Below are 55,079 nucleotides of genomic sequence, written 5' to 3'. Positions count from 1 at the left end.
GAAGCTCGCCGCCCAGCAGGATGGGCGTGGACCAGCAGGCCGCGAGGCCGTAGGCCTGGGCCAGCGTGCGGTAGTCCTGCCACAGCGGGTCGTTGGCGATGTCGGTGACCTCCACCGGTTCGCGCCGCCAGGCGGCGGTGCCGCAGGAGCCGGCCCGCGGTCCGATCGCCGCGCCGTCCAGCGCGGCGCTGAAACCGGACGGCAGGCCGGGCGCGGCCAGCGGGTGCACGCGGCCCTGCTGATCGACGGCCAGCACGGTGCAGATCACATCGGGCGCCAGCGCCTCGACGCGGCCGCACAGCAGCACCATCACCTCCTGCAGCGGCTGGCCCAGGGCGACGGCTTCCAGCACCTCGCGCTGCAGCAGGTTGATGCTGTCGCATTCGCGGCGTTCGTCGTCCGCCTGCGCAACGCCGGGCGGCGGCGGTGCTTCGCTCCTGAAGGCCAAGGCTTCTCCCCGGTTGGGTCTGCTGGGCCCGATTCTGCCCGCGGCGGCGATCCGGCGCCTATCCCTCTTTCAGGCTGTCCCGCGCAGCACCGGGCCGGCGGTGCTGAGGAAATTGCCACCACCCAGATGGTGCAGGGCGCGCCGGTGCGGGGGCAGGTCTTGCCAGTGGCCGTCGACAAAGGCCCAGTCCTCGGCCCAGGCCGCGACCACCTCGGCCAGGAACAGGTCGTAGGTCTGCTGGTTGTGCGGCTCGGGGTAGATGCGGCATTCCAGCCAGGCCAGGCAGCCCTCGATCAGCGGCGCGCCGACCCGGGACCCAGGCACGGCCGACAGGCCGTAATACGCGAACTTGTCGCGCTCGCGGCCCGAGCTGTTGCCCACGCCCACCACCATGTCCAGCTGGGACGCGCAGGGCACGGCCAGCACGAATTCGCCCGAGGCTTCGATCAGCTCGCGCGTGAAGGTGCTCTTGTCGATCACCACGGCCACCTTGGGCGGCGTGAAGTCCAGCGGCATGTTCCAGGCCGCGGCCATCACGTCGCGCTTGTCGCCATGGGCGCTGGTCACCAGCACCGTCGGGCCGTGGTTCAGCAGGCGGCTGGCCTTGGCCAGATCGACCGCTACCCTCATCGCAGCAGGTCCAGCAGGCGGTCCAGCCCGCCGGCGTTGATCGCCACCATGGCCTGCTCGCGCACCCTGGGCTTGGCATGGTAGGCCACCGACAGGGCCGCCGCGCCCATCATCGGCAGATCGTTGGCACCGTCGCCCACCGCGATGGCCTGGGTCCTGGCGTCGGCGCCGACTTCGGCGCAGCATTGCAAGAGCATGCGGCGCTTCTCCTCGCCGTCGCAGATCTCGCCCCAGGACTGCATCACCAGGCCGCCGGTCAGCAGGCCGTCCTGGAACTCCAGCTCGTTGCTGCGCACGAAGTCCATGCCCAGCTCGGCCGCCACAAAGCGGGTGAAGAAGGTGAAGCCGCCCGAGACCAGCAGCAGCTTCAGGCCCGACCGCTTCATGGCCGCGCAGAGTTCGCGCGCGCCGGGGTTGAACTGCAGTCGTTGCGCCAGCACCTGCTCCAGCGCGCTTTGCGGCACGCCCTTCAGCAGGGCCAGGCGGCGGCGCAGGCTGTCCCTGAAGTCGCTGATCTCGCCGCGCATTGCGGCCTCGGTGATCGCGGCGACCTCGGCCTTCTTGCCGGCCGCGGCGGCGATCTCGTCGATGCACTCGATATTGATCAGGGTCGAGTCCATGTCGAAGGCGGCGAGGCGGAAGTCCGCGAGGCGCAGCGGGGGCGTGAAGCCCTGGATCTGGAGGGTCGGGTCTTGCATGATGGGACGGGTCCTTCAGTTCGAGACGGCAGCCGCACGGCACAACCTCAGCCGAGCGGGGACCGCGGATCCGGCCTTGCCGGTCCGCCGGGCCCGCCCCTTGAGGGGGCGCGCGAAGCGCGTAGGGGATGGCTCATTTCACCGGTTGACCGAGGAGCCGCAGCACCTCGCGGATGGCCTGGGCGCGGTCCTTGGGATCGGAGAGCGCCTTGTCGATGCGCAGCTTGTCATTGCCGACCAGCTTGATGTTGCGGTTCTTCTGCACCAGCTCGATCACGCGCAGCGCGTCGATCGGCGGGTTCGGGCGGAAGTTGATGTTCATCACCGCGGGCGCGGCGTCGATCTTCTGCACGCCATAGGGCTTGGCCAGCACGCGCAGGCGGTGCGTGTCGAACAGGGTCTGGCCTTGCGCCGGCAGCTTGCCGAAGCGGTCGGTGACCTCCTCCAGCATCGCGTCGATCTGCTCGCTCTTCTCGGCCGTGGCCAGGCGCTTGTACAGGGACAGCCGCACATGCACGTCGCCGCAGTAGGCGTCGGGCAGCAGGGCGGGGGCGTGCAGATTGATCTCGGTGGTGGCGGACAGCGGCGACAGCAGGTCGGGCTCCTTGCCGGCCTTCAGCGAGCGCACGGCTTCCGACAGCATGTCGTTGTAGAGCTGGAAGCCCACCTCCATCATGTTGCCGCTCTGGTTCTCGCCCAGCACCTCGCCCGCGCCGCGGATCTCCAGATCGTGCATCGCGAGGTAGAAGCCCGATCCCAGCTCCTCCATGTTCTGGATCGCCTCCAGGCGCTGCGACGCCTGCTTGGTCAGGCCCTCGACATCGGGCACCAGCAGATAGGCATAGGCCTGGTGGTGCGAGCGGCCGACGCGGCCGCGCAGCTGGTGCAGCTGGGCCAGGCCGAACTTGTCGGCGCGGCTGATGATGATGGTGTTGGCGCTCGGCACGTCGATGCCGGTCTCGATGATGGTCGAGCACAGCAGGACGTTGTGCTTGCCGCCGACGAACTCGCGCATCACCCGCTCCAGTTCGCGTTCGGGCATCTGGCCATGGGCGACGACGATGCGCGCCTCCGGGACCAGCTCCTCCAGCTTCTGGCGCCGGTTCTCGATGGTCTCGACCTCGTTGTGCAGGAAGTAGATCTGGCCGCCGCGCTTCAGCTCGCGCAGCACGGCCTCGCGGATCACGCCGCTCATCTCGGTGCGGACGAAGGTCTTGATCGCCAGGCGGCGCTGCGGCGCGGTGGCGATCACGCTCAGGTCGCGCAGGCCTTCCAGCGCCATGCCCAAGGTGCGCGGGATCGGCGTGGCGGTCAGGGTCAGCACGTCGACCTCGGCGCGCATCGCCTTCATCGCCTCCTTGTGGCGCACGCCGAAGCGGTGTTCCTCGTCGATGATCAGCAGGCCCAGGCGCTTGAACTTGACGTCCGAGCTCAGCAGCTTGTGGGTGCCGATCACGATGTCGATGCTCCCGTCGGCCAGGCCCTCCATCGCGGCCTTGATCTCCTTGGTGGAGCGGAAGCGGCTCATCTCGGCCACCCTGACCGGCCACCGCCCGAAGCGGTCCGCGATGTTCTGGTAATGCTGCTCCGCGAGCAGCGTGGTCGGCGCCAGCAGGGCCACCTGCTTGCCGCCCATGACGGCAACGAAGGCCGCCCGCAATGCAACTTCGGTCTTGCCGAAGCCCACGTCGCCGCAGACCAGGCGGTCCATCGGCTTCGGCGAGATCATGTCCTGGATCACCGCATGGATCGCGGCACGCTGGTCGGGGGTCTCCTCGAAGCCGAACGAGGCGGCGAAGGCCTCGTAGTCATGCGGCGAGTAGCGGAAGGCGAAACCCTCGCGCGCGGCGCGGCGGGCATAGAGGTTCAGGAGCTCGGCCGCGGTGTCGCGCACCTGCTCGGCCGCGCGGCGCTTGGCCTTTTCCCATTGGCCGGAGCCGAGCCGGTGCAGCGGCGCCTCCTCGGCCGAGACGCCGGTGTAGCGGCTGATCAGGTGTAGCTGGGCCACCGGCACATAGAGGGTGGCCTTGTCGGCGTACTCCAGGTGCAGGAACTCGCTGGCACCGTCGCCGATATCGATGTTGATCAGGCCCTGGTAGCGGCCGATGCCGTGGTTGCTGTGCACCACCGGGTCGCCGACCTTCAGCTCGCTCAGGTCCTTGATCAGCGCATTGACGTCGCTGACCTGCTCCTGCTTGCGGCGTCGGCGCGTGGTCGGCGTGGTGGCGAACAGTTCGGTCTCGGTGAACAGCTGGATCGCGCGGCCTTCCTCGGGCTCATGCCAGAAGAAGCCGGCCGCCAGCGGCGCGGCGGTGATCGCGAACTTTTCGCTGGTGTCGGCCTCGAACTCGGCCAGATCCTTCACCGAGGGCGGATCGATCTTGTTGTCGCGCAGCAGCTCCAAGAGGCTCTCGCGCCGGCCCTCGCTCTCGGCCAGGATCAGCACGCGGTGCGGCGTCGCCTTCAGATGCGCGGCCAGCTTGGCCAGCGGCTCCTGAGCGCCGCGCTCCACCGCCACATCGGGCAGCGGCCGCGCATAGTCGACCGGCTCGTTGCCCCGCACGGCCAGCACCGGGTGCGGATGCGTCAGGCCGAAGAATTCCTCGACCTTCAGGAAGATCTCCTCGGGCGGCAGGATCGGGCGCTCGGGGTCATGCTGCAGGAAGCGGTGGCGCTCGCGGGTGTCGGTCCAGAAGCGGTTCAGCGCCTCGTCCACCTCGCCATGCAGGGCCAGCGCCGCGTCGGCCCCGATGAAGTCGAAGATCGACGCGGTCTGCTCGAAGAAGATCGGCAGGTAGTACTCGATGCCCGCGGTGGCGATGCCCTGGGCCATGTCCTTGTAGAGGCGCGACTTCGTCGGATCGCCGTCCATCTTCTCGCGCCAGCGCGCACGGAAGGCCTGGCGCGCCGCCTCGTCCATCGGAAACTCGCGGCCGGGCAGCAGCCGCACCTCGGGCACCGGGTAGAGGCTGCGCTGGCTGTCGGGGTCGAAGGTGCGGATCGAGTCGACCTCGTCGCCGAACAGGTCGACCCGGTAGGGCACCGGCGAGCCCATCGGGAACAGGTCGATCAACCCGCCGCGCACCGCGTATTCGCCGGGCGAGACGACCTGGGACACATGGGTGTAGCCGGCGAGCAGCAGCTGGGACTTCAGGCTGGCCTCGTCCAGGCGCTGCTTCTGCCTGAAGTTGAAGGTGGTGGCGGCCAGGAAACTCGGGGGCGCCAGCCGCACCAGCGCGGTGCTGGCCGGCAGCAGCACCAGGTCCACCTCGCGTTCGGCCACCGGTTTGCCCTGGCCCTGCAGCAGGCGCCACAGGGTCGCCAGGCGCTCGGAGATCAGGTCCTGATGGGGGCTGAAGGTGTCGTAGGGCAGGGTCTCCCAGTCGGGGAACACCGCCACGCGCAGGCCCGGCGCGAAGAACTTCAGCTCGTCCTCGAGGCGCTGCGTGTCGCCGGGCTCGGCGGTGACGATGGCGGTCAGCCGGCCGGCCTCCTGCTGGGACAGCGCATAGCGGGCCAGCAGCAGCGCGTCGGCGGAGCCGGGCGGGCGGGGCTGGTTGAACTTCTTTCCGGGGGCGATCAGGGGCAGCTGCATGGCTTCAGAAACGACAACAGCCCCGAGGCGGGGCTGCCAGCATTGTAGATAGAGAGCTGCGCCAGATCAGATCGCGGGATGAACCCGGGATCATGTCGCCGGGCGACATCCGAGGATCCGGCTTTGCCGGTCCTGCGGCCGCGCCCCGGCGAGGGGCCGGTCCGTCCGTCAGGGCTGGACCTCGAACACCAGGATCTGGTTGCGGTCGGTAGCCGAGTCTGCGACCGGGAAGTTGTCGTCGGCCACCACCACCAGCGAGCGTTTTCCATTGGCCAGCTTGGGGCCGAAGCTGAGGCCCTCCAGGTTCGCGATGCCGCCCAACTGGGTCTTCAGGGTCTCGAAGTCCAGCACCAGGCGCTTGGTCACCGGCGTCGCGCCCTGCAGCGAGGCGGCCGCCAGCACATTGCTGGCCTTGGCGATGTCGATCTCGTAGAGCCGCACCTGGTTGCCGACCACGCCGACCGAGAAGCTGCGCTCCAGCACCAGGAAGCGGGTGTTGCCGAGCGCCAGGATCTCGGTGGCGCCGCTGACGCTGAAGGCGGTCTCGGGCACCGGCGTGGCCTGCACCTTCTCGACCGGGTAGGCATATTGGGCCGTGGCCTGGCCGCTGGCGCGGTCGAACAGCGTGATGCGCGTCAGCGCGCCGGCCGTCGGGCTGGGCGTCGGGCCGTCCTGGAACAGCGGGCCTTCCATCAGCACCACCGCCGAGCGGCCGTCCGGCGTGAAGGTCAAGCCCTCGAACACCGCGTTGCCGCGCGGGCCGGTCTCGCCGGCGCCGTTCATCTGGAACATTGCCGGCAGCTGGTATTCGCGCTGGTGCTGGCCCTGGGCGTTGAGCTCGCGGATGAAGGGGTTGATGAGGCGCGGCGGCATGCTGCTCAGCGTGCGGTCGCCCTCGCTGACCCACACATAGTTGCCCGTGACCGGATCGATACGCACGCTTTCCGGATCGGCCGCCTTGGCGTCGGGTACCTTGGGGTAGTCGCTGCCGTCGGGCTGCTTGAGCTTGAGCGTCGAGAGCAACTGCACGCCGGCGAACTGCGTGGCGTCGAAGCTCAGCCTGGCCGTATAGAGGCGTGGCGCATTGGGCGAATCGCTCGTCGTGCGGTCGTCGGAGATCAGCAGATAGCTGTCGCTCCTGGCGTCGTAGTCGATGCCGGAGAGACCGCCGACCACCGTGCCCTGGAAGTCCATGCGGCGCGGCAGGACCTGTTGCCCGATCAGGCGCAGACCGGCGACGCTGATATCGTCCGCATCGCCGTCGTCGGAGCTGCTGCCGCCGCAACCGGCCAGCAGCGCGGCACTCAGCAGGAGCAGGGCGGGAGAACGGTGCGGGGTGCGTATCGGCATGGCTGGGGCTTGGCGGCGGGAGGAGCGGAAGGCGGATTCTTCTTGTCGCCGATGTCAGTGCCATGACGGGGGCTCGGGCCGAATGGCTTGCCGCTATGCTCCCCCCATGGGCCTGGGGGTGCCGGTATGAAGCTCGGGATCTATCTGTTCGACGCGGTCGAGGTGCTGGATTTCGCCGGCCCCTTCGAGGTGTTCTCCACCGCGTCGCGACTGGCCGAACGCGAGGGCGCGGTGCCGCCCTTCGAGGTGCTGACCCTGGCGGCCGACTTGGCGCCGGTGCGGGCACGCGGCGGCCTGCTGGTCACGCCGCAGCATGGGCTGAACGAGCATCCGCCGCTGGAGGTGCTGATCGTGCCCGGCGGCGATGTGGCCGCCGAGCTGCAACGGCCGGGTCTGAGCGACTGGCTGGTCGCGCAGAGCCTGCACCTGCAGGTGCTGGCCTCCATCTGCACCGGGGCTTTCCTGCTGGAGCAGGCGGGCCTGCTGAACGAGCGCGAGGCCATCACCCATTGGGAGGACCTGGAGGCGCTGCGGGCCGCCTCCCATGCCTCGGGTTCGCTGCTCAAGGTGCTGGCCCAGCAGCGCTGGGTGGAGGCACGACCCTGGGTGCACCATGGCGGGCGCTGCCGTCTGTTCACCTCGGCCGGCATCTCGGCCGGCATCGACCTGAGCCTGCACCTGGTGGCGGAGCTGGCTTCGGTGGACCTGGCGCGGCGCACCGCGCGCCAGATGGACTACGACTGGCGCGGCGCCGGCGGCACCCTGCTGCAGGCGGCGGCCGGCCGCGGCACGGTTTAGTGAGCGTGGCGCCGGTTCAGCCGTTCAGGCCTTCGAGGGGTATCACGTCCACCCAGTCGCCGACGGCCACCTCGCCCTGCTCATGCGCGAGCACGATCAGCCCGTTGGCCAGGCTCATGCTGGAGAGCACGCCCGAGCCCTGGTTGCCGGTCATGCTGACCTGCCAGTCGCCGGCCCAGGGGCCTTCGGCGGCGCGCGTCACGATGCCGCGCTGGTACTCGGTGCGGCCGGGCTTCTTGCGCAGGGCCTGGGTGGCGCGCGCGCGCAGCCAGGGCAGGGGCGTCGGCGCAGCGCCGCCCATCAGCAGCAGGGCCTCGCGCACGAAGGCCAGGAAGCTGACCATCACGGCCACCGGGTTGCCCGGCAGGCCGAACAGCATCGCGCCGCCGATGCGGCCGATCGCCAGCGGCCGGCCGGGGCGCATCGCCAGCTTCCAGAACAGTACCTCACCCAGCTCGGCCATCACGCGCTTGGTGTGGTCGGCCTCTCCGACGCTGACGCCGCCGGTGCTGATCACCGCGTCGGCCCGCGCCGCGCCGTCGCTGAAGGCCCGGCGCAGCAATGCCGGGTCGTCGGGTACCGGTCCCAGGTCCAGCACCTCGACGCCGAGCGGCTGCAGCAGGGCCCACAGCGTATGGCGGTTGCTGTCGTAGACGCCGCCGGCGGGCAGGGGCCGGCCCAGCGGGCACAGCTCGTCGCCGCTGGACAGGATGGCCACGCGCAGGCGCCGCCGCACCGTCACCTCGGGCAGGCCCAGCGAGGCCAGCAGGCCGATGTCGGCCGCGCGCAGGCGCTGGCCGGCGCGCAATGCCACCCTGCCGCGCGTCAGGTCCTCGCCGGCGCGGCGCCGGTTCGCGCCGGGCGCCAGCAGGCCCGGCGGAATCAGTACCGTTGCGGCATCCGCCGGGCCCTCCAGGCGCACGAACTCCTGCGGCACCACGGTGTCCAGCCCGGGCGGCATCAGCGCGCCGGTCATGATGCGCTGGCAATGCCCGGGCGGCAGTTCGGCCACAAGGCCCTGGCCGGCCAGGCTGGTGCCGGCCAGCCGCAGGCGGGTGTCGGCGTCGGCGCGCAGCTCGCTGCCGCGCAGCGCATAGCCGTCCATCGCGGCGTTGTCGGCCGCCGGGACATCGATGGTCGATACCTGATCGGCCGCCAGCACGCGGCCCAGTGCGGCGCGCAGCGCCAGCACCTCGGTCTCGGCCACGCGCGGCAGCAGCCGGGCGATGATGTCCCGGGCCAGCTCGACCTTCAGGGCCTCGGGGTCGTAGCCGGCCAGGCAGGAGGCGATCTCGTCGAGGCGGTGGTTCGCGAGGCCGGGCTGCGGGACGGGCTGATCCTGGTCTTTGTCCATGCCTCGATTGTGCCGTTCGTGCCAGCGCCGGACCTGGTCCTCAGGCCTGGCCATCGCCGCGGCGCAGCTCCAGGCACATCAGATCCTTGTCCAGGTAATCGCCCGAGGCCAGCCGGATCGCCCGTGGCAGGCAGCCATAGCGCCGGAAACCCATCTGTCGGTACAGGGCGACGGCGCGGGCATTGCTGCTGGTCACCGACAAGGTGACCTGCTCGAGTCCCGGCTCGGCATGCAGCAGGCGCAGCGCGCCATAGAGCAGGGCGCGGCCCAGGCCCTGGCCCTGCGCCTCGTCGGCCACCATCATGCCCACCAGATGGGCGACATGCTGTACCTTGGCGCGCGGCTCGCGCTCGGCCGTGACGGCGCCCAGCAGGCGCGCGCCGGACCAGGCGGTGAGCGTGAACAGGCAGCCGCCGCCCGGCCCCTGCGATAGGCGGTTGCGGTAGCTCTCGGCCCGGCGCACCAGCTCGGCGGCGGCGTCCGAGGTGAAGGCGTCCTCGTGCGCGGCCAGCATGGCGTCGCGCAGGGTCTTGTAGGCCTCCAGCTGTTCTTCCTTCAGCAGGCGCAGCTCGCAGCCCGCCGGCAGGCGCGGCATGGCCAGAGCGTCGACCAGACTATTCATCATCATGTTCCAGCCGTCGCAGCTCCTCGCTGCGGTTGAGATTCAGGAAGGCGGCCTGATCGTCGGGCCCTTCGAAGCATGCCAGGGCATGGCGCTGCGCCAGCAGCCAGCGCTCCATCTTGCGTTCGCCACTGTCCAGGAAGGCCGCCAACCGGTCGGCCAGGTCGGCGCGCAGCAGGCAGAAGGTGGGCTGCAGCCGGCCGTCGGCGCTGCGCGGCAGGGCCAGCTCATCGGCCGGGCCGAGCGCGGCGCCCAGCCGTGCTGCCAGGTCGGTCGGCAGTCGCGGGGCGTCGCAGGGCACGGCTAGCAGCCAGGGCGTGGTGCAGGCACGCAGCCCGGCCAGCAGCCCGGCCAGCGGGCCCTGGAAGTCGGCCTGGGCGTCCGTCAGCACCGGTGGGCCGAAGCGCCGGTACTCGTCCAGATGGCGGTTGGCGCTGATCAGCAGCGGGCCGACCTGGGGCGCCAGGCGTTCCAGCGCATGCGCCAGCAGCGGCCGGCCCCGCAGCGGCTGCAGGCCCTTGTCGACGCCGCCCATGCGGCTGCCGCGTCCGCCGGCCAGCACCAGGCCGGTGATGTCGTCGCGCGCCAGCGACATCTCAGCCGCCGATGTAATGCATCTCGACGCGGCGGGGGGGCGGATCGGCCGGATCGGCCGGGCCCGCGGCCGGCCGCAGGGCGCGCAGCTGGGAGTAGCGGTCGGCGCGCCGGCCCCACAGGCCCGCCAACGCGGCCGAGATCTGTGTGTCGCCGAAGTCGCCGCGCAGCAGGGCGCGCAGGTCATGGCCCTGGTGGGCGAACAGGCAGGTGTAGAGCTTGCCCTCGGTGGAGAGGCGGGCGCGGTTGCAGTCGCCGCAGAAGGCCTGGGTGACGCTGGAGATCAGGCCGATCTCGCCGCGTCCGTCGGCATAGGCCCAGCGTTCGGCGGTTTCGCCGGGCGCGCTGGCCGACAGCGGGCGCAGCGCGTACTCCTGCTGCAGCCGCGCCAGCAGCTCGCGCGAGGGCAGCACCTCGTCCATGCGCCAGCCATTGGTGGCGCCCACATCCATGTACTCGATGAAGCGCAGCACCACGCTGCCCTCGTAATGCTCGCGGAAGTAGCGCGCCATCGGCAGGATCTGGTCCTCGTTGACGCCACGCTTGACCACCATGTTCACCTTGATCGGCGCCAGGCCCACGGCTCGGGCGGCCTCGATGCCCTTCAGCACCTCGGCGACCGGGAAGCCGACATCGTTCATGCGCTGGAACACGGCGTCGTCCAGCCCGTCCAGGCTGACCGTGACACGCTGCAGGCCGGCGTCCTTCAGCGCGCGGGCCTTCTTGGCCAGCAGCGAGCCATTGGTCGTCAGCGTCAGGTCCAGCGGGGCGCCGTCCGGGGTGCCGTCCTGGACACGTATGGCCGCCAGCATCTCGATCAGCTTTTCCAGATGGCGGCGCAGCAGCGGCTCGCCGCCGGTCAGGCGCAGCTTCCTCACGCCATGGGCCACGAAGATGCGGGTCAGGCGGGCGATCTCCTCGAAGCTCAGCAGTTCGCTGTGCGGCAGGAACTGGTGGTAGTGGTCGAAGATCTCCTTGGGCATGCAGTAGCTGCAGCGGAAGTTGCAGCGGTCGGTGACCGAGATGCGCAGGTCATGCAGCGGCCGCCCCAGGGCGTCGGCCAGCAGGCCGGTGGGGGGCAGCAGTTCGTGCGGCACCGGTGGCACCTGCGAGGCTGCTTGCGGGATCAGGGGGATGACGCGCTCGGACATGCTGCCATTCTGCCCTCAGGCGGGCCGGGACGCTTGCCACGGGCTCAATGAGGGCGCTCACTGGAACTTCATCGCGATGCCGGTGGTCAGCAGGGTGTCGGTGGATTTGCGGCCCGGACCGGGCTCGCTGTTGTGCGCGACGGCCAGACCCACGGTCAGGCTCATCGTGCTGTTGATCGCCACCGCGATGTCGGCATCCCAGTTGGCCCGGTACTCACCCCGGCTCTTCAGATTGGGCTGCACCATCAGGCGCTGCTTGGCGGTGGCCGTCTCGCTGATCTTGTGGGTGGATTCCTGGCCCAGCATCACCGAGGCATAGCGGAAGCCGCCGCGCACCCGGTCGTCGATCAGGGCCGGTGCCACGTACTTGTCGTTGGTGTAGCTCAGACCGCCGAACAGGTCGAAGCTCAGGTTCTCGCGCCGTATCACGTGGTAGCCCAGGCCGCCGCCGACCTGGCTGCGCAGCTTGATATTGGCCAGGATGTTGCGCTCGATGTCGCTGCCGATATAGGTGAAGCTGCGCTCGCTGATGTCGTTGTCGTAGCGGGCGCCGGCGCGCAACTGCTCGTCGGTGGTGGCGCGGTTCACCTTGGCGTGCTGCACCCGGCCGTAGAGGCTGATCTTGTCGTCCGCGGTGGCGCGCGTCACATCGGCGCTGATGTTCAGGTTGCGCACATCGCTATTGCCCGAGGCCAGGCTGGCGGCCAGGCCGATGGTGGCACGCAGCTGACCGTCGCGTTCCGGCGGCGGTTGGCGGGAAGGTCCGGGCACGCGGGCCGGTTCCACCCAGGGTTGGGCCCAGCAGGCGCCCAGGGGCGCGGCAATGGTGAGGGCTAGGGCGAGAGCGGCCGGGGCGGTGGTCGGAATCTGGCGGGCAGGAACGGTTTGTCGTCGGCGTTTCATGGCGGTTTTCGGTCGGTGGGCGGGGCGCTGACGCCCGGCCAGGCCATGCTAGGAAAGAAAAACCCCGCCATCGCGTCAGACGGCGCCCCGGGCCCCTGTCGGCGCAGGCCGCAAACTGCGGCGGCGGGGGCTTGGCAGCGCCAATCCGGCGCTGCCTTTTCGTACATTGGCTTGCCAAGTCCGGAAGGAGAAGGCCATGCCCGTGCAAGCATTCACCAGGTCCGTCCCGCTGAGCCTCGGCGTCGAGCTGGAGCTGCAGCTGATCGATCCGATCAACCGCGACCTCAAGCCCGCGGCCATCGAACTGCTGGCGCGGCTCGAGAACGCCGCGCTGCCCGGCATGGTGTCGCCGGAGATCACGCTGTCGATGATCGAGATCTGCACCGCCGTCTGCGCCGGCTACGGCGATGTGCTGGAGCAGCTGCGCTTCACGCGCGACGCCCTGTTGGACGCCGCCAAGCCGCTGAAGGTGGATCTCTGCGGCGGCGGCACGCATCCCTTCCAGCAATGGACCCAGCGCGAGATCTACGACAAGCCGCGCTTCAAGCAGATCACGGGCCTGTACGGCTATCTGGCCAAGCAGTTCACGGTGTTCGGCCAGCATATCCACATCGGCTGCCCGGATGGCGACAGCGCGCTGTGGCTGCTGCAGGCGATGAGCCGCTATGTGCCGTACTTCATCGCGCTGGCCGCGTCCTCGCCCTATGTGCAGGGCGAGGACACGGCCTTCCAGTCGGCGCGGCTGAACACGGTGTTCGCCTTCCCGCTGTCGGGCCAGGCCCCGTTCGAGCTGCGCTGGGAGGATTTCGGCCGCTATTTCGAGCGCATGGAGCGCACCGGCATCGTCGCCAGCATGAAGGATTTCTACTGGGACATCCGGCCCAAGCCCGAGTACGGCACGATCGAGATCCGTGTGCTGGATACGCCGCTGACGGTGGGCCGGGCCGCGGCGCTGGCCGGCTTCGCGCAATGCCTGGCGGCCTGGCTGATGGAGGAGAAGCCGGTGAAGCCGCATGCCGACGATCAGCTGGTCTATACCTACAACCGCTTCCAGGCCTGCCGCTTCGGTCTGGACGCGGTGCTGGTCGACCCGCAGAGTAACGAGCAGTATGTGCTGGGCGAACGGCTGCCGCGGCTGCTGCGGGTCTTGATGCCGGTGGCCGAGCGGCTCGGAGCGCTGCCGGCGCTGGAGCATCTGGCCGATCTGGTGGCGTGGCGCAAGGGCGATGCCGATTGGCTGCGCGGCCTGCGGGCCGGTGGGCGCAGCCTGCCCGGTGTGGTGGCCGCGGCCTGTGAGCGCTGGGCGTCCGACTGAGCTCGTTTCATCGGCTCTCATCGGCTCTTGGTACGTCTCGGCGCCACGCCGCGATCCGGAAGCGGGCCTGGCCGATCAGGCCGGCACCGCTCGGCACCAGGGCGGTGGCCAGCGCCGCCTCGCGCACCTCGGCCACCGACTGCTCGACCTGCCGCACCGTCTGGCGGCCCAGGGGCGTGAGCAGGATGGCCTTGGCGCGGCGGTCCGAGCCCTGTTCCCGGCTGTCACGTGTTTTTGTCGGCGGACGGCGGGGACTTGATCGACCGCAGGGTGCCGTAGCCGGAGTCCGGCAGGCGCGGCCGGTCGGCCTCCTCGGCGCTGAGCGGCTGCACCTCGACCAGGCTGGCCCGGCAGCGGCGGGTCAGCTGCTGGTAGGTCTCGGTGCCTTCCTTCTTCCAGCGCATCTCGTCCTCGGACAGTGCTCGCATCACCTTGGCCGGCAGGCCGGCGATCAGCGACTTCTCGGGCAGCTTCTGGCCGGCGCGCACGAAGGCGCAGGCGGCGACGATGCTGCAGGGACCGACCTCGGCCTCGTCCATCACCACGGCGTTCATGCCCACCAGGGCGTCATGCCTGACCACGCAGCCATGCAGCACCGCGCCATGGCCGATATGGCCATTGACCTCGACCAGGGTCTCGGACTTCGGGAAGCCGTGGATCACGCAGCTGTCCTGCACGTTCGCGCCCTCCTGCAGCACGATGCGGCCGAAGTCGCCGCGCAGCGACGCGCAGGGGCCGACATAGCAGCCGGGGCCGACGACCACGTCGCCGATCAGCACGGCGGTGGGATGCACATGAGCGCTGGGGTGGACGACCGGCGTGACGCCGTCGATGGCATAGCAGGGCATGGGTGTGTTCCTTGTCGGACCTCGGGTTAATCCGAGGAAGTTCAGGGGTCTTGGGACTTGCGCCAAATCAAGCGCGACCTTACGATCTACCGACCGGTCGGTCAATAGTGTTTGACCGACGGCAAAGACAGACGAGTGGAGCGAGACAAACCATGACTGCCACCCCAGAAGCGCTGCTGATCACGAGCCAGGAGGGTGCGGTGCGCACCCTGACGCTGAACCGCCCGGCGGCGCTGAATGCCTTCACCACCGGCCTGCTGGTGCAGTTGCGCGAGGCCCTGGAGGCCGCGGCCGAGGATGCCGGTGTGCGCTGCGTGGTGATCACCGGCGCCGGGCGCGGCTTCAGCGCCGGCCAGGACCTGTCGGATGCGCTGATCAAGCCGCCGCAGGAGCCCGGCGACCAGCCCAAGGACATCGGCCATCTGCTGGACAACTACTACATCCCGCTGGCGCTGCGCCTGCGGGCCATGCCCGTCCCCGTGATCGCCGCGGTGAACGGCGTGGCCGCCGGTGCCGGCGCCAGCCTGGCGCTGAGCTGCGATCTGGTGCTGGCGGCCGAGGGCGCCAGCTTCATCCAGGCCTTTTCCAAGATCGGCCTGATTCCCGACTGCGGCGGCACCTGGCTGCTGCCGCGCCTGGTGGGGCGCGCCAAGGCGCTGGAGCTGGCCCTGCTGGGTGACAAGCTGCCGGCCGCCGAGGCGCAGGCCATGGGCCTGATCTACCGCGCCGTGCCCGATGCCGAGCTGCCGGCCACGGCCCAGGCGCTGGCGCAGAAGCTGGCGCAGATGCCGGTGAAGGCGCTGGCCGCGACGCGCCAGGCCTTCGACGAAGGCCTGCTGATGGATTACGAGAGCGCGCTGAAGAGCGAGTCCCTGCTGCAGAGCCGCCTGGGCTTCGGCACCGACTATCTGGAGGGTACCAATGCCTTCCTGCAGAAGCGCAAGCCCAGCTTCACCGACCGCTGAACGCCATGACGCCACAGCAAATTGCGGAAGCGGTGCGCGATGGCATGCTCGCCAAGGACCGTGCCACCAAGGCCCTGGGCATGGAGATCCGGGCCGTCGGGCCGGGCACCGCCACGCTGGCGATGACGGTGCGCGAGGACATGCTCAATGGTTTCGACATCTGTCATGGCGGCCTGGTCACGACCCTGGCCGACTCGGCCTTCGCCTTCGCCTGCAACTCGTACAACGAGGTGACGGTGGCCTCGGGCTTTGCCATCGACATCATGGCCCCCAGCCGGGCCGGAGACCGGCTGACCGCCGAGGCCCGCGAGGTCTCGCTGGCCGGCCGGACCGGCGTCTACGACATCAGCGTGCGCAACCAGCGCGACGAACTCATTGCGGTGTTCAGAGGCCGCTCCTACCGCATCAAGGGCAGGCCCGTCGTGCCCAACCTTGTGCCGGGACCGGCCGACTGAACCGAGGAGACAAGACATCATGCCCGTGAAGACCCCCGCCCCCGGCGACCTGGAGACTATCGAGAAGGCCAGCCGCGACGAGTTGCAGGCCCTGCAGCTGCAGCGCCTGAAGTGGACGCTCAAGCATGCCTACGAGAACGTGCCGCACTACAGGGCCGCCTTCGACGCCAAGGGCGTGCATCCCGACGACCTGAAGAGCCTGGCCGACCTGGCCAAGTTTCCGTTCACGACCAAGAAGGACCTGCGCGACAACTACCCCTTCGGCATGTTCGCCGTGCCGCGCGAGAAGGTCTCGCGCATCCATGCCAGCTCGGGCACGACCGGCAAGCCGACCGTCGTGGGCTACACCGCCAAGGACATCGACACCTGGGCGAACCTGGTGGCGCGCTCGATCCGCGCCTCCGGCGGCCGGCCCGGCGACATCATCCATATCGCCTATGGCTATGGCCTGTTCACCGGCGGCCTGGGCGCGCATTACGGTGCCGAGCGCGCCGGCTGCACCGTGATCCCGATGTCCGGCGGCCAGACCGAGAAGCAGGTGCAGCTGATCCAGGACTTCAGGCCCGACATCATCATGGTCACACCGAGCTATATGCAGGTGATCGTCGAGGAGTTCGCGCGCCAGGGCCTGGACGCGCGGGAGTCATCGCTGAAGGTCGGCATCTTCGGCGCCGAGCCCTGGACCGAGGCGATGCGCCGCGAGATCGAGCACAAGGCCGGCATCGACGCGGTCGACATCTACGGCCTCTCCGAGGTGATGGGCCCGGGCGTGGCCAACGAATGCATCGAATCCAAGGACGGCCCGGTGATCTGGGAGGACCATTTCTATCCCGAGATCGTCAATCCGGAAACCGGCGAGCCGGTGGCCGATGGGGAGGAGGGCGAGCTGGTCTTCACCTCGCTCAGCAAGGAAGCCCTGCCCATCATCCGCTATCGCACCCGCGACCTGACGCGCCTCTTGCCGCCGACCTCGCGCAGCATGCGCCGCATGGGCAAGATCGTCGGCCGCAGCGACGACATGCTGATCATCCGCGGCGTCAATATGTTCCCGACCCAGATCGAGGAGCTGGTGCTGCAGGAGCCGCAGCTCAGCGGCCAGTACCAGATCGTGGTCAGCCGCGACGGCGCTCTGGACGAGGTGGTCGTGCACTGCGAGCTGCAGGCCGCCGCGGTGGGCGGAGCCGACACCGGCGCGATCGCCAAGTCGCTGCAGCACCGCATCAAGACCTTGATCGGCGTCAGTACCAAGGTGATGGTGGGCGCACCAGACTCGATCGAGCGCACCCTGGTGGGCAAGGCCCGGCGCGTCGTGGACAAGCGTCCGAAGTAAGGAGCACAGCATGTATACCCAAGCCATGAGCGTCGGTCCGCAGGACGCGCCGAGCAAGAAGATCAAGACGGCCGAGGAGGCCCAGGCCGAGGCGGCCTTCGAGGCCCGCATCGATGCCGGCGACTTCATCGAGGCCAAGGACTGGATGCCCGAGCATTACCGCAAGACCCTGGTGCGCCAGATCAGCCAGCATGCGCATTCCGAGATTGTCGGCATGCTGCCCGAGGGCAACTGGATCAGCCGCGCGCCGACCCTGAAGCGCAAGGCGATCCTGCTCGCCAAGGTGCAGGACGAGGCCGGCCACGGCCTGTACCTGTACTCTGCCGCCGAGACGCTGGGCACCAGCCGCGACCAGATGCTGGACGCGCTGCACACGGGCAAGGCCAAGTACAGCTCGATCTTCAACTACCCGACCCTCACCTGGGCCGACATCGGCGTGATCGGCTGGCTGGTGGATGGCGCGGCCATCATGAACCAGGTGCCGCTGTGCCGCTGCTCCTATGCGCCCTATGCGCGGGCGATGATCCGCGTCTGCCGCGAGGAGAGTTTTCATCAGCGCCAGGGCTACGAGTCGCTGCTGGTGATGATGAAGCAGGGCACGGCCGAGCAGAAGGCTATGGTGCAGGACGCGGTCAATCGCTGGTGGTGGCCGTCCTTGATGATGTTCGGGCCGGCCGACAAGGATTCGCCGAATTCCGAGCAGTCGATCCGCTGGGGCATCAAGCGCATCACCAACGACCAGCTGCGCCAGAAGTTCGTCGACGCGACCGTGCCGCAGGCCGAGATCCTCGGTGTCAGCCTGCCGGACCCCGATCTGAAGTGGAATGCCGAGCGCGAGGAGCACGACTTCGGCGCCATCGACTGGGCCGAATTCTGGCGCGTCGTCAACGGCGACGGCCCGATGAACCGCGAGCGCCTGGCCGCCCGCGTCAAGGCCTGGGACGACGGCGCCTGGGTGCGCGAGGCCGCACTGGCCCACGCGCGCAAACAAGCCACGAAGGAACAAGCAGCATGAGCACAACGACGACCCAAAACGAATGGCCGCTGTGGGAAGTCTTCGTCCGCAACAAGGCGGGCCTGGACCACAAGCATTGCGGCAGCCTGCATGCGGCCGACGCCAAGATGGCGATCCAGCTGGCGCGCGACGTCTACACGCGCCGCCAGGAAGGCACCAGCATCTGGGTGGTGCAGAGCAGCCAGATCGTCGCCTCCGACCCGGGCGAGAAGGGCATGTACTTCGATCCGATGGAGGACAAGGTGTACCGCCACCCGACCTTCTACGAGCTGCCCGAATCGCTGAACCACATGTAAGACAGGACCACCCCCTACGCGCTTCGCGCGCCCCCTCGAGGGGGCGAGCCCGCAGGCCTGGCGAAGCCAGATCCTCGGGCTCCGCTGGGCCGGCATGGGGGACAGGAGAGAACGAGTGACACAGCAATCTATCAAGGTCGGCAGCGAGCCAGAAGTCCAGTACCTGCTGCGCCTGGGCGACAGCTGCCTGGTGCTGGCCCAGCGCATCTCCGAATGGTGCGGCCATGCGCCGATCCTGGAGGAGGACCTGGCCCTCTCGAACATGGCGCTGGACCTGCTGGGCCAGGCCCGTGCGCTGCTGACCCATGCCGCCAAGCTGGACGGCCAGGGCCATGACGAGGACCAACTGGCCTTCCTGCGCGATGAGCGCCAGTACCTGAACCCGGTGCTGATGGAGCTGCCGCGCGGCGATTTCGCCTTCACCCAGCTACGCAATTTCGCGGTCTCCAGCTGGCTGCTGCTGCTGTGGCGCCGCCTGGAGAAGTCCAGCGACACCGAGCTCGCGGCAATCGCCGGCAAGGCGGTCAAGGAGGCCGCCTACCACCAGCAGCATGCGGCCGACTGGGTCGTGCGCCTGGGCGATGGCACCGAGGAATCGGCTGCGCGCCTCGCCGCCGCACTGAATACCCTGTGGCCCTATTTCAACGAGCTGTTCGACAGCGACACCATCGATGCCGCCGCCGCGGCCCAGGGCCTGGGACCCGACTGGGCCAGCCTGAAGGACGACTGGCGCGCGCAGATGAGCGAGGTGCTCACCGAGGCCGGCCAGGCCTGTCCCAAGGACAGCGCCTACCAGAGCCAGGGCCGCAAAGGCATCCACAGCGAGCACATGGGCCATCTGCTGGTCACGCTGCAATACCTGCAGCGAGCCTATCCGGAAGGCAAGTGGTGATGAGCGCCCCGGCCCAGCTCAGCAATGCCTGTGGCCGGCTCGAGGCCGCCTGGGAGGTGCTGCGCCAGATCCCCGACCCCGAGGTGCCGGTGATCTCGCTGTGCGAGCTGGGCATCGTGCGCGACCTGAAGGAAACCGCCGGCGGCCTGCAGGTGGTGCTGACGCCCACCTACTCGGGCTGCCCCGCGACCGAGCTGATCCAGGACGATGTGCGCGCCGCGCTGGCCGCCTTCGGCGAGATCGAGATCACCATGCAGCGCGCGCCCGCCTGGACCACCGACTGGATCAGCGACGAGGGCCGCCGCAAGCTGAAGGAATACGGCATCGCGCCGCCCGGGCTCGCCAACGGTCTGGCGGCCGGCGGCGCCCAGCCGATCCGGCTGGTACACCGCGCCGCGCTGACCAAGCTGGCCTGCCCGCGCTGCGGCAGCGAGCACACCGAGAAGCTCTCGGCCTTCGGCTCCACCGCCTGCAAGGCGCTGTACCGCTGCCTGAGCTGCCGCGAACCATTCGAACATTTCAAGCCGATATGACGTACCACCCCCCACCGGCTTCGCCGGCCCCCTGCGAGGGGGCAGCGCCGACCGCCCGGCAAAGCCGGATCGGCGCCGCTCGCTTGGGAATGCAATCGGTTCATGCGGCGTGATGGCCGCGAAGCGACTTGGAAAACTGATATGAGTCTTCACTTTCACCCGCTGCGCGTGCGCGAGGTCCGGCCCGACACCGACGAGGCCGTGGTCGTCAGCTTCGAGGTGCCGGCCGAACTGGCCGACATCTTCCGCTTCACCCAGGGGCAATACCTGACCCTGCGCCAGGACGTCGCCGGCCAGGACCTGCGCCGCTCCTATTCGATCTGCGCCGGCATCGACGACGGCGAGCTGCGCGTCGGCGTGCGCAAGGTCGACGGCGGCGTGTTCTCCGGCTGGGTGCATGGTTCGCTGAAGGCCGGCGACCAGATCCAGGTGTTCCCGCCGCAGGGGCGCTTCAATGTGCCGATCGATCCGGCGGCGCGGCGCCATCATGTCGGCATCGCCGCCGGCTCGGGCATCACGCCCATCCTCTCGATCATGAAGACCGTGCTGGCGCGTGAGCCCGGCAGCCGCTTCACGCTGATCTACGGCAACCGCCGCCAGGCCTCCACGATGTTCAAGGAAGAGATCGAGGACCTGAAGAACCAGTACCTGACCCGGCTGTCCCTGCACCATGTGTTCTCGCGCGAAGCGGTCGACGCGCCGTTGCTGGCAGGTCGCCTGGACAAGGCCAAGCTCGCCGAGTTCCTGCGGACCCTGGTGCCGGCCGCCGGCATCGACCAGGTATTCGTCTGCGGCCCCTTCGAGATGAACGAGCAGGCCGAAGGCGCGCTGAAGGAGGCCGGCGTGCCCGAGGAGCGCATCCACATCGAGCGCTTCGGCACCGTCGAGATGCAGACCGGCAGGCCGGCGCCGCACCAGATGCTGGAGAGCGACGCCGACGCGGCCAAGGTGCTTGTGATCCGCGACGGCATCAGCCGCGAGATCGAGTTCCGCAAGACCGACCCCAGCATCCTGGACGCCGCCGCGCGCGCCGGCATGGACGTGCCCTTCTCGTGCAAGAGCGGCGTCTGCTCCACCTGCCGCTGCAAGCTGCTGGAGGGCGAGGTGCGCATGGACAAGAATTTCGCGCTGGACAAGAACGAGGTCGCGGCAGGCTTTATCCTCAGCTGCCAGGCCCACGCGCTGACCGATCGCGTGGTGATCTCCTTCGATGAACGATAAGAAGAAATAGAGCAATGGCCCGAGGACGAGCCCCAGGTTTCGAATCCACCCGCGAGGAGATCCTCGCCGCCGCGGCGCGCCTGTTCGCGCGCCAGGGCTATCCCGGCACCTCGATGAACGAGGTGGCCGAGGCCTGCCAGGTCTCCAAGCCCACGCTCTACCACTATGTGCGCGACAAGCACGAGCTGCTGATGCAGATCTGCGAGGGCCATGTGCAGAGCCTGGCCGCGCTGGTCGAGCAGGTCAGGGCGCAAGACCTGGCCCCCGAGGCGCATCTGCGTGCGCTGATCGCGCGCTTCGTGCGCGAGTACGGCGAGGCGCAGCATCAGCACCGCGTGCTGACCGAGGACGTGAAATTCCTCGATGCCGAGGATCGCGCACGCCTGCTGGAGGTGGAGCGCAAGGTGGTAGCCGCCTTTGCCGACGCCGTGGCCGCCGTGCGCCCGGAGCTGGAGGCGCAGCGCCTGCACAAGCCCTTGACCATGCTGTTGTTCGGCATGATCAACTGGACCTTCACCTGGCTGCGGCCCGACGGCGAGCTGACCTACGAGGCCGTGGCGCCGATGGTGGCGGATCTGTTCTTTGGTGGATTGGGCGCGGTGCAGGCCCCGGCCGCGCCGGCGGACGATAACTGACCGACTAACGAGCAACAACCTGTTGGAGACGAAGAAGATGAGCAAGCTGATCAGCAAGACCATTCTGGCCATCGCGGCCGCCGCCGCCGCGCTGGCGGCGCAGGCCGACATCAATGTCGGTGTGACCGTCTCGGCCACCGGCCCGGCGGCCTCGCTGGGCATTCCGGAGAAGAACACCTTCACCCTGATGCCCACGACGATCGCCGGCCAGAAGGTCAACTACATCGTGCTGGACGACGCCTCCGACACCACGGCCGCCGTCTCCAACACCCGCAAGCTGATCACCGAGCACAAGGTCGACGTGGTGATCGGCTCCACCGTCACGCCCAATTCGCTGGCGATGATCGATGCCGTGTCCGAGGCCAGCACGCCGATGATCTCGATGGCCGCCTCGGCGCGCATCGTCGAGCCGGTCGATGCCAAGAAGAAATGGGTGTTCAAGACTCCGCAGAACGACATCATGATGGCCCTGGCCATCGTCCAGCACATGGTGGACAACGGCGTCAAGACGGCCGGCTACATCGGCTTTGCCGACGCCTATGGCGAGGGCTGGTACCAGGAGTTCGCCAAGATCGCCGGCATCAAGGGGCTGAAGATCGTGGTCAACGAGCGCTACAACCGCACCGACACCTCGGTCACCGGCCAGGTCCTGAAGGTGCTGGCCGCCAAGCCCGACGCGGTGCTGGTGGGCGGCTCGGGCACGCCCGCCGCGCTGCCGCAGAAGACGCTCAAGGAGCGCGGCTACGCCGGCAAGTACTACCAGACCCACGGCGTCGCGAACAACGACTTCCTGCGCGTCGGCGGCAAGGACGTGGAAGGCACCTTCCTGCCCTCCGGCCCGGTGCTGGTGGCGGCCCAGCTGCCTGCCAACCACCCGGCCAAGAAGAGCGCCAACGACTACATCGGCAAGTACGAGGGCGCCTTCGGCAAGGGCAGCGTCTCCACCTTCGGCGGCCATGCCTGGGATGCCGGCCTGCTGCTGCAGGCGGCCATTCCGGCCGCGCTCAAGGGCGGTGCCCAGCCCGGCACGCCGGCCTTCCGCGCCGCGCTGCGCGACGCGCTGGAGTCCGTCAAGGAGATGCCCGGCGCCCATGGCGTCTTCAATATGTCGGCCACCGACCACCTGGGCCTGGACCAGCGTGCCCGCGTGATGGTCAAGATCGAGAACGGCGCCTGGAAATACGTTCCCTGATCAAAGCGGCCTAAGCGTGACTACGCGCGACTAAGCTCGACTAAGCGCGATCCGCGCCCGACGACGAGCCCGGCCGTGGGCTCGTCTTCTTTCTCTCCGAGGTTTCTTTTGCCATGAGCACCACCATCCTCCAGAGCCTGATTGCCGACCGCTGGATCGGCGCCACCGCGAGCCGCGAGCTGCGCAGCGCGATCAACGGCCGGGTCGTCGCCCGCACCCATGCGGAGGCGATCGACTTCGCCGAGAGCCTGGACTTCGCGCGCCACAAGGCGCTGCCGGCCCTCTTGAAGCTGGACTTCCAGCAGCGTGCCGCGATCCTGAAGGCGCTGGCGGCCTATCTGGTCGAGAGGAAGGAAGCGCTCTACGCGATCTCGGCCCATACCGGCGCCACCCGCGCCGACAGCTGGATCGACATCGAGGGCGGCACCGGCACCCTGTTTGCCTATGCAAGCACCGGCCGGCGCGAGCTGCCTTCCAGCAATGTGGTGCACGAGGGCCCGGCCGTGGCGCTGGGCCGCGAAGGCCAGTTCATCGGCTCCCATGTGCTGGTCCCGAAGCGCGGCGTGGCGGTGCACATCAATGCCTTCAATTTCCCGATGTGGGGCATGCTGGAGAAATTCGCGCCCAGCTTCCTTGCCGGTATGCCGGCAATCGTCAAGCCGGCCACCGCCACCAGCTATGTGGCCGAGGCCTGCGCGCGGTTGATGCATGAGTCGGGCCTCTTGCCCGCGGGCGCGCTGCAGCTGGTGGTGGGCGGCTCGGGCGACCTGCTGGACCGCCTGAGCGAGACCGATGTCGTGACCTTCACCGGCTCGGCCGACACCGCCGCGATGCTGAAGGTCAACAAGAACCTCGTCGCGCGCAGCATCCCCTTCAATGCCGAGGCCGACAGCCTGAACTGCGCGATCCTGGCCCCCGACGTGGAGCCTGGCGATCCGGAGTTCGAGCTCTTCGTCAAGGAAGTGGCGCGCGAGATGAGCGCCAAGGCCGGCCAGAAATGCACGGCCATCCGGCGCGCGATCGTGCCGCGCCAGCACATCGATGCGGTGGCTTCGATGCTGCGCGAGCGCCTGGCCAAGATCAAGGTCGGCGACCCGGCCGTCGAGGGCGTGCGCATGGGCGCGCTGGCCTCGAAGGAGCAGCAGGCCGACGTGGCCGCGCGCCTGGCGGCCTTGAGCGCCGGCAACGAGATCGTGTTCGGCGAGCGCGACGGCTTCGCGCCCATGGGCGAAGGCGTCGGCGAGGGCGCCTTCTTCGCACCCACGCTGCTGCTGTGCCGCGACGCTTTTGCGAACGAGGCGGTGCACGAGCTGGAGGCTTTCGGCCCGGTGTCCACGCTGATGCCCTATGAGGACCTGGACCAGGCGCTGGCGCTGGCCGCCAAGGGCCGTGGCAGCCTGGTCGGCTCGGTCATCACCAAGACCCCGGCGATTGCCGCCCAGGCGGTCTATCACGCGGCCGCCTTCCACGGCCGCCTCCTGGTGCTGGACCGCGAGGCCGCCAAGGAATCGACCGGCCATGGCTCGCCGATGCCCGCGCTCAAGCATGGCGGCCCGGGCCGTGCCGGCGGTGGCGAGGAGCTGGGCGGCCTGCGCGCCGTCAAGCATTACCTGCAGCGCTGCGCGGTGCAGGGCTCGCCGACCATGCTGACCGCCATCACCGGCGAGTACCAGCGCGGCGCCAGGGTGCAGGAAGAGGCGATCCACCCCTTCCGCAAGCATTTCGAAGAGATCCAGATCGGCGACTCGCTCTTGACCCATCGCCGCACGGTCAGCGAGGCCGACATCGTCAACTTCGGCGGCATCTCGGGCGATTTCTTCTACATGCACTTCGATGAGATCGCGGCCAAGGACACGCAGTTCGGCCGGCGCATCGCGCATGGCTACTTCGTGCTGTCGGCCGCGGCGGGCCTGTTCGTCTCGCCGGCGCCGGGGCCGGTGCTGGCCAACTACGGCCTGGACACCTTGCGCTTCGTCAACCCGGTGGCGATCGGCGACACCATCCAGGCGCGCCTGACCTGCAAACGCCGCATCGACCGCGGCAACCGCCCCGACCAGCCGCCGCAGGGCGTCGTGGCCTGGGACGTGCAGGTGATGAACCAGCGCGGCGAGCTGGTGGCCAGCTACGACATCCTGACCCTGGTGGCGAAAAAGCCGGCGGCCGCGGCCTGAGGATATTGGTCTAGAAAAGGTCTGAAGTCGGCGCGGCTGCGGCTAAGATGCCGCCCCACGATGGCGACGGACCGAACCCAAAAACGCCAGCAGCTCAAGCAGCAGCTGCTGGCCCTGATCGAGGCCAATGGCGAGGGCGGACGCCTGCCGCCGGAGCGCGAGCTGAGCGAGCGTTTCGAGGTGGCGCGCGAAACCCTGCGGCGCAGCCTGCGCGAACTGGAGAACGACGGGTTGCTGGAGCGCAAGCAGGGCGCCGGCACCTTCGTGTCCGGCCAGCCGGTGCTGAAGCAGCCGCAGCTGCTGTCCTTCTCGGAGGAAATGCAGGAGCGCGGCCTGACCCCGTCCAGCGAGCTGCTGTCGACGCGCCGCATCGCGGCCGGCGCCAAGCTGGCCCAGCGCCTGAAGATCGTGCCCGGCTCGCCGGTGCTGGAACTCAGGCGCCTGCGCATGGCAAACGGCGAGCCGATGGCGCTGGAGACGGTCTATCTGTCCCAGGCCCTGCTGCCGGGGCTGGAACCGCAAGACCTGGCACGCGGCTCGCTGTACGAGGTGCTGGAGCGCCAGTTCGGCATCCAGATCCGCTCGGCCAGCCAGCAGATCCAGGCCACCGTGCTCAGCGAGGAGGAGGCCGATGTGCTGGACGTGCCGCCGTTCTCGCCCTCGCTGCTGATCGAGCGCCTGTCGATGAGCAGCGGTGGCGAGATCGTCGAGTATGCGAAGAGCCTGTACCGGGCCGACCGCTACCGCTTCGAGATCCAGGTCTTGCGCGCCAAACCCCAGCCGGCGCCTGCCACCGACGGCGCGGCATAACCTGGCCTTATGCCGGCCGGCATGAAATGAAATCGCCGCCGTCCCCGGCCTTGCCGACACTGCGGCGATGCCCGACCGCGATCCGCCGCCTGCGCTCCCCGAGCCCCCGTTCTTCCTGCGCCGCCGGCTGCTGGCGGCGCCGCTGCTGATGAGCCTGCCGGGCCTCGGTCGCGCCGCGCCCGAGGCGGATCTGCGTGGGCGCCTGCAGGCCCTGGTCGAGGACCCGGAGCGCCCGCTGGCCAGCCTGTCGGTGCTGGTGCTGCGCGCCGGCCGGGTGGTCTTCGAGGCGCAGTTCGGGCGGCGCTGGATCGACCCCGCGGGCAGCGGACAGGACCTGCCCGCCACGCGCGACACGCTCTACCGCATCGCCTCGGTCAGCAAGCTGATCGTCGCGCTGGCCGTGCTGCGCCTGGTCGAGGCCGGCCGGCTGGACCTGGACGCCGATATCTCCGAAGTGCTGGGCTACCGCCTGCGCCATCCTGGCTTCCCGCGGCAGGCGCTGAGCATCCGCCTGCTGCTGAGCCACCGCTCCGGTCTGCGCGACGCGGGCGGCGCCTATCTGGAGGCCGGCCAGACCCTGGCGGGCAAGCTGCTGCCGGGCGGCGCGCATTTCGGCCGCGGCGAATCCTGGTCGCCCGCGGCCGAGCCGCCGGGCTGCTTCTTCGCCTACTGCAACCTGAACTACGGCGTGCTGGCCAGCGTGATGGAGCGCGCCACCGGTCAGCGCTTCGATGCGCTGATGCGCGAGCAGGTGCTGGCGCCGCTGGCGATGCGCGGCGGCTTCGAGGCCAGCCAGTTCGACGCGGCCGAACTGGCCCAACTCGCGACGCTCTACCGCAAGCGCGCCACCGACGACGATGCGCCCTGGCAGACCGCCGGTCCCTGGTTCGTGCAGACCGACGATTTCCGCGGCCGCCGGCCGCCGCCGCCCGCCGGGCTGGACGGCTACGAACTCGGCAGCAACGGCTCGCTGTTCGGCCCGCAGGGCCGGCTGCGCACCCGCGTGGCCGACCTCGGCACGGTGCTGGCGATGCTGGCCGAGGGCGGCCGGCACGAGGGTCGCAGCTTCCTCAAGCCTGCGTCCGTGGCCCTGCTGTGCAGCGAGCAATGGCGCCTCGACGCCGACGCGGCCAATGGCGACTCGCTGGCCGGGCTGTTCCAGGCCTGGGGGCTCGGCGTGCAGCATTTCATCGACCGCTCGGTGGCCGGACGCGGAGACCGCCTGCTGCCGCAGGGCGGCCAGCAGGCCTGGGGCCATCTGGGCTTCGCCTACGGCCTGCATTCGGGCCTGCTGCTGGACCCGGCCGCGCGTTCGGGCATCGCCTATGCGATCGGCGGCACCGGCGCCGATCCGGCCCGCCAGCGCGGCCGCTACAGCAGCTTTCCGCTATGGGAGGAGCGGCTGCAGGCGCTGCTGTGGGAGCTGGCGCGCGGCTAGCGCGCCAGCCAGAGCGCCGTCACCGCCAGGCTCGCCAGCGTGACCGGCACGCCGGTGCGCGCATGGCGCTTCCAGTCGATCGCGATGCCATGGCGGCGCGCCGCGTCGACCACGATGATGTTGGCGATCGAGCCGACGATCAGCAGATTGCCGGCCAGCGTGCTGACCAGGGCCAGGGTCGGCCCGGCATGCGCATGCTCGGCGGCCGGCAGCAGCAGCATCACGGCCGGCACGTTGGACACCAGGTTCGACAGGCCCAGGGTCGCCAGGAACAGCGGCAGCGCCTCGCGAAGATCCACGCCCTGCGCCACCAGCCCCTCCAGCGCCGCGCGGCTGGCGCCGCTCAGCTCCAGCGCCTGGTTGACGACGAACAGGCCCATGAACAGCACCAGCAGTTCCCAGTCGATCAGGCTCATCACCCGCGAGGAATGAAAGCGCTGGCTCAGCAGCAGCAGGCCGGCGCCGGCCAGCGCCGCCACATCGCGCGGCCAGTCGGTGAACAGGAAGATCACCAGCAGCGCGCCGGCCACCAGCAGGCCCTTGGCGGTCTGCCAGGCGTCGTACTCGGGCGCCTGCTCGGCATGCAGCGCGGCCAGCTGTGCCGCGCTGGGCTCGGCCAATGGCGCGCCGCGCCTCAGGCTCCAGGCCAGCAGACCCCACAGCAGCAGCAGGCCGGCCAGCACCGGCGGCAGCGCCTCCAGGCTGTAGGCCGCGAAGGGCAGGTGCAGCACCTCGCCGATCAGCATGTTCTGCGGGTTGCCGATCAGGGTGGCGGCCGAGCCGATATTGCTGGCGCAGGCCAGGCCCAAGAGGAAGGGCACCGGGTCGAGCCGGCGCCGCAGGCAGGCCTCGGCCAGCAGCGGTGCCATCGCCAGGCAGACGATATCGTTGGAGAACACCGCCGACAGCGCGCCGGCCGTCGCGATCACCAGGCCCATCAGGGCGGCCGGCGCGAGCGGCAGCGCCGCCATGCGCAGGGTCAGCGCGCCGTAGAAGCCGCCCAGCCGCATCTGCGCCGAGATCACCATGAAGGAAAACAGCAGCAGGATGGTGGGCAGGTGGACGGACCGCGCGGCCTGCTCGGGCGTCATCACCTCGGTGCCGACGATGGCGATGGCGCCCAGCAGGGCCACGCCGGTGCGGTCCAGGTGCAGCTTGGGCAGGCCGCCCAGGATCATGCCCAGGTAGACCATGAAAAAGACCGCCAGCACGAGGGCGGTCTGCGGATGCATCGGGTCGAATGGCATCGAGCCATTCTAGGCAGGCTAGCAGGCTGTTGAAAAACGTTGCGAGGACGGTCAGTTGCTAGGCGCCCGGAGCGCAGGAACCGGAACGTACTTCCTGTACGTGAGGATTCCGAGCACCGCGCAACGACGCAGATGGCCGCCGCAGTAGTTTGTCAACGGCCTGCTAGGCCTGCGGATAGGTGCCGGGCAGCAGGATGCTGCTGTCGACATGCTTCAGCTGCGTGTGGCCGCAGAAAGCCATCGTCAGGTCCAGCTCCTTGTGGATGATCTCCAGCGCCTTGCTCACGCCCTCGCGGCCCAGCGCGCCCAGGCCGTAGAGCATAGCCCGGCCGATGTAGCAGCCCTTGGCGCCCAGGGCCCAGGCCTTCAGCACGTCCTGGCCGGAGCGGATGCCGCCGTCCATATGCACCTCGATCGCCGAGCCCACCGCGTCGACGATGCGCGGCAGGGCATTGATGCTGGACTCGGCGCCGTCCAGCTGGCGGCCGCCATGGTTGCTGACGATCAGCGCATCGGCGCCCGAGTCGGCCGCCAGCTTGGCGTCCTCGACGTCCTGGATGCCCTTCAGGATCAGCTTGCCGCCCCAGCGCTTCTTGATCCACTCGACATCGCCCCAGTTCAGCTGCGGGTCGAACTGCTTGGCGGTCCATTCCGAGAGCGAGCCCATGTTCTCGACGCCCTTCACATGGCCAACGATATTGCCGAACTGGCGCCGCCGGGTGCCCAGCATCCCCAGGCACCAGCGCGGCTTGCTCGCCATATTGATCAGGTTGGGAATTGTCAGCTTGGGTGGTGCCGAGAGGCCGTTCTTCAGGTCCTTGTGGCGCTGGCCGAGGATCTGCAAGTCCAGGGTCAGCACCAGGGCGCCGCAGTTCGCGGCCTTGGCGCGGTCGATCAGGCGCTCGATGAAGTCGCGGTCGCGCATCACATAGAGCTGGAACCAGAAGGGCTTCGTGGTGTGGGCCGCCACGTCCTCGATCGAGCAGATGCTCATCGTCGACAGGGTGAACGGAATGCCGAAGGCCTCGGCCGCCTGGGCCGCCAGGATCTCGCCGTCGGCATGCTGCATGCCGGTCAGGCCGGTCGGCGCGATCGCCACCGGCATCTTCGCGTCCACGCCCACCATCGTGGCGGCGGTGCTGCGGTTCTCCATGTTCACCGCGACTCTCTGGCGCAGCTTGATCTTCTGGAAATCGCTCTCGTTGGCGCGGTAGGTGCTCTCGGTCCAGCTGCCCGAATCGGCATAGTCGTAGAACATGCGCGGCACTCTCTTCTGGGCCAGCACGCGCAGGTCTTCGATATTGGTGATCACGGGCATGGAGCGGCTCCTGTCGTTCTTGGAATCCGGCGATGCTAGATCAGGGCCGGGCGGCCGCGGCGGAAACTTGTTCAGGCCAGGCCTGAAACTTCTTCCGCCAGGGCCCGGCAATGGCCCTGCAGCCAGACGGCGAAGGCCTCGGCCGGGGCGCCGTCGTCATGCTGCAGCAGGCCGTAGGGCTGGGCCGCCGGCACGCTCAGCAGCGGGAACAGGATGCGCAGCGCGCCGCTCCTCAGATAGGGCAGGGCCAGGCTGGGCCGGGCCAGCGCCACGCCCTGGCCGCAGACGGCGGCCTCCAGGGTCAGACCCAGGTCGACGAAGCGCGTGCCCCGGTCCGGCTCGGGCCAGGGCAGGCCGGCGGCGCGCAGCCAGGGCGCCCAGGGCTGCAGCGGCGTGCGCAGCAGCGGCGCGGCCTGCAGCTCGGCCGGTTCGCGCAGCGGCGGCAGGCGCTCCAGCAGCGCCGGGGCGGCCATCGGCGTCACCCGGTCCTGCAGCAAGACCTGACCCTCGTGTTCGAGCGCCTGGTTGCGGATCTCCACCTCGGCCTCGGGCGCGCGTTCGTCCAGGAAGGGGATGCTCAGCACCAGTTCCAGCTCGATCTCGGGATGGGCGGCCGCGAAGCCGGGCAGGGCCGGCACCAGGATCTGGCGCGCGAAGGTGGGCGGGCAGCTGACCCGCAGGCGCGGTCGGGCCTGGGCGGTGCGACGGTGCTGCGGCATCGCGGCCAGTGCCGCCAGCACGCCCTCGATCTGGCGCAGGTACTCCTTGCCGGCGGCCGTCAGCGCCAGCGGCTTGGCCGAGCGCATCAGCAGCGGCGCGCCCAGCAGCTCTTCCAGGCTGCTGATGCGCTTGCTGATGGCGCTGGCGCTGAGGTGCAGTTGCTCGGCCGCGCGCTCCAGGCTGGCCAGGCGCGCCGCGGCCTCGAAGGCCAGCAGCGCATCCAGCGAGGGCAGGCGCAGCCCGGCGGACTTGTGGGGCGAGGGCGAAGTCATGGCCGCACTGTATACACTGCCGACGATGCATCCGGCCGTCCACCCATGACCCGACACCTGCTCCGCCTCTGGTGGCTGCTGGCGGGTGGCTTCAGCCTGCTGCTGGGCGTGATCGGCATCTTCCTGCCGCTGCTGCCCACCACGCCCTTCGTGCTGCTGGCGGCCTTCTGCTTCTCCAAGGGCAGCGCGCGCTGCGAGGCCTGGATGCTGAACCATCGGCATCTCGGCCCGCTGATCCGCGACTGGCGCGCCAGCCGTGCCGTGCCGCTGCGCGCCAAGCAGCTCGCCAGCCTGATGATGGCCCTCAGCTCGGTCTGGGCCGGCTTCCAGCTGCCGCTGGCCTGGTGCTGGCTGCCGGCGGCGGGTTGCGCCGCGGTGGCGGCCTGGCTGTGGAGCCTGCCGACGCGGCGCTGAGACAGCCCCCAAGCTCAGGGCAGGATCGGCGCGGCCCGGGCACGCTGCAGGATCAGGTCCGCGTCGCGCTGCAGCAGCAGGCGCTGCGCCACCAGCGCGTCGGCAGCGGCCTTGAGCTTGCTCTCGTACCCGGCCTGGTTGCCGTACAGCTCCTCCAGCGAGGGCCGGGTGTCGCCGGCGGCTTGTCTGGCGGCCTGGGTCTTGTGGAAGGGGAGAAAACTGCCGGTCAGGTTGGACAGGTCGACGATGCCCGGCGCGGCCACATAGTTGAACTCCAGGCTGGTGCCCAGCGGCACCTGGGCCTCGACGCTGCGGATGCCGGCCAGGGTCAGGCCCGTCGCCGGGTCGACCTGGGGCACCAGGATCGCGTAGTCGCGGTTCAGATAGGCCGGCGGCAGCAGCGAGGCAATGCCCGATTCGTCCTGCGGCTTGTAGTCGGGGCCGAAGTCCAGCAGCGGGAAGCCGTTGTAGCGGGCCAGGTAATTGAAGTCCGGCACCGCGGTGGCCACGCCGGCGACCGGCCAGGCGAGGCCCTTGATCGCCGGGAACTGCAGCTGGTCGGGGCGCACCAGGGTGCCGGCCGCGATGGCTGGCACCTGGCTGGCCGGCGGCGCGCTGTCGCGCAGCACCCAGTCCTCCAGTGCGACGAACAGCGCGCGGAAGGTGTCGTTGAAATGCACGACGGTGCCGGCCGGGTAGACATTGCGCGCCGGCGCATAGGCAATGCTGGCCGTGCCGCCGGCGCCGCCATGCTGGGTGCTGGCGTAGTAGTAGATGCGTGCGTTGTCGGGCTGCGCCAGGTCGCGGAAGCCCCAGGCATCGGTCAGCACCGGCGAGCCCTGCAGCTGCCAGAACTCGGTGCCCGACAGGCCCAGGAAGAACTTGGGGCAGGTGCTGGTGGCCGCGCAGCGCGTCATCACGCCGCCCTTGCGGCCGGTCAGCGCGTCCACATAGTCGGCCGCCAGCGCGCGCGGCGCGGTCTGGCCGAAGGCGGTGTGGTCGGTGCGCAGCCCGCCGCCACCTCCCGGCACCGCGAAGCGGGTGTTGATGTTGGTCTGGCGGGCGGCTACATGGGCGTAGAGGCCGTCGAACACCTTGGCTCCGTCCAGCGCCTGGTTGAAGCCCAGGTGCAGAAAGGTCTTCATCGCATTGCCGGATTGCGAGGTGCCCTGGCCGATCGCATGGGTGATGCGGCCGGCCAGCGGGTTGGCGGTGCCGGCGCTGTCGGCCGCGGCCTTGCGGAAGAAGCTCACGGTGTCGCGCAGCGCGGCCAGGCCGACGCCCATCACCTTGGGGTCCTTGGCCACATAGACCAGCTCGTACAGGTACCTGGGGTCGAAGCCGCCCTTCAGGCAGACGCTCGTGGCGCTGGCCGTGCCGGGGAAGGGTGCGGCCGCGCTGCAGCTGGCGAACTTCCAGTCCGCGGCCGGGATGGGGATGCGCGCGTCGGTCTCGTTGACCCGGCGGGTCAGCGAATAGCCGGGCAGGGTGTTGTCCAGGCTGGCCGGCTCATAGGGGATCATCGAGCCGTTGAAGACGCCGCCGGGCAGGCTCATCGAGGGCGTGGCCGTGGCGGGCACGAGCTCGGTGCGGTAGGGCCCGGTGATGCTGCTGCCGTCGGCGTTCTTCGCCACCGGCACCGTGGCGGTCAGGCGCTGCGGGCTGCTCTTGGGCACATCGCCCTGCCAGGCCGAGTACAGGAACACATAGCCGCGCTCCAGATAGACCGCGTCGCTGGGCGAGGCGGTCGGATTGATCAAGGTGAGGATGTTGCCGCGGTTCGGCGCGTCGTAGCGCAGCAGGCCGCCGGCCTTGCTCATGTCCTTGGGCTTGATCAGCAGGAAGTCCGCGCTGTAGTCGACCAGGCCGCGCGCATTGCGTGGCGCCAGCGCCAGGTCCTGGATCACCGCGTTCTTCGGATCGGCGGGATCGAGCTCGCCGCTGAGCGTGCCGCTGAGCTGCTCGTACTCGCCGACCTGGCCCCAGTTGCCCGGGAAGGCGGTGGTGGAGGCGATCGTCAGCTTGAGCTGCGGCGTGGGCCTGGGCGCGGCGACGACGGGGGCGCTGCTGTCGCCGCCGTCGCTGCCGCCGCAGGCGGCGAGCAGCAGGGCGGCGGCGCTCAGCGCCGGGCCGGCGAGGCAAGGAAGGGGGAGTCGGAACATGCTTGTCTCCTGTATGTTTTTTTGCGGGCAAGGCTCCGCCCGGCCGGGCGCGGGAAGCACTCGGCGGCAGGGTCGGTGGGAGGAGAAGGGGCGCGGAGCCCCGGCTCAGGATGGCGGGGTCATCGCGGGCTCGGGTGGGCGCGTGTCTGCTGGCTTCATGTCACTCGGGCTCGATGCCGGCGGCCTTGATGACCTTGCCCCATTTCTGGGTTTCGCCGGCCTGGAACCTGGCCAACTCCTCCGGGCTGGTGCTCCAGGCCTCGGCGCCGGCGCCGTCGAAGAAGGCCTTGGCGGCGGTGCTCCGGGTGGCGTTGACCAGCAGCTCGTTGAGCCTGCTCACCACCGGCCGCGGCGTGTTGGCCGGCACATAGGCGGCGAACCAGTAACCCATGTCGTAGCCCTTGACGCCGGCCTCATCGATCGTCGGCACCTCGGGCAGCAGCGGAATGCGCCTGGTGGTGGAGACACCCAAGGCCTTGAGCTTGCCGCCCTTGATCTGCGGCAGGCCGGTGGCGGTGTCGGTGATCATCAAGTCGATCTGGCCGCCCAGCAGGTCGGTGACGGCCTGTGGGTTGCTCTTGTAGGGCACATGCAGGATCTCGGTGTGCGAGAGCTGCTTGAACATCTCGCCGGCCACGCGGCTGGAACTGCTGCCGCTGCCGAAGCTTAAGCGGCCGGGCGCCTTGCGCGCCTGGGCCAGCAGCTCGGCGACGTTCTTGTAGGGCGCGTCGGCGCGCACCACCAGCACCTGGCCGCCCTTGCCCAGGCCGGTGACGGGAGCGAAGTCCTTGACCGGGTCGTAGCTGAGCTTCTTGTACAGATGCTCGTTGGCGGCATGGGTGGTGTTGGTGGTGATCAGCACCGTGTAGCCGTCGGCCGGCGCGCGCGCCGCTGCTTGAGCGGCCAGCATGCCGCTGGCGCCGGCCTTGTTGTCCACCACCACGGCCTGGCCGCTCTGTTCGGTCAGGCTCTGGCCCAGCGCGCGGGCCAACTGGTCGGTGGCGCTGCCGGCCGCGAAGGGCACGACGAAGGTCATGGGCTTGGCCGGGTAGGCCTGGGCCCAGGCGCCGCCGGCGGCCAGGGCCAGCAGGCTCGCGGCGATCAGGGATCTGCGTTGCATTGGGTGGGTCTCCTCGTTGATATGTCTGATGGAAAAAGGAAGTCGGCGCTTCAGGACGGCTCGGGCAGCAGCAGGGGCTGCAGCTCGGGCGGCACCTCGACGGGCATGTCGAGCAGCCAGAAACTCAGCGACTTGCCATGGGCGTCCAGGTTCAGCGCGTCGTTGACGCCGCCGTCCAGCACGCCGTCGAGCACGAAGTTCATCGCCAACAGCTGCGGCAGCAGATGGCGTTCGACCCGGCTGGGGCGGCGGTGCGCGAACTGCCGCGTCACGGCCTCGGGCGTCAGCTGTTCGAGCAACAGCGGCCAGAACTCGGGCTTCCAGGCGATCACGCTGATATTGCTGCGGTCGCCCTTGTCGCCGCTGCGGCCATGGGCCAGGCGGTAGAGGGGAATCGAGGCCATCTTCAGTACCTTGTCCGGAGGGGAAGGGGAGATCTGCGGGCGGGCCGTGCGGCGGGTGGCAGGGGGTGCATGGCTCACTCCAGGAACTCGAACCAGGCCGGCGCGGCCTCGCGGGGCAGCAGGCAGTCCTGCATCGCCAGGCGTTGGCGCAGCGCGGTGCGCACGCCGCCGCCGCCGGCCGGGCCGCAGGTGTAGAGGGCGGTGAGCTCGCGCGTCAGGCGCTCGGCAACGCGCTTGTCCTCATGTTGCAGGGCCACGCGCAGGCGCACGTCGCGCGCACCGCCCGCGGCCGAGACCGGCAAGGCCTGCAGCAGCCGGCCCGCATCGTCGCCCAGCACGCTGGCCACGCCGATCAGGTCCACGCGCAAGGCATGGGGCGCCAGGCGCTCGCGCAGGATCTGCCCCGCGAGGCGCGCGCGCGCCTCGGCCCGCGGGCCCGCATAGGAGATCTCGCCTTCCGCCATCCAGCCGCTAGCGGTGCAGACATTGACCTTCAGCCGCTCGGGCCGCGGATGGCCGCGCACGCCCGAGAGCCGCACGCGGTCGGGGCCTTCCTCGTGCAGGCGGGCCGCGCCGATGTCGGCCACCACATCCGGCGTCAGATAGGCGGCCGGATCGTGCAGCTCGTAGAGCAGCTGCTCGGTGACGGTGTGGCGGTCGATGCGGCCGCCGCTGCCGGCAGGCTTGGTGATCACGCAGCCGCCGTCCCGGTCGATCTCGGCGATCGGGTAGCCGAGCGTGGCCAGGCCCGGCACGTCCTTGAAGCCCGGGTCGGCGTAGTAGCCGCCGCTGACCTGGGCGCCGCATTCCAGCAGATGGCCGGCCATCGTGGCACCGGCCAGGCGGTCCCAGTCGTCCGCCGACCAGCCGAAATGGGCCATCGCCGGCCCCAGGGCCAGCGCCGGGTCGGCAACGCGGCCGCAGACGATGATCTGCGCGCCGGCCAGCAGGGCCTGGGCAATCGGCTCGGCACCCTGATAGGCGTTGGCCGAGACCCAGCGCGACTCGTCGGCGGCGACCCGGCTGCCCAGCGCCTCGCGCAGCGCGGCGCGGTGGGGTGGCGCCATCAGGTCGTCGCCCAGCACCACCGCGATGCGCGGCCGGGCCAGCCCGAGCTCGGCCGCCAGTGCGGCGATGCGGCGCGCGGCGCCGCGCGGATTGGCCGCGCCGAAATTGCTGATGATGGGAATGCCGGCGGCCAGGCAATCGGCCAGCACCGGGCGCAGCAACTCGTCCAGCAGCGGCTCGTAGCCCGCGTCCGGGTCCTGGCGGCGCGCCAGCTGGGCCAGCGCCAGGGTGCGCTCGGCCAGGGTCTCGAAGATCAGCACGGCGGGGCCGTTCAGCGCGATCAACTCGCGCACCAGCGGCGCCGCGGCGTCCAGGCGGTCGCCCGAGAAGCCCGCCGCCGAGGCGATGCGCAGCATGGGCTTGAGGTTCGGATCGGGGCTCGTCGTCATGGGCCCACTCTAGGTGCCGCCCTGTGAGCCGTGAATTCGATTGTTTGGATGGTTTATTCTGCAAAGCAGATGAATGCAGAATTGCCCGCCCTGTCCGCCTCGCTGAGCAGCCGTCAGCTGCAGGCCTTCGTCGCGCTGGCGCGGCTGCGCAGTTTCACGCGCGCGGCCACCGAGTGTCATCTGTCGCAACCGGCCTTCAGCGCGCTGATCCAGGGCCTGGAGCAGGCGGTGGGCGTGCGCCTGTTCGAGCGCAGCACCCGCCATGTGGCGCTGACGGTGGAGGGCGAGGTGTTCGAGCGCAGCGCCGGACCCTTGCTGGCCCAGCTGCAGCAGGCGCTGGCCGAGCTGCGCGACCATGCGACGCTGCGCCGCGGCAAGGTCTCGCTGGCCCTGCTGCCCTCGCTGGCGGCCGGCTGGCTGCCCGAGCTGCTGGGGCGTTTCCGCGCTGCCTATCCGGGGGTGGAGCTGCAGGTGGCCGATGTGCTGAGCGAGCCCTGCGTGGCACGCGTGCGCGAGGGCCAGGCCGATCTGGCCATCGCCACCGTGCGGGTGGACACGCCGGAGCTGCGCGCCGAGCCGTTCAGCAGCGACCGCTTCCATCTGGTCTGCCCCGAAGGGCACGAGCTGCTGGACCGGCCGCGCCTGACGCCGCGCGATCTGCAGCCCTTTCCCTTCATCCATCTGGCGCGGCACAGCAGCGTGCGCCAGCTGCTGGACGCGGCCGTACATCCGCTGCAGATGCAGACCCTGATGGAGGTGGAGCAACTGGCCACCGTAATGGGCATGGTGCGGGCGGGCCTGGGCCTGTCTGTGGTGCCGGGCTTCAGCCTGTTCCATTTCACGTCGCAGCCGGGCCTGGCGACGCGCGAGCTGCGCTGGAAGGGGCTGCATCGCCAGCTGTTCCTGATCCGGCGGCGCGACCGCGAGCTGAGCACCGCGGCGCGGGCCTTGTATGAATTGATGATGGGAAATCGGCCGTAGGCAGGTGCTGCTGCCGCTGCTGGCCGCGGTGAGCGATATGCGGCGTGCTTCGGCGGGGCGGCCGTGGTGCAACGGGTGCCGGCCCACGCCCAGCTCATCGCTAAGACGGCAGTCGGCCAGAAGCTGCCGCTGGTCAGGGTTCGCTTCTGGCCACGTCGCCAACCTGACGCGCGTTCAAATTGCGTGCTCAAATGTGGGCAGCGGATCGTCAACGATCCGCCTGCATTCGTTAGAGCGCAATAGCGCCTAGCAACCTTTCGTGGGCGTCCACGCTAACAAGCACTCATATGTTCGAGAAAGCATTGCGCGCCTTCGCTCGCCGAGACTTGAAGCAGTTTCCCGAAGACGAGAATGGTGATGTTCTGTTTGGAATTTGGAAGCAGGGGACTGACCTCTCCGGTTCGAGGACAGTCGACTTCTCGCTCATCTTCCCGACGAAGGAGCAAGCCGAATTGATGGCTGCAAGACTCACTGCGCGGGACGGCAAGGTTCGGGTGAGCTACTTTGATGCGAAGGCGTGCTGGGATCTATGCTTCACCGTGAAGATGGTTCCGTCGTGGTTGGCCATATCTGAGATGGAAGATTGGCTTGGTGATGTTGCTGCGAAATACCAAGGAAGAAATGATGGGTGGGGCTTCTTCTCACAGGCGTGAACGCACCGATTGCCAGTACGTCGCTAGACGGCAACGCCACAACCAGTCACTCAAGCCAACTCGTGTCGGCACGCTGCCGCTCGCGGGTCAGGTTCAGCGTAGGTGTTTTCAGTGAGTGAAGTGAAAGCGTTACGATCCCCAGACGAGGTAGCCGTAAGAATGCTGGCACTAGCGGCTGTTTCAGCAGTGGCGCAGGGAGTCCATCGGGAAGATGTTGTCGCCTGGCTAAAGAAGGAGAAGCTATGGCCTTCGCTGTCTCCTTCGGAGGCCAAGTTTCTTTCGACCTCTAAGCCTTCTGAGAGAGACGAGATCCAGTTCAGTTGGCGCATGGAGTCCGTATACACCCTCGGCTGGGCGCTCGGTCTTCAGGCAGAACTGGAACCACCAGTCACTGAAGCGACCATCGGCAACATTCTGGAATTGACGCCGGGACCTGGCGAAGCAGTGGCGCCTTTCGTCAAGAACTCTAGCTTGAGGCCAGCGGATGAAATTCATCAGGCAGTCGAAGGGTACTTCGATGCTCATGCAAGTTGCCGCGCAAGCAAGGCAAAAGACGAAATAGAGCCCAACGGGTACAACATCGAAGTTACACAAGAGCGCCATCGAGCGTTGAACTGGCTTGTGCGTTACGAAAACGCAGAGTGGGATCATGTGGCAACGGATACCTAGCCGGTCGTTCGACCCGACCTCCCTTGGCAGACCTCGGTCCGCGGTTTAACTCCAAGCTTGAACGACTGCTCCCAGGTGCTGATTCCAGCGATTCCTTGGACCGCAACGGGTCGGTACTTGGCGCTAGACCGCAGCGGGATGACGGGCCGCCGCCAGCCCAGAACGACCATCCGCTCCCCGTTTGTCTTTTCCGAGCGGCCATTGCCCGCAGCCAGCGCGGGCCACCGAAATTGCTCAATCGAAACCGCCGGCACAGCTCACTCATGCCCCGAGCCGGAAGCCGCACCGGCCCTTGATCAGAACAGGTCCAGGCTTTCCAGCTTGGGTTCGTCGGTTGCGGCGGCAGGCTTGGCCGCCCGCCGCGCCGGCTTGACGGTGGTGGGGCGCTCGCCCGGATGGCTCAGGTTGCCGATGCGCACGCCCAGCAGTCGCAGCCGCCGGCTCAGGTCCACCCGCTTCAGGCAACTCCCCGCCGCCCGCCGAATCGCCGCAGCGTCGGCGATCGGCAGGTCCAGCGTCAGGTCCCGCGTCACCGTGACGAAGCCCTCGAAGCGCAGCTTGATGCCCACGGTGCGGCCCTCGTAGCCCTTGCGCGCCAGGTCGCCGGCCAGTTGCTCGCACAGCTGCGTGAAGATGGCGCCTAGCTGGGCCTTGTCGTGCACCGCGTGCAGGTCGCGCTCGAAGGTGGTCTCGCGGCTGATCGAGACCGGCTCGCTGAAGGTCACGACCGGCCGCTGGTCGCGGCCATGCGAGGCCTCGTGCAACCAGGCGCCGAAGCTCTTGCCGAACTGCTCGATCAGCCACAGCGGCTCGGCCGCGGCGATCTGGCCCACCGTCTCGATGCCCAGCGCATTGAGCCGGGCCGCGGCCTTGGGGCCGATGCCGTTGATCTTGCGCACCGCCAGCGGCCAGATGCGGCCGGGGATGTCCTCGCGGGTCAGCAGGGTCAGGCCGTCGGGCTTGTCCAGCTCGGAGGCGATCTTGGAGAGCAGCTTGTTGGGCGTGACGCCGATCGAGCAGGTCAGGCCGGTGGCGCGCCAGACCGAGTTCTTGATCTCGCGCGCCACCGCGCGCACGCCGCCCAGCGGGTCATGGCCCACCGGCTCGCGCGCCCCGGGCACCTCGCTCAGGTCGATGTAGATCTCGTCGATGCCGCGGTCCTCGATCACCGGCGCGATCTCGGCCACCGCGGCCTTGAACAGGCGCGAGTAGTGGCGGTAGCGCTCGAAGTCGGTGGGCAGCAGGATCGCGTCGGGCGCGCGCAGCGCGGCCTTCATCAGGCCCATGGCCGAGAACACGCCGAGGTCGCGCGCCGCATAGGTGGAGGTGGTGGCGACGCCGCGGCCGGTGTAGTCGCGCAGCTTCGCGAACTCGCGCGTGCCGTCGGGCCTGAGCCGGGGCGCATGCTCGCGCCGGCCGCCGATCACGACCGGCAGGCCCTTCAGCTCCGGATAGCGCAGCAGTTCCACCGAGGCGTAGAACGCGTCCATGTCCAGATGCGCGATCAGGCGCTCGGGCAGGGCGATCGAAGTGGAGGGCGATGACGAAGGAAAAGGGGCGGCTGCGGCCATGCCGCAGATTGTCGCGCGGGCTGCTGACAGCGTGTGGCAGCACGCGCCGACCGGCGCATGGCGTTCAGGCGTGCGGGGCGCAGGAGGCGTTGCCGCAGCCGCTGATGGGCTCGGCGCCGCCACCCTGCGGCTGGGCGGCCGGGGCGGTGAGGGGCGGGTCGCCCGGGCGGTAGCCGGTCTGTTCCATGTGGTCGACCAGGGCCGCATCCATCATCTCGGCATGGGCAGGGAACCATTGCGCCAGCTCGCCCAGCACGATGGACATCGGCTCGCGGTCGTTCAGCTCGGTGGCATGGCGCACCACCTCGCGCATCACGTTCAGCACCATCGCATGCTGGCTGCTGTGGCAGTTCACCGGGTCGAAACCGGTGGCGGCCATCCAGGCCTCTTCCAGCGCGAAATGGGCCTCGGTGTGGGCCAGCAGTTCGCGGAAGGCCGGCAGCGCATCCACCCCGCTCGTCAGCGCGGTGCCGAAGGCGTTCAGCAGCGCGACGAACTCCTCATGCGTGTGGTCCAGTTGCGGCTGTTTCAGGACGAGCTTGTCGCTCCAGGTCAGGGTGGGGCTCATGAGGGGCAAGTCTGGCCGGCACGCGCGGCGCCTGCCTTGTGATGGATCAAGAGATGGATCAAGAAATAGGGGCTCAGGCCTGGCTCAGGCGCGCGCGATGCCGCGCCACCTGGGCGCGCACCTGGGCCGGCGCGGTGCCGCCCAGGATGTTGCGGGCGTTCAGCGAGCCGCGCAGCGACAGCAGCTCGAACACGTCCTCGCCGATGCGCGCGTCGAACTTCTGCAGTTCGGCCAGCGGCAGCTGCGACAGGTCCACGCCCTGCTGGATCGCGGTCTTGACCGCGTGGGCCACGATCTCGTGCGCGTCGCGGAAGGCCAGGCCCTTCTTGACCAGGTAGTCGGCCAGGTCGGTGGCGGTGGCATAGCCCTTCAGCGCGGCGCGCTCCATCGCCTCGGGCTTGACGCTCAGGCCGCCCATCATCTCGGCGAAGATGCGCAAGGTGTCCTTCAGGGTGTCCACCGTGTCGAACAGCGGCTCCTTGTCTTCCTGGTTGTCCTTGTTGTAGGCCAGCGGCTGGCCCTTCATCAGCGTGATCAGGCCCATCAGGTGGCCCACGACGCGGCCGGTCTTGCCGCGCGCCAGCTCGGGCACGTCGGGGTTCTTCTTCTGCGGCATGATCGAGGAGCCGGTGCAGAAGCGGTCGGCCAGGTCGATGAAGCCGAAGCTCTGGCTCATCCACAGGATCAGCTCTTCCGACAGGCGCGAGATGTGCACCATCACCAGCGAGGCCGCGGCCGTGAACTCGATCGCGAAGTCGCGGTCGGAGACGGCGTCCAGGCTGTTCTGGCAGACACCCTCCATGCCCAGCGTCCGGGCCACGCGTTCGCGGTCCAGCGGATAGCTGGTGCCGGCCAGCGCGGCGGCACCCAGCGGCAGGCGATTGACGCGGCGGCGGGCGTCGAGCAGGCGCTCGGCATCGCGCGCGAACATCTCGACATAGGCCAAGAGGTGATGGCCGAAGGCCACCGGCTGGGCCACCTGCAGATGGGTGAAGCCGGGCAGGATCACCTCGGCATTCTTCTCGGCCACCTCGACCAGGGCCAGCTGCAGCGCGCTCAGCAGCTGCGACAGCTCGTCGATCTCGCCGCGCAGCCACAGGCGCACGTCGGTCGCGACCTGGTCGTTGCGGCTGCGGCCGGTGTGCAGGCGCTTGCCGGCGATGCCGATCAGCTCGGTCAGGCGCGCCTCGATGTTCAGGTGCACGTCCTCCAGGTCCAGCTTCCATTCGAAGCTGCCGGCCTCGATCTCGCTGCCGATCTGGGCCATGCCGCGCTGGATGGCGGCGAGGTCCTCGGCGGCCAGGATGCCCTGGGCGTTGAGCATCTCGGCATGCGCCAGGCTGCCCTCGATGTCGGCCTGCCACAGGCGCTTGTCGAAGAACACGCTGGCGGTGTAGCGCTTGACCAGGTCGCTCATCGGCTCGGAGAACAGCGCGGACCAGGCTTGGGCTTTGTTGGCGAGTTGGTTGTCGGAGGCGGAGGACATGGGTGCGGACGGCAGGGCAGGTCCGCATGGCGCGGATCTGCGGGGAAGCGACAATGGCGGAACAGGGATTTTATCTGGCGACCAAGAATCATGGCGGGACAAGCCTCCAGCAAGCCACCAGAGCCTCAGGGCTGGGCCGACAGCAGCACGCTCGGCAGCCTGCTGGGCCTGGCGCCGCCGACGCTGTCGCCCGGCGAGACCGACCCGGCCGTGGCGCCGCTGTTCGATGCCGGGCGCGTCTTCGATGTCTGCCATGTGGGCCTGGTGCTGCGCGCGGTGCTGGGCGTGCAGATCCTGCAGGCCCTGGGCATGGCGCTGGCGGCGCCCGACCCCGCGCAATGGGCGCTGTGGATGAGCAGCGGCACGGTGGTCAGCCTGAGCGGCGTGCTGCTCTGGTTGCTGCTGGTGTGCGCTCTGCGGCAGCAGCTGGCGCGCTGGCGCGAGCCCTGGCAATGGGCCCTGGTGCTGGGCCTGGGGGCTCTGAGCGCCTCGCTGGGCTGGCAGCTGCTGAGCCTGGCGAGCGGCGGGGCCAGCGGCTGGTTCCGCCTCATGAGCGTGGCCCTGGCCGGCCTGGCCTGCGCGGCGGCCCTGCTGTACTGGCTCAAGCTGCGCGAGCGCTCGCAGCGCCCGGCCGACGCGCAGGCGCGGCTGGTGGAGCTGCAGTCGCGCATCCGCCCGCATTTCCTGTTCAACACCCTGAATACCGCGATGGCCCTGGTGCGCGTCGACCCGCAGCGCGCCGAGAGCGTGCTGGAGGACCTGAGCGAGCTGTTCCGCGTGGCCCTGGCCGAGACCGACGCGGTGGTCAGCCTGGACGCCGAGGTGGAGCTGGCGCGGCGCTACCTGGACATCGAGCAGATCCGCCACGGCGAGCGCCTGCGCATCCAGTGGCGGCTGGATCCGGCCGCCGGGGGCGCCCGCGTGCCGCCGTTGCTGCTGCAGCCCCTGGTGGAGAACGCGGTGCGCCATGGCGTGGAGCCCAACGAGGACGGCGGCGCCATCGAGATCATGACGCGGGCGCGCGGTGCCGAGGTGGAGATCCGCGTGCTCAACAGCGTCGGCCAGCCGTCCCGGCAGAGCGGCCATGGCCTGGCGCTGCGCAATGTGCGTCAGCGCCTGCGCCTCATGCATGATGTGGCCGCTCGTTTCGAGGTGAGGTCCGAGCCGCGGCGCTTCGTCGTCCGCATCATCCTGCCCCGTTGATCGACAGATGGACAGACAGCCATGCACATGACACCCGCCCTGAAGGTTCTGCTGGTCGACGACGAGCCCCTGGCCCGGCTGCGCCTGCGCGGCCTGCTGGAGGCCTGCACCGAGCCGCGCGCCGAGGTGGTGGCCGAGGCCAACTCCGCCTCGCAGGCCCTGACCTGGCTGAAGGAGCATGGCTGCGACCTGATCCTGCTGGACGTGCAGATGCCGGGCCCGGACGGGCTGCAACTGGCCGACATGCTGCGCGCGCGCGCGGTCCGGCCGCCCGTGGTGTTCGTCACGGCCCATGCCGAGCATGCGCTGCGCGCCTTCGAGCTGGATGCCGTCGACTACCTGACCAAGCCGGTGCGGCGCGAGCGCCTGCAGGCGGCGCTGGCCCGCGTGGCCGAACGCCTGGCCGAACGCGCCGCGGTCCAGGCCGGCCGCGCGCAGCCGGAGGCCCAGTCCGGCGACGTGATCACGATCAACGACCGCGGCCGTCTGCTGCGCATCCCGCTGGCCGAGGTGCTCTACATCAAGGCCGAACAGAAATACCTGACCCTGCGCACCGCCACCCACAGCCATGTGATGGACGGCAGCCTCGCGGAGCTGGAGCCGCGGCTGGCGCCGCGCTTCCTGCGCGTGCACCGCAATGCGCTGGTGGCCTGCGACGCGGTGCGCCAGCTGGAGCGCCATGGCGAGGACGATGAGGGCGAGAGCCCGCATGGCGCGCTGGAGCCCGGCTGGGCGGTGCGCATCGCCGTCGTCGGCGAATGGCTGTCGGTGTCGCGCCGGCAGGTGGCCGCGGTGCGGGAGGCGCTGGCGGGCGCTGCCAGGGCCGAGTGAGCCGACATGCGGGCCGGGCAAGGCCGGCCCGCTGGATTGCGGGGTCCGGCCACGCGACGGAGCGCCTCAGGACCCTTCGGGCGCGACCTTGAACACCTGGCGCAGATAGGCCAGGAAGGTCGCGTCGTCGCACATGGTCTTGCCCGGGCTGTCGGAGAGCTTGGCGACCGGCTGGCCGTTGGCATGGGTCAGCTTCATCACGATGTGCAGGGTCTTGAGGCCCATGTCGTTGGAGATATGGGTGCCGATGCCGAAGCCCAGCTGGGTGCGGTCGGCAAAGTGGCGGTACAGCTCCAGCGCCCTGGGCACGGTCAGGCTGTCGGAGAACACCAGGCGCTTGGTATGCGGGTCGATGCGCAGCCTGGCGTAATGCGCCAGCGCCTTCTCGCCCCACCAGACCGGATCGCCGGAGTCGTGGCGCAGGCCGTCAAACAGCTTGGCGAAATAGAGGTCGAAATCGGCCAGGAAGGCGTCCATGCCCACCACGTCGGTCAGGGCCACGCCGAGGTCGCCGCGGTACTCCTGCACCCAGCTTTCCAGCGCGGCCTTCTGGTGGTCGCGCAGGCGCACGTCCAGGGCCTGGAAGGTCTGCAGGTACTCGTGCGCCATCGTGCCGATCGGCACCAGGCCCAGGTCGCGCGCCAGCAGCACGTTCGAGGTGCCCTTGAAGAAGGGCTGGGCCCCGCGCGCCAGTTTTGCAATCACTTCGCGCTGCCAGGCGCCGCTGTAGCGCCGGCGCAGGCCGAAGTCGAAGAACTCGAAGGGGTTGCGGCGCCGGGCCGCCGGATCGGCGGCGAAGGCGCGCAACTGCCCCAGCTTCTCGTCCAGGCGGCGCCGACCCTCGAGCAGGGCCAGGTCTTGCGCGCCCAACCGGCGGAAGTAGAGCTCGTTGACGATGGCCAGCACGAAGATCTCGAAGCCCATCACATGGACCTGCGGGCCGCGCGCGATGATCTCCAGCTGGCCGTCCGGCAGGGCGCGGGCGCGGATGAAGTCGCGCTGGAACTGGAAGATGCGCAGGAAGTCGATGAAATCCGACTTGATGAAGCGCAGCGAGGCCAGGTAGTCCAGTTCGTCCCTGGCGAAGCGCAGCGAGCACAGCCGGTCCAGCTCGCGGTCCAGCTCGGGCAGCAGCTCGGCCAGCGGAAAGGCCGGCTCGTTGCGGCACCAGAAGGCGTATTCGGCGTGCGTCTGCGGGTGGCGATGCAGCATGGCCTGCCACATCGTGAACTTGTAGAGGTCGGTCTCCAGCAGGCTGGTGATCACCGGCTTGGTCGTCGTCATGCGCCGAGCTCCCCGCAGTCGGCGATGCGCAGGCCGCGCGCGCGCATGCGTTCCAGGAACTGCTCGGCCTGGGGCTCGAAGCCGCCCACCGGGCTCATGCCATCGCGGATCAGCACCAGCTTGGCCGACTGCCGGCTGGGCAGGTGCTCGACCAGGTCCTCCACCGTGGCCTTGACGCAATGGCTGCTGGCCTCGCCGGCGATCCACAGCTCGTCGCAGGCATCGAGCCGCTCGATCAGCGCGCGGTTCAGCTGGGTGGCGGGATCGGCCGGGTCGGGCACCTCGGCCTGCAGCGCGCTGTAATGCTCGGTCCAGGGGTTCATGCCCTTGAGCACGAACTCCACATGGCGCTGGCGCGCCAACTGCCAGGCGACGGCGGCGGCCTGCACCTCGGCGTGGAGGTTGTGGCCCCGGCTGCCCAGCTCGCAATGCACCGGCCAGACCATCAGGGTGTAGCGGCCGCGCGCTTCCAGCGCGTCGAGGTAGGCCCGGGCGCGGGGCAGGGCGCCGGCGTCCCGCGGGCGGTACTCGCCGGCGCGCAGCTGCGCCGCGGTGATCTGGATGAAGGGCGCCACATCGCCGCCGTCGGCCCGGGCCCAGAAGCCCGGATGCGCGATGTCCAGCCGGCGATGGGTGTCCAGCGTGACCGTGACGGCATCGATCCGGGCGCCGTGGGCGTGCAGCAGGGCCGCGACGCGCCGCAGATCGGCATCGGCGCCGGCGACCGGCAGGCTGGCGCCATGAATGTCGCAGAAGTCGTTCTGGGGGTCGATGATCAAGAGTTGGCGCGACATCGGGGGGCTTTCATCCTCGGTAGCGGCTCACTATACGGCGCGCGCGGCCTTGGCGCTGGCCGGCGGCCGCACGGCACCTTCGGGGCGTGATCTCCGGCTCTCCGGCATTTCCCATGCCTGTCGGCTGAGGTCCGCCGACGCGCTGCAGATGTCCTGAACGTAGTGGGAACTCGTCCATTGCGACTCACGCCCGCAAGCTAACGTAGCTCCATGCACTCACCGTTCGCAACTTGAAGGACCAGCATGAGCAAACAAGCATTCCTCGGCATGGAGCTGAACCCCGCAGAGATCGACACGCCGCTTCAACGTCTTCTGCTGCCACTCCTCTTTGCAGCCGGAATGGGCCTGGCCGGGATCGCCGCAGCACATGGCGCCGGTGACACGGTGAAGCCGAACTTCAAGCACCCCATCACGAACATTCCCGGCAAGTCGCTCATCGCGCTGGAGGTGCTGTACCCGCCCGGTGGCGCATCGCTGCCCCATACCCACGCGAAATCCTCATTCATCTATGCCTACGTGGTCTCGGGAAGCATCGCCAGCCAGCTGAACGATGGTCCCGAGCGCGTCTACAAGGCCGGGGAGAGCTTCCACGAGGAGCCGGGCTCGCGCCATCCGGTCAGCCGCAATGCGAGCAAGACCAAGCCCGCGAAGCTGCTGGCCGTATTCGTCGTGGATAGCGACGACCAGGAACTCACCACCAACGAATGACAGGAGCCGGAAATGAGAGTGGACTACACCAGAGTGTCGCCAGGCGGTGTCAAAGCCTTCGGCAATGTCTATGGCTACATCATGCAATCGGGTCTCGAGGATGTGCTCGTCGACCTGGTGTACCTGCGCGTCAGCCAGATCAACGGTTGCGCGTATTGCCTGGACATGCATGCCCGCGATCTTTTGAAGAAGGGCGTGCCGGTTCAGAAGCTCGTCCTGTTGCAGGCCTGGCATGAAGCAGGCACGCTCTTCAGCGAACGGGAACGGGCCGCGCTGGCATGGGCCGAAGCCGTGACCCGCGTGGCCGACACGCATGTCCCGGACGCGGACTTTGAGGTCGCCGCCGCGGTATTCGGCGAGAAGGAACTGGCGGACCTGACCATGGCAATCGGCCTGATGAATGCCTTCAACCGCTTGGCGATCAGCTTGCGCCGTGGGCCCGAGTCCGCGCAGGCGGCATGAGGCCAAGCAGGGAAGCCCGGTGCGGCTTCCCTGAACTCAGGTCGTCCGTCACGGCCTGACCACCACCTGAAAGCCAGCCGGACGCCGGCTTGCGCGTCGGCTTGGGGTCTCGCACGAGCCCTAGGCCGGGAACACCTTTTGTCTTTTTTTCAGGAGAGCGCCATGACCTGTCGGTCGTTTCTTCACCGACATCCGATGAGCGCGGCCTTGGCCCTGCTGTCGCTTGCAGGGCTGGCCGCCGGCTGCGGCCAAAAGAAGCCGTCACCAGCCGGCGCGCCACCCAAGGTGTCGGTCGCCCCCGCCGTCTTGCGCGAGGTGCAGGAGTTCGACGAGTTCACGGCACGCCTGGAGGCGCCAGACACCGTCGAGATCCGCGCGCGCGTGGCCGGTGCCTTGCATACGGTCCATTTCCGCGAAGGCCAGGCGGTCAGGAAGGGCGAGCTCTTGTTCAGCATCGACCCCCGCCCGTTCGCCGCCGAGGTGGCGCGCCTCGAGGCTCAGCTGACGGCTGCAAACACCCAGGCCGAGCTCAGCCAGAGCGATCTGGCACGCGCCGAGAAGCTGGTGGCCATCCAGGGCGTCAGCCAGCAGGAGATAGACCAGTTGCGCGCCGCGACGCGCAACGCTGCGTCCGGAATCCGGGCCGCAGAGGCGGCGCTGACCCAGGCGCGGCTGAACCTGGAGTTCAGCCGCATCACGGCGCCGGTGTCGGGCCGCATCTCGCGCGCCAACATCACGCCGGGCAATCTGGTCGGCGTGGGCGATCCCGTGCTCACCACGCTGGTGTCGAGCGACAAGGTCTACGCCTACTTCGACGCCGGCGAGGCGGTCTACCTGAAGTACGCGAAGGCGGCGCGCGATGGCACCCGGCCCTCCGGGCGCGATGCGCCCAACCCGGTACTGATGGGGCTGGCCAACGAGGAAGGCCTCCCTCACAAGGGCCACATCGACTTCGTCGACAACCGGCTCAATCCGACCACGGCGACGATCCGCGGCCGCGCGGTCTTCGACAACCGGGAAGGCCGCTTCACGCCGGGCCTGTTCGCGCGCATCAAGCTGATCGGCAGCGGCAGCTATCGGGCCACGCTGGTGCCCGAGCGCGCCATCACGACGGACCAGACGCGCAAGATGGTGCTCGTCGTCGGAGCGGACAACACCGTGCAGCCGCGCCCGGTCAAGCCCGGCGCGCTGATCGAGGGCATGCGCGTGGTCGAGGGCGTCAGGCCCGACGAGCGGGTGGTCGTCGATGGCCTGCTGCGCGCCTTTCCCGGCGCGCCGGTGACGCCGCAGCTGCTCGCCGTGGACGGCCGGGGCATGCCCCTGCCCCCGGCCGCTCCCGCAGCGCAGGGCGCTGCCTCCACGACGGCGCAGAACTGAGACGCAGGCCATGGACATCTCACGCTTCTTCATCGAGCGCCCGCGCTTCGCCGCGGTGCTGTCGATCTTCATCTTCCTGGTGGGGGCGCTGGCGATCTTTCGACTGCCGGTCTCCGAATACCCCGACGTGGCGCCGCCGCAGGTGGTGGTGCGCGCCCAGTTCCCCGGCGCCAACCCGCGCATCGTCTCCGAGACCGTCGCCACGCCGCTGGAGGAACAGATCAACGGCGTCGACGACATGCTGTACTACGAGAGCCAGGCCACCGCCGACGGCTCGCTGACCCTGACGGTCACCTTCCGCATCGGCACCGACCCCGAGCAGGCCGAGACCGCGGTGCAGAACCGCGTCAACCGCGCCTTGCCCCGCCTGCCCGAGATCGTGCGCCAGATCGGCGTGGTCACCGAGAAGCAGTCGCCCAACCTGACCATGGTGGTGCACATGCTCAGCCCGGACGACAGCCGCGACTCGCTCTACCTGCGCAACTACGCCCACCAGCAGGTGCGCGACGAGCTGCTGCGCATCCCCGGCATGGGTTCGGTGAGCTTCTTCGGCGGCGGCGACTACGCGATGCGCATCTGGCTGGACCCGCAGAAGCTGGCCGGCCGCGACATGACGGCCGGCGACGTGGTGGCCGCGGTGCGCGAGCAGAACGTCCAGGTGGCCGCCGGCGTGGTGGGCGGCTCGCCCGCGCCCAAGGGCACGGTTTTCCAGCTGGCGGTCAACAGCCAAGGTCGCCTGACGAGCGAAGAGGAGTTCGCCGACATCATCGTGCGCAGCGATCCCGGCAGCGGCGCCGTGGTGCGCATCCGGGACGTCGGGCGCGTGGAGATCAACTCCAACTCTTATTCGATCGGCAGCCTGATCGACAACAAGGAAGCCGCGGCCATCGGCATCTTCCAGGCGCCCGGCTCCAACGCGCTCGAGATCTCCGAGCAGGTGCGCGCCACCATGGCGCGGCTGAAGGCCGGCTTCCCGCCGGGCGTGGGCTACGACATCGTCTACGACCCCACGCGCTTCGTTCAGACCTCCATCGACAAGGTCGTGCACACCCTCATCGAGGCGGTGCTGCTGGTGGTGCTGGTGGTGATCGTCTTCCTGCAGACCTGGCGCGCCTCCATCATCCCGCTGCTGGCCGTGCCGGTGTCGATCGTCGGCACCTTCGGCGTGCTGCTGCTGCTCGGCTACTCGATCAACACGCTCACCCTGTTCGGCCTGGTGCTGGCGATCGGCATCGTGGTGGACGACGCGATCGTCGTGGTGGAAAACGTCGAGCGCAATCTGGAAGACGGGCTGACGCCGCGCGACGCCTCGATCAAGGCCATGCAGGAGGTCAGCGGCCCCATCGTCGCGATCGCGCTGGTGCTGTGCGCGGTGTTCCTGCCGCTCACCCTGGTGCCGGGCCTGTCGGGCCAGTTCTACAAGCAGTTCGCCGCGACGATCGCGATCTCCACGGTGATCTCGGCCCTCAACTCGCTCACCCTGTCGCCGGCGCTCGCGGCCATCCTGCTGCGCCCGCACGATGCGCCCAAGGACGCCGTGACGCGCGTGATGGACAGGCTGCTCGGCCGCTTCTTCCGCTGGTTCAACGGCTTCTTCCACCGCAGCAGCGAAAGCTATGGCCGCGGCGTCACCGGCCTGCTCAAGCGCAAGTCGCTGGCCCTCGGCGTCTATGTCCTGCTGCTGGCGGCCACCGCCTTGCTGGTCGCGCGCATCCCGGGCGGCTTCGTTCCGGCGCCCGACAAGCAATACCTGATCGGTGTCGCCCAACTGCCCGCCGGCGCCACGCTGGAGCGGACCGAGGGCGTGCTCAGGGACATGGTCGACGTCGCCGGCAAGGTGCCCGGCATCACCGGCGCGACCAGCTATCCCGGCCTGTCGATCGCCGGCTTCTCGGCCGCGCCCAACGAGGGCCTGGTGTTCTTCCTGCTCGCCCCCTTCGAGGAGCGTCGCTCGCGCGAGCTGTCCAAGGACGCCATCCTCGCCCGGGTCAACCAGGAGATCCAGGCGATCCAGGGCGCGCGCCTGTTCGTCGTGCCGCCGCCCGCGGTGGACGGGCTGGGCAATGCCGGCGGCTTCAAGATCCAGGTGCAGGACCGCGGCGGACAAGGCGAGCAGGCGCTGTTCGGAGCCGTCCGGGACACGCTCGGCCCGATCTACGCCGATCCCGCGTCCGGCATCGGCACGCCGTACTCCAACTACGACATCAACGTGCCGCAGCTGTTCGCCGATGTCGACCGGACCAAGGCCAAGCAGATGGGCGTGGCGCTGCGCGACATCTATGACACGCTGCAGATCAACCTCGGCTCGCTCTACGTCAACGACTTCAACCGCTTCGGCAAGACCTACCAGGTGATCGTCCAGGCGGACACGCCCTACCGGACGCGCGCGCAGGACATCGCCGACCTGAAGACGCGCAACGGGCGCGGCGAGATGGTGCCGCTGGGGGCCCTGATGCAGATCGAGCCGACCTTCGGCCCGACCCGCGTGACGCGCTACAACGGCTTTCCCTCGGCCGACATCAACGGCGCGGCCAAGCCGGGCGTCTCCAGCGGCCAGGCCGAGGCCGAGATCGAGCAGCGGCTGAGGAAGCTGCCGCGCGGCATGAGCTACGAGTGGACCGAGCTGTCCCACCAGGACCGCCTGACGCGCGACCTGACCCTGCCGGGCACCGACCTCAAGCTGCCGACGCTGGCCGTGGTGCTGCTGCTGTCGGTGGTCCTGGTCGTGCTGGTGCTCGCGGCCCAGTACGAGAGTTGGAGCCTGCCCTTGTCGATCGTGCTGATCGTGCCGATGTGCATCCTGTCGGCGCTGTTCGGCGTCTGGCTGTCGCAGCTGCCGCCCTTCGACCAGGTGGGCGACCTCAACCTGTTCACCCAGGTGGCCCTGGTGGTGCTGGTGGGCCTGGCCTGCAAGAACGCGATCCTGATCGTCGAGTTCGCCAAGGAGCTGGAAGGGCGCGGCCGATCCATCACCGACGCGGTGATCGAGGCCTGCCGGCTGCGCCTGCGCCCGATCCTGATGACCTCGATCGCCTTCTGCGCCGGCGTGATCCCGCTGATCCTGGGCAGCGGCGCGGGCAGCGAGATGCGCCGCGCGATGGGGGTCGCGGTGTTCTCCGGGATGGTCGGGGTCACCTTGTTCGGCATCTTCCTGACGCCGCTGTTCTATGTGCTGCTGCGCAAGAGCACCGAGAGGAAGCGCGCCCATGCGGCCGCGCTGCGCCACCGGATCGATGCGGCCGCCCATCCCTTCCATCCGGGCGTGGACGACGCCCTGCCGCCGCATACCGATGGTGCGAAATGAAAATGAAAACCCCGACCACCCTGGCCGCCGCCGTCGCCCTGCTGGCCGCCTGTTCCAACGCGCCCAGGTACGAGCTCTACGCGCCAGCGCCGAGCGCCGGCTTTGCCAACCCGCCCGCCGATGCCGAGCCGGCCGAGCCGGCGGCGCAGTTCTGGCGCGGCTTCCAGGACCGGCAACTCGACGCCCTGGTGACGCGTGCGCTCCAGGCCAACACGGACCTGCGCATCGCCGGCGCAAACCTGCGCGAGGCGCGCGCGCTGGCGCGCCTGGCCGACGCGCAGTTGCTGCCTAGCGTCGACGTGGCGGCCGGCGCGGGCCGCGCGCGGGCCCCCGGCTCCGCGGCGGACCCGCCAAGCCACAACAGCTACTCGGTGGGCTTCGACGTGAACTGGGAAGCCGACCTGTTCGGGCGTCTGGGCGACCGGAGCCGCGCCGCCGGGGCCGAGGTGCTGGCCAGCGAGGCGGGGCTGCAGTTCGTCCACCTGAGCGTGAGCGCCGAAGTGGCGCGCGCCTATTTCGAGCTGCGCGGGCTGCAGGAACGCCTGCGCGTGGCCCACGCCGCGCTGGAAACCCAGCGCGCGGTGCTGGATCTGGTGCAGGCCCGCCAGGAGGCCGGACGCGGCACGGCCTTCGACGCCGAGCGCGCGCGCGTGCTGGTGCAGTCCACCGCCGCCAGCGTGCCGGCGCTGGAGGCGGCGCTGCTGCGCACGCGCTATCGCCTGGCCGGGCTGTGCGGCGAGCCGCCCACGGCGCTGGACGCCGAGCTGGGCGCGCCCCAGCCCTTGCCGGGACTGCGCAGCGTGGCCCTCGGCGGCATCGGCTCGCCCGAGAGCCTGCTGCGCCGCCGCCCCGACATCCGCTCGGCCGAGCGGCTGACGGCGGCCGCCGCCGCGCGCGCGGGCGTGGTGCGCGGGGAGCTTTTCCCCCGCATCGCGCTGAGCGGCACGATCGGGCAGAACGCGCTGTCGGTGGGCAGCCTCGGCGACGGCGCCTCCTATGCCTACAGCCTGGGCGCGCGGATGGTGTGGAACCTGCTCGACTTCGGCCGCATCCGCGCCCAGATCGCCGCGGCCGATGCGCGCGGCGAGGCCGCGCTGCTCGTCTACGAGCGCACGGTGCTCGGCGCGCTCGAGGAAACCGAAGGGGCGCTGGCCGGCTACACGCGCAGCCAGCGGCAGGCCGAGCATCTGTTCGACGCCGCCCGCGCCGCGGAGAACGCCGCGCTGATTGCACGCGCGCGCTTCACCGTGGGCGTGAGCGACTTCCTGGCGGTGCTCGATGCCGAGCGCGAGATGCTGGCCGCGCGCGATCGGCTGGCCCAGGCCCAGACGGCTGCGGCCACCGCTCTCGTGGGGGTCTATAAGGCGCTGGCCGGCGGCTGGCCGGCGTAGCGCGGGACTTGCGCACGCCGCACCGCGGCGCTGCCCTTGGCCAAGACATGCAACAAGCAGAGAACCTCATGCACGCCCTTCGTCCCGAGCCGGCGCCGTCCCTGGCCGCTGCGCTGCGCCCGGCCCAGAACATGTCCGGCAGGGCGGCCATCCCGGCCTGCGGCGCGCAGCGGAGCGCGCAGTTCGCCACCCTGGAGGCGGCGTTCGCCCGCCATGGCGGCATGTCCAGCGGCAACGAGATCGCCCGCCGGATGCGCGACCGCAGGGAGCAGCCGGTGTCCGTGCTGGCCAAGTGGATCGTGTCGCGCAGCGTGATCGCGATCGAGCTGCATTCCCGCATGCTGCTGCCGTTGTTCCAGTTCGATTCGGCGTCGTGGAACCCGCGCCCCGAATGCTCCGAAGCGGTCGCGGAGCTGCAGGGCTGCTTCGACGACTGGAACATCGCCCTGTGGTTCGCCGCCCCCAATCCCTGGCTCGGATGGTTGGCGCCGGTCGACGCGCTTTTGTCCTGCCGCCGCGGCGTCGTCCACGCGGCGCAGGCGGCAGCCATGCGCGGCCGCACTGCCGGCGCGCCACATGGTGTGCACAAGGAGGGAAAGCGGTCCGGTGTGCCTCAGGAAAGACGGCCTGAAACGGGGGAGGTTTGTCAATCTGGACCTGGGGAAGCGCCCTAACCTTGAGATGTCGGTGGATTCGACACCAGGACTCCGATGAAGCAGGAACCGGGCGCAAGCATCGACACCCACTGCCTGTAGACGGAACCCGACCCCCGGCACTTCGAGACCCCAGAGCACCTCATGACATCCAAGCACCGACTCATTGCCGTCGCCGCCGCGATAAGCGCCTTCGGTCTGGCCCAGTTCAGCACCGCCGGCCACGCCCAGACCCCCGCCACCGCCGGGGCAAAGACCCAGGGTGCCGGCGCCGAAGACAGCGCCCTCCGCCCCTTCAAGGCGAGCCCCCCGGAAGCCGAGATCGCCAAGCTCAGCCGGCGCATCGCGGCGACGCGCTGGCCCGAGCGCGAGACGGTGAACGACCGCGGCGTGCAGCGGGACTCCTTCCGGGAGCTGCTGCGCTACTGGGGCAGCGACTACGACTGGCGCAAGGCCGAAGCCAGGCTCAATGCCCACCCGCAGTTCCTGACCCGCATCGACGGCCTGGACATCCACTTCATTCACGTCAAGTCGCGCCACCCCAACGCGATGCCGCTGCTCATCACGCATGGCTGGCTGGGCTCGGTGTTCGAGCTGCTGATGGTCATCGGCCCGCTCACCGACCCCACGGCCCATGGCGGCCGGGCCGAGGACGCCTTCGATGTCGTGGTCCCCTCGATGCCCGGCTATGGCTCGCGGTTTGGCAAGGTAAGTGCAACACCGTCTCCAAAGAAGGTAGGGAGCTGGCCATAGTGCAGAGACCCTCAACCG

Annotated in this window: 51 protein-coding genes (1 of these 51 running past the window's edge); 28 read left to right on the top strand and 23 right to left on the bottom strand. The window is 69.4% G+C overall.

The window, feature by feature from the left end; all coding sequences use genetic code 11:
* From AC07OQ_RS15520 to AC07OQ_RS15500, 5 genes are all read right to left on the bottom strand, one after another.
* Positions 1 to 448, bottom strand: partial view of a putative bifunctional diguanylate cyclase/phosphodiesterase gene (locus AC07OQ_RS15520; protein ID WP_495054037.1) — the 5' end (the start) only. It extends 1,445 nt beyond the left edge of the window; the window shows 448 of its 1,893 coding nt (coding positions 1-448); it begins with the start codon at positions 446 to 448; its stop codon lies beyond the left edge, outside the window.
* Positions 449 to 517: 69 nt separating this feature from the next.
* Positions 518 to 1,078 (bottom strand): flavin reductase family protein, encoded by a 561-nt coding sequence (locus tag AC07OQ_RS15515; protein WP_495054036.1) that lies wholly within the window; start codon positions 1,076 to 1,078, stop codon positions 518 to 520.
* Positions 1,075 to 1,776: a phosphoserine phosphatase SerB gene (gene serB / locus AC07OQ_RS15510; RefSeq protein ID WP_495054035.1), complete on the bottom strand. Its 702-nt coding sequence runs from the start codon at positions 1,774 to 1,776 to the stop codon at positions 1,075 to 1,077. Before serB ends, AC07OQ_RS15515 begins: the two co-directional genes overlap by 4 nt.
* Positions 1,777 to 1,909: 133 nt before the next feature.
* Positions 1,910 to 5,371, bottom strand: a complete 3,462-nt coding sequence (mfd, locus tag AC07OQ_RS15505; protein WP_495054034.1) for a transcription-repair coupling factor — start codon at positions 5,369 to 5,371, stop codon at positions 1,910 to 1,912.
* 168 nt (positions 5,372 to 5,539) lie between these two features.
* Positions 5,540 to 6,721: an esterase-like activity of phytase family protein gene (locus tag AC07OQ_RS15500; RefSeq protein ID WP_495054033.1), complete on the bottom strand. Its 1,182-nt coding sequence runs from the start codon at positions 6,719 to 6,721 to the stop codon at positions 5,540 to 5,542.
* 126 nt (positions 6,722 to 6,847) lie between these two features.
* Here AC07OQ_RS15500 and AC07OQ_RS15495 point away from each other — a divergent pair, with 126 nt between their 5' ends.
* A complete protein-coding gene (locus AC07OQ_RS15495; protein WP_495054032.1) occupies positions 6,848 to 7,519 on the top strand; it encodes a DJ-1/PfpI family protein in 672 nt (223 codons plus the stop codon).
* Positions 7,520 to 7,535: 16 nt separating this feature from the next.
* Here the strand turns inward: AC07OQ_RS15495 and moeA are convergent, their stop codons facing one another.
* Genes moeA through AC07OQ_RS15470 form a run of 5 tightly spaced genes read right to left on the bottom strand, consistent with a single transcriptional unit; the run spans position 7,536 to position 12,011 of the window.
* Positions 7,536 to 8,873 (bottom strand): molybdopterin molybdotransferase MoeA, encoded by a 1,338-nt coding sequence (gene moeA / locus AC07OQ_RS15490; protein ID WP_495054031.1) that lies wholly within the window; start codon positions 8,871 to 8,873, stop codon positions 7,536 to 7,538.
* A 40-nt stretch (positions 8,874 to 8,913) separates the two neighbouring features.
* Positions 8,914 to 9,501 (bottom strand): GNAT family N-acetyltransferase, encoded by a 588-nt coding sequence (locus AC07OQ_RS15485; RefSeq protein WP_495054030.1) that lies wholly within the window; start codon positions 9,499 to 9,501, stop codon positions 8,914 to 8,916.
* On the bottom strand, positions 9,488 to 10,090 hold the full coding sequence (mobA, locus tag AC07OQ_RS15480; protein WP_495054029.1) for a molybdenum cofactor guanylyltransferase MobA: 603 nt from the start codon (positions 10,088 to 10,090) through the stop codon (positions 9,488 to 9,490). Before mobA ends, AC07OQ_RS15485 begins: the two co-directional genes overlap by 14 nt.
* Before the next feature lies 1 nt (position 10,091).
* Complete coding sequence (gene moaA / locus AC07OQ_RS15475; protein ID WP_495054028.1) at positions 10,092 to 11,240, bottom strand: GTP 3',8-cyclase MoaA; 1,149 nt, start codon at positions 11,238 to 11,240, stop codon at positions 10,092 to 10,094.
* A 57-nt stretch (positions 11,241 to 11,297) separates the two neighbouring features.
* Entirely contained in the window at positions 11,298 to 12,011 is a 714-nt protein-coding gene (locus tag AC07OQ_RS15470) for a DUF481 domain-containing protein (protein ID WP_495054027.1), read from the bottom strand.
* 328 nt (positions 12,012 to 12,339) lie between these two features.
* On the opposite strand from AC07OQ_RS15470, the gene AC07OQ_RS15465 reads away from it, so the two are divergent.
* Positions 12,340 to 13,458: a YbdK family carboxylate-amine ligase gene (locus tag AC07OQ_RS15465; protein WP_495054026.1), complete on the top strand. Its 1,119-nt coding sequence runs from the start codon at positions 12,340 to 12,342 to the stop codon at positions 13,456 to 13,458.
* Between the two features lie 224 nt (positions 13,459 to 13,682).
* On the opposite strand, the gene AC07OQ_RS15460 is transcribed toward AC07OQ_RS15465, so the two are convergent.
* Positions 13,683 to 14,306, bottom strand: coding sequence for a phenylacetic acid degradation protein PaaY (locus tag AC07OQ_RS15460; protein WP_495054025.1), 624 nt, complete (start codon positions 14,304 to 14,306; stop codon positions 13,683 to 13,685).
* Between the two features lie 152 nt (positions 14,307 to 14,458).
* Here AC07OQ_RS15460 and AC07OQ_RS15455 point away from each other — a divergent pair, with 152 nt between their 5' ends.
* The 13 genes from AC07OQ_RS15455 to AC07OQ_RS15395 all read left to right on the top strand — a co-directional run bounded on the left by AC07OQ_RS15455 (position 14,459) and on the right by AC07OQ_RS15395 (position 27,259).
* Positions 14,459 to 15,271: an enoyl-CoA hydratase-related protein gene (locus AC07OQ_RS15455; protein ID WP_495054024.1), complete on the top strand. Its 813-nt coding sequence runs from the start codon at positions 14,459 to 14,461 to the stop codon at positions 15,269 to 15,271.
* 5 nt (positions 15,272 to 15,276) lie between these two features.
* Positions 15,277 to 15,726, top strand: coding sequence for a hydroxyphenylacetyl-CoA thioesterase PaaI (gene paaI / locus AC07OQ_RS15450; RefSeq protein WP_495054023.1), 450 nt, complete (start codon positions 15,277 to 15,279; stop codon positions 15,724 to 15,726).
* A 19-nt stretch (positions 15,727 to 15,745) separates the two neighbouring features.
* Entirely contained in the window at positions 15,746 to 17,056 is a 1,311-nt protein-coding gene (paaK, locus tag AC07OQ_RS15445; protein ID WP_495054022.1) for a phenylacetate--CoA ligase PaaK, read from the top strand.
* A 10-nt stretch (positions 17,057 to 17,066) separates the two neighbouring features.
* Positions 17,067 to 18,071: a 1,2-phenylacetyl-CoA epoxidase subunit PaaA gene (gene paaA / locus AC07OQ_RS15440; RefSeq protein WP_495054021.1), complete on the top strand. Its 1,005-nt coding sequence runs from the start codon at positions 17,067 to 17,069 to the stop codon at positions 18,069 to 18,071.
* Complete coding sequence (gene paaB / locus AC07OQ_RS15435; protein ID WP_495054020.1) at positions 18,068 to 18,367, top strand: 1,2-phenylacetyl-CoA epoxidase subunit PaaB; 300 nt, start codon at positions 18,068 to 18,070, stop codon at positions 18,365 to 18,367. The genes paaA and paaB overlap by 4 nt, the downstream gene beginning before the upstream one ends.
* A 94-nt stretch (positions 18,368 to 18,461) precedes the next feature.
* Positions 18,462 to 19,259: a 1,2-phenylacetyl-CoA epoxidase subunit PaaC gene (gene paaC / locus AC07OQ_RS15430; RefSeq protein WP_495054019.1), complete on the top strand. Its 798-nt coding sequence runs from the start codon at positions 18,462 to 18,464 to the stop codon at positions 19,257 to 19,259.
* Positions 19,259 to 19,792: a 1,2-phenylacetyl-CoA epoxidase subunit PaaD gene (gene paaD, locus AC07OQ_RS15425; RefSeq protein ID WP_495054018.1), complete on the top strand. Its 534-nt coding sequence runs from the start codon at positions 19,259 to 19,261 to the stop codon at positions 19,790 to 19,792. Before paaC ends, paaD begins: the two co-directional genes overlap by 1 nt.
* A 141-nt stretch (positions 19,793 to 19,933) precedes the next feature.
* Positions 19,934 to 21,013, top strand: a complete 1,080-nt coding sequence (gene paaE, locus AC07OQ_RS15420) for a 1,2-phenylacetyl-CoA epoxidase subunit PaaE (RefSeq protein WP_495054017.1) — start codon at positions 19,934 to 19,936, stop codon at positions 21,011 to 21,013.
* Positions 21,014 to 21,027: 14 nt separating this feature from the next.
* Complete coding sequence (locus AC07OQ_RS15415) at positions 21,028 to 21,648, top strand: TetR/AcrR family transcriptional regulator (RefSeq protein WP_495054016.1); 621 nt, start codon at positions 21,028 to 21,030, stop codon at positions 21,646 to 21,648.
* A 37-nt stretch (positions 21,649 to 21,685) separates the two neighbouring features.
* A complete protein-coding gene (locus AC07OQ_RS15410) occupies positions 21,686 to 22,840 on the top strand; it encodes an ABC transporter substrate-binding protein (protein ID WP_495054015.1) in 1,155 nt (384 codons plus the stop codon).
* Between the two features lie 113 nt (positions 22,841 to 22,953).
* Positions 22,954 to 25,011, top strand: a complete 2,058-nt coding sequence (paaZ, locus tag AC07OQ_RS15405; protein WP_495054014.1) for a phenylacetic acid degradation bifunctional protein PaaZ — start codon at positions 22,954 to 22,956, stop codon at positions 25,009 to 25,011.
* A 60-nt stretch (positions 25,012 to 25,071) separates the two neighbouring features.
* Complete coding sequence (locus AC07OQ_RS15400) at positions 25,072 to 25,821, top strand: GntR family transcriptional regulator (protein WP_495054013.1); 750 nt, start codon at positions 25,072 to 25,074, stop codon at positions 25,819 to 25,821.
* Positions 25,822 to 25,888: 67 nt separating this feature from the next.
* Positions 25,889 to 27,259, top strand: a complete 1,371-nt coding sequence (locus AC07OQ_RS15395; protein WP_495054012.1) for a serine hydrolase domain-containing protein — start codon at positions 25,889 to 25,891, stop codon at positions 27,257 to 27,259.
* On the opposite strand, the gene AC07OQ_RS15390 is transcribed toward AC07OQ_RS15395, so the two are convergent.
* The 3 genes from AC07OQ_RS15390 to AC07OQ_RS15380 form a co-directional block, all read right to left on the bottom strand.
* Positions 27,256 to 28,506, bottom strand: coding sequence for an anion transporter (locus AC07OQ_RS15390; protein ID WP_495054011.1), 1,251 nt, complete (start codon positions 28,504 to 28,506; stop codon positions 27,256 to 27,258). The genes AC07OQ_RS15395 and AC07OQ_RS15390 overlap by 4 nt on opposite strands.
* Before the next feature lie 163 nt (positions 28,507 to 28,669).
* On the bottom strand, positions 28,670 to 29,824 hold the full coding sequence (locus AC07OQ_RS15385; protein ID WP_495054010.1) for an alpha-hydroxy acid oxidase: 1,155 nt from the start codon (positions 29,822 to 29,824) through the stop codon (positions 28,670 to 28,672).
* A gap of 71 nt (positions 29,825 to 29,895) precedes the next feature.
* Positions 29,896 to 30,816, bottom strand: a complete 921-nt coding sequence (locus tag AC07OQ_RS15380; protein WP_495054009.1) for a LysR family transcriptional regulator — start codon at positions 30,814 to 30,816, stop codon at positions 29,896 to 29,898.
* A gap of 45 nt (positions 30,817 to 30,861) precedes the next feature.
* On the opposite strand from AC07OQ_RS15380, the gene AC07OQ_RS15375 reads away from it, so the two are divergent.
* Positions 30,862 to 31,230 (top strand): YbaN family protein, encoded by a 369-nt coding sequence (locus tag AC07OQ_RS15375; protein ID WP_495054008.1) that lies wholly within the window; start codon positions 30,862 to 30,864, stop codon positions 31,228 to 31,230.
* A 14-nt stretch (positions 31,231 to 31,244) separates the two neighbouring features.
* Here the strand turns inward: AC07OQ_RS15375 and AC07OQ_RS15370 are convergent, their stop codons facing one another.
* From AC07OQ_RS15370 to AC07OQ_RS15355, 4 genes are all read right to left on the bottom strand, one after another.
* Positions 31,245 to 33,392: an alpha/beta hydrolase domain-containing protein gene (locus AC07OQ_RS15370; RefSeq protein ID WP_495054007.1), complete on the bottom strand. Its 2,148-nt coding sequence runs from the start codon at positions 33,390 to 33,392 to the stop codon at positions 31,245 to 31,247.
* A gap of 160 nt (positions 33,393 to 33,552) precedes the next feature.
* A complete protein-coding gene (locus AC07OQ_RS15365) occupies positions 33,553 to 34,512 on the bottom strand; it encodes a Bug family tripartite tricarboxylate transporter substrate binding protein (protein WP_495054006.1) in 960 nt (319 codons plus the stop codon).
* A gap of 50 nt (positions 34,513 to 34,562) precedes the next feature.
* Positions 34,563 to 34,916 carry an AtuA-related protein gene (locus AC07OQ_RS15360; RefSeq protein WP_495054005.1) on the bottom strand — a complete coding sequence of 118 codons (354 nt, stop codon included), beginning with the start codon at positions 34,914 to 34,916 and terminating at the stop codon, positions 34,563 to 34,565.
* 74 nt (positions 34,917 to 34,990) lie between these two features.
* Positions 34,991 to 36,373, bottom strand: a complete 1,383-nt coding sequence (locus AC07OQ_RS15355) for an acyclic terpene utilization AtuA family protein (RefSeq protein ID WP_495054004.1) — start codon at positions 36,371 to 36,373, stop codon at positions 34,991 to 34,993.
* A 69-nt stretch (positions 36,374 to 36,442) separates the two neighbouring features.
* Between AC07OQ_RS15355 and AC07OQ_RS15350 the strand changes: the two genes are divergently transcribed.
* The 3 genes from AC07OQ_RS15350 (at position 36,443) to AC07OQ_RS15340 (ending at position 38,676) form a co-directional block, all read left to right on the top strand.
* On the top strand, positions 36,443 to 37,354 hold the full coding sequence (locus AC07OQ_RS15350) for a LysR family transcriptional regulator (RefSeq protein WP_495054003.1): 912 nt from the start codon (positions 36,443 to 36,445) through the stop codon (positions 37,352 to 37,354).
* A gap of 287 nt (positions 37,355 to 37,641) precedes the next feature.
* Positions 37,642 to 38,007: a ribonuclease E inhibitor RraB gene (locus AC07OQ_RS15345; protein ID WP_495054002.1), complete on the top strand. Its 366-nt coding sequence runs from the start codon at positions 37,642 to 37,644 to the stop codon at positions 38,005 to 38,007.
* 111 nt (positions 38,008 to 38,118) lie between these two features.
* Positions 38,119 to 38,676, top strand: a complete 558-nt coding sequence (locus tag AC07OQ_RS15340) for a DUF4272 domain-containing protein (protein ID WP_495054001.1) — start codon at positions 38,119 to 38,121, stop codon at positions 38,674 to 38,676.
* A 296-nt stretch (positions 38,677 to 38,972) separates the two neighbouring features.
* On the opposite strand, the gene dinB is transcribed toward AC07OQ_RS15340, so the two are convergent.
* From dinB to argH, 3 genes are all read right to left on the bottom strand, one after another.
* Positions 38,973 to 40,247 (bottom strand): DNA polymerase IV, encoded by a 1,275-nt coding sequence (dinB, locus tag AC07OQ_RS15335; RefSeq protein WP_495054000.1) that lies wholly within the window; start codon positions 40,245 to 40,247, stop codon positions 38,973 to 38,975.
* A gap of 64 nt (positions 40,248 to 40,311) precedes the next feature.
* Positions 40,312 to 40,815: a hemerythrin domain-containing protein gene (locus tag AC07OQ_RS15330; RefSeq protein ID WP_495053999.1), complete on the bottom strand. Its 504-nt coding sequence runs from the start codon at positions 40,813 to 40,815 to the stop codon at positions 40,312 to 40,314.
* Between the two features lie 73 nt (positions 40,816 to 40,888).
* Complete coding sequence (gene argH / locus AC07OQ_RS15325; protein WP_495053998.1) at positions 40,889 to 42,301, bottom strand: argininosuccinate lyase; 1,413 nt, start codon at positions 42,299 to 42,301, stop codon at positions 40,889 to 40,891.
* A gap of 90 nt (positions 42,302 to 42,391) precedes the next feature.
* Between argH and AC07OQ_RS15320 the strand changes: the two genes are divergently transcribed.
* Both AC07OQ_RS15320 and AC07OQ_RS15315 read left to right on the top strand, forming a co-directional pair.
* Entirely contained in the window at positions 42,392 to 43,504 is a 1,113-nt protein-coding gene (locus AC07OQ_RS15320) for a sensor histidine kinase (protein ID WP_495053997.1), read from the top strand.
* 21 nt (positions 43,505 to 43,525) lie between these two features.
* Positions 43,526 to 44,335 carry a LytR/AlgR family response regulator transcription factor gene (locus AC07OQ_RS15315; protein WP_495053996.1) on the top strand — a complete coding sequence of 270 codons (810 nt, stop codon included), beginning with the start codon at positions 43,526 to 43,528 and terminating at the stop codon, positions 44,333 to 44,335.
* A gap of 66 nt (positions 44,336 to 44,401) precedes the next feature.
* On the opposite strand, the gene pncB is transcribed toward AC07OQ_RS15315, so the two are convergent.
* Both pncB and AC07OQ_RS15305 read right to left on the bottom strand, forming a co-directional pair.
* Positions 44,402 to 45,619 carry a nicotinate phosphoribosyltransferase gene (gene pncB, locus AC07OQ_RS15310; RefSeq protein ID WP_495053995.1) on the bottom strand — a complete coding sequence of 406 codons (1,218 nt, stop codon included), beginning with the start codon at positions 45,617 to 45,619 and terminating at the stop codon, positions 44,402 to 44,404.
* Positions 45,616 to 46,413 (bottom strand): cysteine hydrolase family protein, encoded by a 798-nt coding sequence (locus tag AC07OQ_RS15305; protein ID WP_495053994.1) that lies wholly within the window; start codon positions 46,411 to 46,413, stop codon positions 45,616 to 45,618. Before AC07OQ_RS15305 ends, pncB begins: the two co-directional genes overlap by 4 nt.
* Before the next feature lie 339 nt (positions 46,414 to 46,752).
* On the opposite strand from AC07OQ_RS15305, the gene AC07OQ_RS15300 reads away from it, so the two are divergent.
* The 7 genes from AC07OQ_RS15300 to AC07OQ_RS15270 all read left to right on the top strand — a co-directional run bounded on the left by AC07OQ_RS15300 (position 46,753) and on the right by AC07OQ_RS15270 (position 55,061).
* Positions 46,753 to 47,121 carry a cupin domain-containing protein gene (locus AC07OQ_RS15300; RefSeq protein WP_495054079.1) on the top strand — a complete coding sequence of 123 codons (369 nt, stop codon included), beginning with the start codon at positions 46,753 to 46,755 and terminating at the stop codon, positions 47,119 to 47,121.
* Between the two features lie 12 nt (positions 47,122 to 47,133).
* A complete protein-coding gene (locus AC07OQ_RS15295; RefSeq protein WP_495053993.1) occupies positions 47,134 to 47,583 on the top strand; it encodes a carboxymuconolactone decarboxylase family protein in 450 nt (149 codons plus the stop codon).
* A gap of 195 nt (positions 47,584 to 47,778) precedes the next feature.
* Entirely contained in the window at positions 47,779 to 48,960 is a 1,182-nt protein-coding gene (locus tag AC07OQ_RS15290) for an efflux RND transporter periplasmic adaptor subunit (protein ID WP_495053992.1), read from the top strand.
* Between the two features lie 10 nt (positions 48,961 to 48,970).
* Complete coding sequence (locus AC07OQ_RS15285) at positions 48,971 to 52,264, top strand: efflux RND transporter permease subunit (protein WP_495053991.1); 3,294 nt, start codon at positions 48,971 to 48,973, stop codon at positions 52,262 to 52,264.
* 2 nt (positions 52,265 to 52,266) lie between these two features.
* Complete coding sequence (locus AC07OQ_RS15280; RefSeq protein WP_495053990.1) at positions 52,267 to 53,655, top strand: TolC family protein; 1,389 nt, start codon at positions 52,267 to 52,269, stop codon at positions 53,653 to 53,655.
* Positions 53,656 to 53,723: 68 nt separating this feature from the next.
* Complete coding sequence (locus AC07OQ_RS15275) at positions 53,724 to 54,329, top strand: hypothetical protein (RefSeq protein WP_495053989.1); 606 nt, start codon at positions 53,724 to 53,726, stop codon at positions 54,327 to 54,329.
* A 123-nt stretch (positions 54,330 to 54,452) separates the two neighbouring features.
* Positions 54,453 to 55,061 (top strand): epoxide hydrolase N-terminal domain-containing protein, encoded by a 609-nt coding sequence (locus AC07OQ_RS15270; RefSeq protein WP_495053988.1) that lies wholly within the window; start codon positions 54,453 to 54,455, stop codon positions 55,059 to 55,061.
* Positions 55,062 to 55,079 lie beyond the last annotated feature (18 nt).

It is taken from the genome of Roseateles sp. GW821-FHT09B06 (assembly GCF_059418245.1).
The sequence above is the reverse complement of the archived record's forward strand: the minus strand, read 5'-3'. Positions and strand labels throughout refer to the sequence as shown.

Excerpts from the sequence above, each read along its gene's own strand:
- AC07OQ_RS15365 (WP_495054006.1), bottom strand. The coding sequence starts at position 34,512 with ATGCAACGCAGATCCCTGATCGCCGCGAGCCTGCTGGCCCTGGCCGCC.
- AC07OQ_RS15350 (WP_495054003.1), top strand. The coding sequence starts at position 36,443 with ATGAATGCAGAATTGCCCGCCCTGTCCGCCTCGCTGAGCAGCCGTCAG.
- AC07OQ_RS15395 (WP_495054012.1), top strand. The coding sequence starts at position 25,889 with ATGCCCGACCGCGATCCGCCGCCTGCGCTCCCCGAGCCCCCGTTCTTC.
- AC07OQ_RS15400 (WP_495054013.1), top strand. The coding sequence starts at position 25,072 with ATGGCGACGGACCGAACCCAAAAACGCCAGCAGCTCAAGCAGCAGCTG.
- paaI (WP_495054023.1), top strand. The coding sequence starts at position 15,277 with ATGACGCCACAGCAAATTGCGGAAGCGGTGCGCGATGGCATGCTCGCC.
- AC07OQ_RS15485 (WP_495054030.1), bottom strand. The coding sequence starts at position 9,501 with ATGATGATGAATAGTCTGGTCGACGCTCTGGCCATGCCGCGCCTGCCG.
- AC07OQ_RS15415 (WP_495054016.1), top strand. The coding sequence starts at position 21,028 with ATGGCCCGAGGACGAGCCCCAGGTTTCGAATCCACCCGCGAGGAGATC.
- AC07OQ_RS15270 (WP_495053988.1), top strand. The coding sequence starts at position 54,453 with ATGACATCCAAGCACCGACTCATTGCCGTCGCCGCCGCGATAAGCGCC.
- mfd (WP_495054034.1), bottom strand. The coding sequence starts at position 5,371 with ATGCAGCTGCCCCTGATCGCCCCCGGAAAGAAGTTCAACCAGCCCCGC.
- paaC (WP_495054019.1), top strand. The coding sequence starts at position 18,462 with ATGGGGGACAGGAGAGAACGAGTGACACAGCAATCTATCAAGGTCGGC.
- AC07OQ_RS15515 (WP_495054036.1), bottom strand. The coding sequence starts at position 1,078 with ATGAGGGTAGCGGTCGATCTGGCCAAGGCCAGCCGCCTGCTGAACCAC.
- paaE (WP_495054017.1), top strand. The coding sequence starts at position 19,934 with ATGAGTCTTCACTTTCACCCGCTGCGCGTGCGCGAGGTCCGGCCCGAC.
- AC07OQ_RS15380 (WP_495054009.1), bottom strand. The coding sequence starts at position 30,816 with ATGACTTCGCCCTCGCCCCACAAGTCCGCCGGGCTGCGCCTGCCCTCG.
- AC07OQ_RS15390 (WP_495054011.1), bottom strand. The coding sequence starts at position 28,506 with ATGCCATTCGACCCGATGCATCCGCAGACCGCCCTCGTGCTGGCGGTC.
- paaA (WP_495054021.1), top strand. The coding sequence starts at position 17,067 with ATGTATACCCAAGCCATGAGCGTCGGTCCGCAGGACGCGCCGAGCAAG.
- AC07OQ_RS15285 (WP_495053991.1), top strand. The coding sequence starts at position 48,971 with ATGGACATCTCACGCTTCTTCATCGAGCGCCCGCGCTTCGCCGCGGTG.
- AC07OQ_RS15280 (WP_495053990.1), top strand. The coding sequence starts at position 52,267 with ATGAAAACCCCGACCACCCTGGCCGCCGCCGTCGCCCTGCTGGCCGCC.
- dinB (WP_495054000.1), bottom strand. The coding sequence starts at position 40,247 with ATGGCCGCAGCCGCCCCTTTTCCTTCGTCATCGCCCTCCACTTCGATC.
- AC07OQ_RS15330 (WP_495053999.1), bottom strand. The coding sequence starts at position 40,815 with ATGAGCCCCACCCTGACCTGGAGCGACAAGCTCGTCCTGAAACAGCCG.
- AC07OQ_RS15370 (WP_495054007.1), bottom strand. The coding sequence starts at position 33,392 with ATGTTCCGACTCCCCCTTCCTTGCCTCGCCGGCCCGGCGCTGAGCGCC.
- AC07OQ_RS15410 (WP_495054015.1), top strand. The coding sequence starts at position 21,686 with ATGAGCAAGCTGATCAGCAAGACCATTCTGGCCATCGCGGCCGCCGCC.
- mobA (WP_495054029.1), bottom strand. The coding sequence starts at position 10,090 with ATGTCGCTGGCGCGCGACGACATCACCGGCCTGGTGCTGGCCGGCGGA.
- paaK (WP_495054022.1), top strand. The coding sequence starts at position 15,746 with ATGCCCGTGAAGACCCCCGCCCCCGGCGACCTGGAGACTATCGAGAAG.
- AC07OQ_RS15455 (WP_495054024.1), top strand. The coding sequence starts at position 14,459 with ATGACTGCCACCCCAGAAGCGCTGCTGATCACGAGCCAGGAGGGTGCG.
- moeA (WP_495054031.1), bottom strand. The coding sequence starts at position 8,873 with ATGGACAAAGACCAGGATCAGCCCGTCCCGCAGCCCGGCCTCGCGAAC.
- AC07OQ_RS15275 (WP_495053989.1), top strand. The coding sequence starts at position 53,724 with ATGCACGCCCTTCGTCCCGAGCCGGCGCCGTCCCTGGCCGCTGCGCTG.
- moaA (WP_495054028.1), bottom strand. The coding sequence starts at position 11,240 with ATGTCCGAGCGCGTCATCCCCCTGATCCCGCAAGCAGCCTCGCAGGTG.
- pncB (WP_495053995.1), bottom strand. The coding sequence starts at position 45,619 with ATGACGACGACCAAGCCGGTGATCACCAGCCTGCTGGAGACCGACCTC.
- AC07OQ_RS15295 (WP_495053993.1), top strand. The coding sequence starts at position 47,134 with ATGAGAGTGGACTACACCAGAGTGTCGCCAGGCGGTGTCAAAGCCTTC.
- paaZ (WP_495054014.1), top strand. The coding sequence starts at position 22,954 with ATGAGCACCACCATCCTCCAGAGCCTGATTGCCGACCGCTGGATCGGC.
- AC07OQ_RS15465 (WP_495054026.1), top strand. The coding sequence starts at position 12,340 with ATGCCCGTGCAAGCATTCACCAGGTCCGTCCCGCTGAGCCTCGGCGTC.
- paaD (WP_495054018.1), top strand. The coding sequence starts at position 19,259 with ATGAGCGCCCCGGCCCAGCTCAGCAATGCCTGTGGCCGGCTCGAGGCC.
- argH (WP_495053998.1), bottom strand. The coding sequence starts at position 42,301 with ATGTCCTCCGCCTCCGACAACCAACTCGCCAACAAAGCCCAAGCCTGG.
- AC07OQ_RS15460 (WP_495054025.1), bottom strand. The coding sequence starts at position 14,306 with ATGCCCTGCTATGCCATCGACGGCGTCACGCCGGTCGTCCACCCCAGC.
- AC07OQ_RS15500 (WP_495054033.1), bottom strand. The coding sequence starts at position 6,721 with ATGCCGATACGCACCCCGCACCGTTCTCCCGCCCTGCTCCTGCTGAGT.
- AC07OQ_RS15305 (WP_495053994.1), bottom strand. The coding sequence starts at position 46,413 with ATGTCGCGCCAACTCTTGATCATCGACCCCCAGAACGACTTCTGCGAC.
- AC07OQ_RS15495 (WP_495054032.1), top strand. The coding sequence starts at position 6,848 with ATGAAGCTCGGGATCTATCTGTTCGACGCGGTCGAGGTGCTGGATTTC.
- AC07OQ_RS15300 (WP_495054079.1), top strand. The coding sequence starts at position 46,753 with ATGGGCCTGGCCGGGATCGCCGCAGCACATGGCGCCGGTGACACGGTG.
- AC07OQ_RS15355 (WP_495054004.1), bottom strand. The coding sequence starts at position 36,373 with ATGACGACGAGCCCCGATCCGAACCTCAAGCCCATGCTGCGCATCGCC.
- AC07OQ_RS15360 (WP_495054005.1), bottom strand. The coding sequence starts at position 34,916 with ATGGCCTCGATTCCCCTCTACCGCCTGGCCCATGGCCGCAGCGGCGAC.
- paaB (WP_495054020.1), top strand. The coding sequence starts at position 18,068 with ATGAGCACAACGACGACCCAAAACGAATGGCCGCTGTGGGAAGTCTTC.
- AC07OQ_RS15375 (WP_495054008.1), top strand. The coding sequence starts at position 30,862 with ATGACCCGACACCTGCTCCGCCTCTGGTGGCTGCTGGCGGGTGGCTTC.
- AC07OQ_RS15385 (WP_495054010.1), bottom strand. The coding sequence starts at position 29,824 with ATGCCCGTGATCACCAATATCGAAGACCTGCGCGTGCTGGCCCAGAAG.
- serB (WP_495054035.1), bottom strand. The coding sequence starts at position 1,776 with ATGCAAGACCCGACCCTCCAGATCCAGGGCTTCACGCCCCCGCTGCGC.
- AC07OQ_RS15345 (WP_495054002.1), top strand. The coding sequence starts at position 37,642 with ATGTTCGAGAAAGCATTGCGCGCCTTCGCTCGCCGAGACTTGAAGCAG.
- AC07OQ_RS15320 (WP_495053997.1), top strand. The coding sequence starts at position 42,392 with ATGGCGGGACAAGCCTCCAGCAAGCCACCAGAGCCTCAGGGCTGGGCC.
- AC07OQ_RS15315 (WP_495053996.1), top strand. The coding sequence starts at position 43,526 with ATGCACATGACACCCGCCCTGAAGGTTCTGCTGGTCGACGACGAGCCC.
- AC07OQ_RS15290 (WP_495053992.1), top strand. The coding sequence starts at position 47,779 with ATGAGCGCGGCCTTGGCCCTGCTGTCGCTTGCAGGGCTGGCCGCCGGC.